This window comes from Acidovorax sp. BL-A-41-H1, from assembly GCF_051942715.1.
In genome coordinates this window covers 171,195-228,514 of record NZ_JBPVJQ010000006.1, presented here as the reverse complement: position 1 = coordinate 228,514, position 57,320 = coordinate 171,195, and the positions used below count along the sequence as shown (strand labels likewise).

General features: G+C 66.1%; 47 protein-coding genes (2 of these 47 cut by a window edge). 25 read left to right on the top strand and 22 right to left on the bottom strand.

The annotated features are described in order from the left end of the window. From ACTPOI_RS14215 to ACTPOI_RS14195, 5 genes are all read left to right on the top strand, one after another. Nucleotides 1-100, top strand: partial view of a sigma-54-dependent transcriptional regulator gene (locus tag ACTPOI_RS14215; RefSeq protein ID WP_440109867.1) — the 3' portion only. It extends 1,457 nt beyond the left edge of the window; the window shows 100 of its 1,557 coding nt (coding positions 1,458-1,557); its start codon lies beyond the left edge, outside the window; its stop codon occupies nt 98-100. Continuing rightward, complete coding sequence (gene ampD, locus ACTPOI_RS14210) at nt 84-740, top strand: 1,6-anhydro-N-acetylmuramyl-L-alanine amidase AmpD (protein WP_440109865.1); 657 nt, start codon at nt 84-86, stop codon at nt 738-740. Before ACTPOI_RS14215 ends, ampD begins: the two co-directional genes overlap by 17 nt. A gap of 318 nt (nt 741-1,058) precedes the next feature. After that, on the top strand, nt 1,059-4,001 hold the full coding sequence (locus tag ACTPOI_RS14205) for a ribonucleoside-diphosphate reductase subunit alpha (protein WP_440109863.1): 2,943 nt from the start codon (nt 1,059-1,061) through the stop codon (nt 3,999-4,001). Nucleotides 4,002-4,136: 135 nt separating this feature from the next. Next, on the top strand, nt 4,137-5,312 hold the full coding sequence (locus ACTPOI_RS14200) for a ribonucleotide-diphosphate reductase subunit beta (protein ID WP_440109860.1): 1,176 nt from the start codon (nt 4,137-4,139) through the stop codon (nt 5,310-5,312). Between the two features lie 185 nt (nt 5,313-5,497). Continuing rightward, on the top strand, nt 5,498-6,127 hold the full coding sequence (locus ACTPOI_RS14195; RefSeq protein WP_440109858.1) for a histone: 630 nt from the start codon (nt 5,498-5,500) through the stop codon (nt 6,125-6,127). Nucleotides 6,128-6,474: 347 nt separating this feature from the next. Here ACTPOI_RS14195 and ACTPOI_RS14190 read toward each other — a convergent pair whose 3' ends face one another. From ACTPOI_RS14190 to ACTPOI_RS14160, 7 genes are all read right to left on the bottom strand, one after another. After that, nucleotides 6,475-7,371: a carbohydrate kinase family protein gene (locus tag ACTPOI_RS14190; RefSeq protein WP_440109856.1), complete on the bottom strand. Its 897-nt coding sequence runs from the start codon at nt 7,369-7,371 to the stop codon at nt 6,475-6,477. Between the two features lie 36 nt (nt 7,372-7,407). Further along, nucleotides 7,408-9,195, bottom strand: coding sequence for a DUF3426 domain-containing protein (locus ACTPOI_RS14185; RefSeq protein ID WP_440109853.1), 1,788 nt, complete (start codon nt 9,193-9,195; stop codon nt 7,408-7,410). Nucleotides 9,196-9,250: 55 nt separating this feature from the next. Continuing rightward, a complete protein-coding gene (prmA, locus tag ACTPOI_RS14180) occupies nt 9,251-10,150 on the bottom strand; it encodes a 50S ribosomal protein L11 methyltransferase (protein WP_440109851.1) in 900 nt (299 codons plus the stop codon). Nucleotides 10,151-10,239: 89 nt separating this feature from the next. Next, the gene (accC, locus tag ACTPOI_RS14175; protein ID WP_069104882.1) at nt 10,240-11,589 is read right to left on the bottom strand and encodes an acetyl-CoA carboxylase biotin carboxylase subunit; all 1,350 of its coding nucleotides are present in this window, start codon (nt 11,587-11,589) and stop codon (nt 10,240-10,242) included. A 7-nt stretch (nt 11,590-11,596) separates the two neighbouring features. After that, a complete protein-coding gene (accB, locus tag ACTPOI_RS14170; protein WP_440109849.1) occupies nt 11,597-12,046 on the bottom strand; it encodes an acetyl-CoA carboxylase biotin carboxyl carrier protein in 450 nt (149 codons plus the stop codon). A gap of 135 nt (nt 12,047-12,181) precedes the next feature. Then, complete coding sequence (locus ACTPOI_RS14165) at nt 12,182-12,757, bottom strand: TlpA family protein disulfide reductase (RefSeq protein WP_440109847.1); 576 nt, start codon at nt 12,755-12,757, stop codon at nt 12,182-12,184. Further along, on the bottom strand, nt 12,754-13,353 hold the full coding sequence (locus tag ACTPOI_RS14160; protein ID WP_440109845.1) for a hypothetical protein: 600 nt from the start codon (nt 13,351-13,353) through the stop codon (nt 12,754-12,756). The genes ACTPOI_RS14165 and ACTPOI_RS14160 overlap by 4 nt, the downstream gene beginning before the upstream one ends. Nucleotides 13,354-13,648: 295 nt before the next feature. Between ACTPOI_RS14160 and mpl the strand changes: the two genes are divergently transcribed. Continuing rightward, complete coding sequence (gene mpl / locus ACTPOI_RS14155) at nt 13,649-15,070, top strand: UDP-N-acetylmuramate:L-alanyl-gamma-D-glutamyl-meso-diaminopimelate ligase (protein WP_440109843.1); 1,422 nt, start codon at nt 13,649-13,651, stop codon at nt 15,068-15,070. Between the two features lie 128 nt (nt 15,071-15,198). Here the strand turns inward: mpl and ACTPOI_RS14150 are convergent, their stop codons facing one another. The 6 genes from ACTPOI_RS14150 to ACTPOI_RS14125 form a co-directional block, all read right to left on the bottom strand. Further along, nucleotides 15,199-15,510 (bottom strand): hypothetical protein, encoded by a 312-nt coding sequence (locus ACTPOI_RS14150; protein ID WP_440109841.1) that lies wholly within the window; start codon nt 15,508-15,510, stop codon nt 15,199-15,201. 80 nt (nt 15,511-15,590) lie between these two features. Then, entirely contained in the window at nt 15,591-16,712 is a 1,122-nt protein-coding gene (locus ACTPOI_RS14145) for a 3-deoxy-7-phosphoheptulonate synthase (protein ID WP_440109839.1), read from the bottom strand. A gap of 316 nt (nt 16,713-17,028) precedes the next feature. Beyond that, nucleotides 17,029-17,580 (bottom strand): hypothetical protein, encoded by a 552-nt coding sequence (locus tag ACTPOI_RS14140; protein WP_440109837.1) that lies wholly within the window; start codon nt 17,578-17,580, stop codon nt 17,029-17,031. 154 nt (nt 17,581-17,734) lie between these two features. Beyond that, nucleotides 17,735-19,219: a metalloprotease TldD gene (gene tldD / locus ACTPOI_RS14135; RefSeq protein WP_440109835.1), complete on the bottom strand. Its 1,485-nt coding sequence runs from the start codon at nt 19,217-19,219 to the stop codon at nt 17,735-17,737. Nucleotides 19,220-19,291: 72 nt separating this feature from the next. After that, entirely contained in the window at nt 19,292-20,479 is a 1,188-nt protein-coding gene (gene rodA, locus ACTPOI_RS14130) for a rod shape-determining protein RodA (protein ID WP_440109833.1), read from the bottom strand. Between the two features lie 67 nt (nt 20,480-20,546). Continuing rightward, nucleotides 20,547-22,985: a protein kinase domain-containing protein gene (locus tag ACTPOI_RS14125; RefSeq protein WP_440109831.1), complete on the bottom strand. Its 2,439-nt coding sequence runs from the start codon at nt 22,983-22,985 to the stop codon at nt 20,547-20,549. A 141-nt stretch (nt 22,986-23,126) separates the two neighbouring features. Between ACTPOI_RS14125 and ACTPOI_RS14120 the strand changes: the two genes are divergently transcribed. Then, complete coding sequence (locus ACTPOI_RS14120; RefSeq protein WP_440109829.1) at nt 23,127-23,717, top strand: YqiA/YcfP family alpha/beta fold hydrolase; 591 nt, start codon at nt 23,127-23,129, stop codon at nt 23,715-23,717. 29 nt (nt 23,718-23,746) lie between these two features. On the opposite strand, the gene ACTPOI_RS14115 is transcribed toward ACTPOI_RS14120, so the two are convergent. Continuing rightward, nucleotides 23,747-25,369 (bottom strand): Wzy polymerase domain-containing protein, encoded by a 1,623-nt coding sequence (locus ACTPOI_RS14115; protein ID WP_440109827.1) that lies wholly within the window; start codon nt 25,367-25,369, stop codon nt 23,747-23,749. Between the two features lie 116 nt (nt 25,370-25,485). On the opposite strand from ACTPOI_RS14115, the gene ACTPOI_RS14110 reads away from it, so the two are divergent. The 4 genes from ACTPOI_RS14110 (at nt 25,486) to mtgA (ending at nt 30,315) form a co-directional block, all read left to right on the top strand. Next, nucleotides 25,486-27,561 carry a ribonuclease catalytic domain-containing protein gene (locus tag ACTPOI_RS14110; protein ID WP_440109825.1) on the top strand — a complete coding sequence of 692 codons (2,076 nt, stop codon included), beginning with the start codon at nt 25,486-25,488 and terminating at the stop codon, nt 27,559-27,561. Between the two features lie 64 nt (nt 27,562-27,625). Further along, nucleotides 27,626-28,486 carry an energy transducer TonB gene (locus ACTPOI_RS14105; RefSeq protein ID WP_440109823.1) on the top strand — a complete coding sequence of 287 codons (861 nt, stop codon included), beginning with the start codon at nt 27,626-27,628 and terminating at the stop codon, nt 28,484-28,486. Nucleotides 28,487-28,591: 105 nt separating this feature from the next. Next, nucleotides 28,592-29,434 (top strand): shikimate dehydrogenase, encoded by an 843-nt coding sequence (gene aroE / locus ACTPOI_RS14100; RefSeq protein ID WP_440109821.1) that lies wholly within the window; start codon nt 28,592-28,594, stop codon nt 29,432-29,434. A gap of 146 nt (nt 29,435-29,580) precedes the next feature. Then, nucleotides 29,581-30,315 carry a monofunctional biosynthetic peptidoglycan transglycosylase gene (gene mtgA / locus ACTPOI_RS14095; protein WP_440109819.1) on the top strand — a complete coding sequence of 245 codons (735 nt, stop codon included), beginning with the start codon at nt 29,581-29,583 and terminating at the stop codon, nt 30,313-30,315. 68 nt (nt 30,316-30,383) lie between these two features. Here the strand turns inward: mtgA and ACTPOI_RS14090 are convergent, their stop codons facing one another. After that, nucleotides 30,384-31,832 carry a cytochrome P450 gene (locus tag ACTPOI_RS14090; protein WP_440109817.1) on the bottom strand — a complete coding sequence of 483 codons (1,449 nt, stop codon included), beginning with the start codon at nt 31,830-31,832 and terminating at the stop codon, nt 30,384-30,386. A 77-nt stretch (nt 31,833-31,909) separates the two neighbouring features. Between ACTPOI_RS14090 and ACTPOI_RS14085 the strand changes: the two genes are divergently transcribed. From ACTPOI_RS14085 to ruvC, 4 genes are all read left to right on the top strand, one after another. After that, on the top strand, nt 31,910-32,824 hold the full coding sequence (locus ACTPOI_RS14085; RefSeq protein WP_440109815.1) for an AraC family transcriptional regulator: 915 nt from the start codon (nt 31,910-31,912) through the stop codon (nt 32,822-32,824). A 38-nt stretch (nt 32,825-32,862) separates the two neighbouring features. Continuing rightward, nucleotides 32,863-33,636: a lysophospholipid acyltransferase family protein gene (locus tag ACTPOI_RS14080; RefSeq protein ID WP_440109813.1), complete on the top strand. Its 774-nt coding sequence runs from the start codon at nt 32,863-32,865 to the stop codon at nt 33,634-33,636. Nucleotides 33,637-33,735: 99 nt separating this feature from the next. Continuing rightward, the gene (locus ACTPOI_RS14075) at nt 33,736-34,728 is read left to right on the top strand and encodes a phosphatidate cytidylyltransferase (RefSeq protein ID WP_440109811.1); all 993 of its coding nucleotides are present in this window, start codon (nt 33,736-33,738) and stop codon (nt 34,726-34,728) included. Between the two features lie 57 nt (nt 34,729-34,785). Then, on the top strand, nt 34,786-35,334 hold the full coding sequence (gene ruvC, locus ACTPOI_RS14070; protein ID WP_440109809.1) for a crossover junction endodeoxyribonuclease RuvC: 549 nt from the start codon (nt 34,786-34,788) through the stop codon (nt 35,332-35,334). 79 nt (nt 35,335-35,413) lie between these two features. Here the strand turns inward: ruvC and ACTPOI_RS14065 are convergent, their stop codons facing one another. Next, nucleotides 35,414-35,899, bottom strand: coding sequence for a CZB domain-containing protein (locus tag ACTPOI_RS14065; RefSeq protein ID WP_440109807.1), 486 nt, complete (start codon nt 35,897-35,899; stop codon nt 35,414-35,416). Nucleotides 35,900-36,117: 218 nt separating this feature from the next. On the opposite strand from ACTPOI_RS14065, the gene ACTPOI_RS14060 reads away from it, so the two are divergent. After that, nucleotides 36,118-37,152: an LLM class flavin-dependent oxidoreductase gene (locus tag ACTPOI_RS14060; RefSeq protein WP_440109805.1), complete on the top strand. Its 1,035-nt coding sequence runs from the start codon at nt 36,118-36,120 to the stop codon at nt 37,150-37,152. Nucleotides 37,153-37,246: 94 nt separating this feature from the next. Here ACTPOI_RS14060 and ACTPOI_RS14055 read toward each other — a convergent pair whose 3' ends face one another. Continuing rightward, nucleotides 37,247-37,996, bottom strand: a complete 750-nt coding sequence (locus ACTPOI_RS14055; RefSeq protein WP_440109803.1) for an SDR family NAD(P)-dependent oxidoreductase — start codon at nt 37,994-37,996, stop codon at nt 37,247-37,249. 302 nt (nt 37,997-38,298) lie between these two features. Here ACTPOI_RS14055 and gspF point away from each other — a divergent pair, with 302 nt between their 5' ends. From gspF to ACTPOI_RS14040, 3 genes are all read left to right on the top strand, one after another. Continuing rightward, nucleotides 38,299-39,531, top strand: coding sequence for a type II secretion system inner membrane protein GspF (gene gspF / locus ACTPOI_RS14050; protein WP_440109801.1), 1,233 nt, complete (start codon nt 38,299-38,301; stop codon nt 39,529-39,531). Between the two features lie 70 nt (nt 39,532-39,601). Next, a complete protein-coding gene (locus tag ACTPOI_RS14045; protein ID WP_440109799.1) occupies nt 39,602-40,522 on the top strand; it encodes a 5'-nucleotidase in 921 nt (306 codons plus the stop codon). A gap of 178 nt (nt 40,523-40,700) precedes the next feature. Beyond that, complete coding sequence (locus tag ACTPOI_RS14040) at nt 40,701-41,057, top strand: EF-hand domain-containing protein (RefSeq protein ID WP_440109797.1); 357 nt, start codon at nt 40,701-40,703, stop codon at nt 41,055-41,057. Nucleotides 41,058-41,216: 159 nt separating this feature from the next. Here the strand turns inward: ACTPOI_RS14040 and ACTPOI_RS14035 are convergent, their stop codons facing one another. From ACTPOI_RS14035 to ACTPOI_RS14025, 3 genes are all read right to left on the bottom strand, one after another. Continuing rightward, nucleotides 41,217-41,648, bottom strand: a complete 432-nt coding sequence (locus ACTPOI_RS14035) for a hypothetical protein (RefSeq protein WP_440109795.1) — start codon at nt 41,646-41,648, stop codon at nt 41,217-41,219. Between the two features lie 409 nt (nt 41,649-42,057). After that, nucleotides 42,058-42,561, bottom strand: a complete 504-nt coding sequence (locus tag ACTPOI_RS14030; RefSeq protein ID WP_440109793.1) for a cyanophycin metabolism-associated DUF1854 family protein — start codon at nt 42,559-42,561, stop codon at nt 42,058-42,060. A 32-nt stretch (nt 42,562-42,593) separates the two neighbouring features. Further along, nucleotides 42,594-44,915, bottom strand: a complete 2,322-nt coding sequence (locus ACTPOI_RS14025) for a cyanophycin metabolism-associated ABC transporter (RefSeq protein ID WP_440109791.1) — start codon at nt 44,913-44,915, stop codon at nt 42,594-42,596. A 236-nt stretch (nt 44,916-45,151) separates the two neighbouring features. Here ACTPOI_RS14025 and ACTPOI_RS14020 point away from each other — a divergent pair, with 236 nt between their 5' ends. From ACTPOI_RS14020 to ACTPOI_RS14010, 3 genes are all read left to right on the top strand, one after another. Next, nucleotides 45,152-47,356 carry a cyanophycin synthetase gene (locus tag ACTPOI_RS14020; protein ID WP_440109789.1) on the top strand — a complete coding sequence of 735 codons (2,205 nt, stop codon included), beginning with the start codon at nt 45,152-45,154 and terminating at the stop codon, nt 47,354-47,356. 95 nt (nt 47,357-47,451) lie between these two features. Further along, nucleotides 47,452-50,031, top strand: a complete 2,580-nt coding sequence (gene cphA / locus ACTPOI_RS14015; protein ID WP_440109787.1) for a cyanophycin synthetase — start codon at nt 47,452-47,454, stop codon at nt 50,029-50,031. Continuing rightward, nucleotides 50,028-50,534 carry a CreA family protein gene (locus ACTPOI_RS14010; protein ID WP_440109785.1) on the top strand — a complete coding sequence of 169 codons (507 nt, stop codon included), beginning with the start codon at nt 50,028-50,030 and terminating at the stop codon, nt 50,532-50,534. The genes cphA and ACTPOI_RS14010 overlap by 4 nt, the downstream gene beginning before the upstream one ends. A gap of 197 nt (nt 50,535-50,731) precedes the next feature. On the opposite strand, the gene ACTPOI_RS14005 is transcribed toward ACTPOI_RS14010, so the two are convergent. Continuing rightward, nucleotides 50,732-51,388, bottom strand: a complete 657-nt coding sequence (locus ACTPOI_RS14005; RefSeq protein ID WP_440109783.1) for a DsbA family oxidoreductase — start codon at nt 51,386-51,388, stop codon at nt 50,732-50,734. Between the two features lie 659 nt (nt 51,389-52,047). Between ACTPOI_RS14005 and ACTPOI_RS14000 the strand changes: the two genes are divergently transcribed. The 3 genes from ACTPOI_RS14000 (at nt 52,048) to ACTPOI_RS13990 (ending at nt 55,626) form a co-directional block, all read left to right on the top strand. Then, nucleotides 52,048-53,058 carry a YcjF family protein gene (locus ACTPOI_RS14000; RefSeq protein WP_440109781.1) on the top strand — a complete coding sequence of 337 codons (1,011 nt, stop codon included), beginning with the start codon at nt 52,048-52,050 and terminating at the stop codon, nt 53,056-53,058. Nucleotides 53,059-53,272: 214 nt separating this feature from the next. Beyond that, nucleotides 53,273-54,703: an SPOR domain-containing protein gene (locus ACTPOI_RS13995; RefSeq protein WP_440109779.1), complete on the top strand. Its 1,431-nt coding sequence runs from the start codon at nt 53,273-53,275 to the stop codon at nt 54,701-54,703. 161 nt (nt 54,704-54,864) lie between these two features. After that, on the top strand, nt 54,865-55,626 hold the full coding sequence (locus ACTPOI_RS13990; protein WP_440109777.1) for a GDSL-type esterase/lipase family protein: 762 nt from the start codon (nt 54,865-54,867) through the stop codon (nt 55,624-55,626). 83 nt (nt 55,627-55,709) lie between these two features. On the opposite strand, the gene ACTPOI_RS13985 is transcribed toward ACTPOI_RS13990, so the two are convergent. Further along, nucleotides 55,710-57,320, bottom strand: the 3' portion of a protein-coding gene (locus tag ACTPOI_RS13985) for a diguanylate cyclase (RefSeq protein WP_440109775.1). 138 nt of this gene lie beyond the right edge of the window; the window shows 1,611 of its 1,749 coding nt (coding positions 139-1,749); the start codon falls outside the window, past its right edge; its stop codon occupies nt 55,710-55,712.

Sequence of the window (57,320 nt, the reverse complement as noted above, 5' to 3'; positions counted from 1 at the left end):
AGCCCGCCTGGGCATCAGCCTGAGGCAGATCCGCTACCGCATTGCCCGGCTGAACATAGCTTTGCCAGGGGATCCGGATCCCAATGACGACGTCGGATAACGGCTTTGCGCCAGGCCCTGACGGGTGGGCCGGTGGCTGGTACGCGGATGCGACGCGGGTTGATTCACCCAACCATGGTCCGCGGCCCGCTGGCGCCACCATCGACCTGATCGTTGTGCATTCGATCAGCCTGCCACCCGGTGAATTTGGTGGCGATGGCGTGCGCAGGCTTTTCACCAACACGCTGGACTGGGACTCCCACCCCTACTTCAAGACCATCAGGGGACTGGAAGTGTCTGCTCACTTTTTCATCGACCGCAGTGGGCATGTGACGCAGTTCGTCGACTGCGACCGGCGCGCATGGCACGCAGGGGCCTCCAGCTATCGGGGGCGCCCGCAGTGCAACGATGATTCCATCGGCATCGAGCTCGAAGGCCTGGAGGGCATGCTGTTTGAAAGGCCGCAGTACGACACGCTGGTGCGGCTGTGCGATGCGCTTGCACAACGCTACCCCATCGGATACGTCGCGGGACACGAGCACATCGCACCAGGGCGCAAGCAAGACCCCGGAGAGGGTTTTGACTGGGCGCTACTGAAGCGGTTGTCAGGTTGGCCCGCAGGGTGCTTTCCCCCGGTACCTGCACACCACCCGCCAGCGCCAGCTGAATTCGCGTCGCGGTTACGCATCAGCCGCAAATAATTTACCGAGGCATCCCTTTTTCCGAGTCCAGATTTGACGCCGGTCACGGCGCCAAAACCCTTGGCGAGGGCTTATTTTTCGCGGGTATCGGGAGTCAACCCCGCATCCACAAAGGCTGCAAGCGGCACGCCCGCGGCACCGCCTGCAGGTCCTCTACAGCCGGTTTCATCTTTTGGCACTGTTTCGGGCGGTACACTACCGGTAGTGTCTTGAACACCATCCGCACACCATATATAGTGTGCAGCAGTTCAAGCCCCACCCCATCCCCCGGCGGCCCCTGCGGCCCGCCCCCCAGACAGCCCACAGAAGAGGAAACCCATGCAAGCTGCTATGAACACGCCTTCGCCATTGCACGAAAACACGGCACATCTGCCCACCGCGCAAGGCTCAACGCCTGCGGCCACGCCAGCCTTCGCGAACTACCAGATCATTCGCCGCAACGGCGCCGTGGTGCCGTTTGAGCCCCAGAAGATCGCCGTGGCCATGATGAAGGCGTTTCTGGCGGTGCATGGCACCCAGGGCGCAGCATCGGCCAGCGTTCGCGAGGTGGTGGACACCCTCACCCAGAACGTCGCCCGCGCACTGATGCGCTCGCGTCCTGGCGGCGGCACCTTCCATATTGAAGACGTGCAGGACCAGGTGGAACTGGGCTTGATGCGTGGCGGCCACCACGAGATCGCACGCGCCTATGTGCTGTACCGCGAGCGCCGCACCCAGGAGCGCGCACGCCAGTCCGAACAGCAGTCCCCCGCCGCACCCGCCCCTCTGCTACACGTGCTGGACCGCGGCGAGCGCGTCGCGCTGGACCTGAACCGTCTGCAAAGCCTGATCGAATCTGCCTGCGTGAACCTGGGCGCCGACGTCAAGGCCGACCCCATCGTTGCCGAAACCATGCGCAACCTGTACGACGGCGTCCCCATGGACGAGGTGTACAAGGCCTCCATCCTGGCCGCCCGCACGCTGATCGAGAAAGATCCCGACTACACCTACGCCACCGCGCGCCTGCTGCTGCACACGATCGTGCGCGAAGTGATCGGCCGCGACGTGGCCCAGGCCGATATGGGCCAGGCTTACCTGGATTACTTCCCGCAATTCATTCAGAAGGGCGTGGAAAACGACCTGCTGGACGAGCGCCTGCAACAGTACGACCTGCAGCGCCTGGGCGCAGCGCTCAAGGCCGACCGCGACCTGAAGTTCGATTACCTCGGCCTGCAGACCCTGTATGACCGCTACTTCCTGCACGTCAAGAAGACACGCATCGAGCTGCCCCAGGCATTCTTCATGCGCGTGGCTATGGGCCTGGCGCTGAACGAGGTCGACCGCGAAGCCCGCGCGATCGAGTTCTACGAAGTCCTGTCGTCCTTCGACTTCATGTCGAGCACACCCACCCTTTTCAACAGCGGCACCCTGCGTTCGCAGCTGTCGAGCTGCTACCTGACCACCGTGCCCGACGATCTGGACGGCATCTATGAGTCGATCAAGGAAAACGCGCTGCTGTCCAAATTCGCGGGCGGCCTGGGCAATGACTGGACGCGCGTGCGTGCCCTTGGCAGCCACATCAAGGGGACCAACGGCGAATCGCAGGGCGTGGTGCCGTTTCTCAAGGTGGTGAACGACACCGCCGTGGCCGTGAACCAGGGCGGCAAGCGCAAGGGCGCTGTCTGCACCTACCTGGAAACCTGGCACCTGGACATTGAAGAGTTTCTGGAGTTGCGCAAGAACACCGGCGACGACCGCCGCCGTACGCACGACATGAACACGGCCAACTGGATCCCTGATCTGTTCATGCGCCGCGTGATGGAAAAGGGCACATGGACGCTGTTCTCGCCCTCGAACGTGCCCGACCTACACGACCTGTTCGGCGCTGACTTCGAGAAGGCCTATGTGGCCTACGAAGAAAAAGCTGCCCGCGGTGAGATCAAGCCATCCAAGACGGTGCAGGCCACCGACATGTGGCGCAAGATGCTCACCATGCTGTTCGAGACCGGTCACCCCTGGATCACGTTCAAGGATGCCTGCAACGTGCGCTCGCCCCAGCAGCATGCAGGCGTAGTGCACTCTTCAAACCTGTGCACCGAGATCACGCTCAACACCAGCGACACCGAAACCGCCGTGTGCAACCTCGGCTCGGTCAACCTGCTGCAGCACATCAAGGACGGCCAGATCGACCACGACAAGCTCAAGCGCACCATCACCGTGGCCATGCGCATGCTCGACAACGTCATCGACATCAACTACTACGCCGTGAAGAAGGCGCGTGACTCCAACCTGCGCCACCGTCCTGTGGGGCTGGGTGTGATGGCCTTCCAGGACAGTCTGTACGAGTTGCGTATTCCTTACGCATCGCAGGAGGCTGTGGAATTTGCCGACAAGTCGATGGAAGCCATCTGCTACTACGCGTACTGGGCTTCGACCGAACTGGCCCGTGAGCGCGGCAAGTACTCCAGCTACAAGGGCTCGCTGTGGGACCGCGGCATCCTGCCTTTCGACACGCTGGACATGCTGGCCGATGCCCGTGGCGGGTATGTCGAAGTGGACCGCTCGTCCACCCTTGACTGGGACGCCCTGCGCAAGAAGATCGCGCAGGACGGCATGCGCAACTCCAACTGTGTGGCTATTGCCCCCACTGCCACCATCTCCAACATCATCGGCGTCGATGCATCGATCGAACCCTCGTTCGGCAACCTGTCGGTCAAGTCCAACCTCTCGGGCGAGTTCACGGTGATCAACGGCGGGCTGGTGCGCGACCTCAAGCGCCTGGGCCTGTGGGACGACGTGATGATCATGGACCTCAAGCACTTCAAGGGTTCGCTGCACCCGATCGACCGTGTTCCGGCCGACATCAAGGCGCTGTACTCCACCGCCTTCGAAGTCGAAGCACAGTGGCTGGTCGAGGCCGCCTCGCGTCGTCAAAAGTGGATCGACCAGGCGCAGAGCCTGAACATCTACATGGCCGGTGCCTCCGGCAAAAAGCTCGACGACACCTACAAGCTCGCGTGGATCCGCGGCCTCAAGACGACGTACTACCTGCGCACGCAGAGCGCCACGCACGTGGAGATGAGCACCGTGAACACGCGCCAGCTCAACGCTGTTTCGTCGGGCAGCGACTCAGGCGCAGCGATGTCTGCGGCACCTGCCAAGGCCCAGCCAAGTGCCATGGAAGCAGCGGCTGCAGCAGCCGCTGCGCAGGCCGTTGCTTTGCCCGCAACCGACATCAAGTTCTGCGCCATCGATGACCCCACTTGCGAGGCATGCCAGTAACCTGATCCCTTGCGACGCCTCGGCCTGTCCGAGGCGTCGTCGATGTGCTGTGAAGCAACAAAAACGTTGCTGGATAACGCTTTGATGCTTTCCTTTTCGCAGCACTGCTTTCATAATCCGAACACTGGAAAATCTATGTTGACCTGGGACGAAGAAGTCAAGCCCTCATCGCAAAATCAACTGGACGGCGCTCTGCAAAATGATCGCCTGGCGGGACAGCCGCCCCTCGCTTTCCAGCCTGCCTCATCCCCGGTACCCAGTGCAGTTGCAGCCCCGACGGCCGCTGCTGCACACCGCCGTGTGAACGCTGCCGACAAGCGCATCATCAACGGCCAGACCGACGTGAACCAGCTGGTTCCGTTCAAGTACAAGTGGGCATGGGAGAAATATCTGGCCACCTGCGCAAACCACTGGATGCCGCAGGAGGTCAACATGACGCGCGACATCGCGCTGTGGAAAGACCCGAACGGTCTCACCGATGACGAGCGTCGCATCATCAAGCGCAACCTCGGCTTCTTCGTGACGGCTGACTCGCTGGCGGCCAACAACATCGTTCTGGGTACCTACCGCCACATCACGGCGCCCGAGTGCCGCCAGTTTCTGTTGCGCCAGGCGTTCGAGGAAGCCATCCACACGCATGCGTACCAGTACATCGTGGAATCACTCGGCTTGGACGAAAGCGAGATTTTCAACGCGTACAACGAAGTCCAGTCGATCCGCGACAAGGACGAGTTCCTGATCCCTTTCATCGAAGCGATCATGGACCCGAACTTCAACACGGGCACACCCGAGACAGACCAGACGCTGCTGAAGTCGCTCATCGTCTTTGCCTGCCTGATGGAAGGCCTGTTCTTCTACGTCGGCTTCACGCAGATCCTCGCCCTGGGCCGCCAGAACAAGATGACGGGCGCAGCAGAGCAGTACCAGTACATCCTGCGCGACGAATCGATGCACTGCAATTTCGGTATCGACCTCATCAACCAGCTCAAGCTGGAGAACCCGCACCTGTGGACGGCAGAGTTCAAAGCGGAGATCAAGGCGCTGTTCCTCAAAGCCGTCGAGCTGGAATACCGCTACGCGGAAGACACCATGCCCCGCGGCGTGCTGGGCATGAATGCCTCCATGTTCAAGGGATACCTGCGCTACATCGCCAATCGTCGCGCCACGCAGATTGGCCTGGAAACACTTTTCCCCAACGAGGAAAATCCGTTTCCGTGGATGAGCGAAATGATTGACCTGAAGAAGGAACGCAACTTCTTCGAGACCCGGGTCATCGAGTATCAATCCGGTGGTGCGCTGTCCTGGGACTAGCGCCTTTCTTGCATCACACCACCATGGATTTCTCCACCCACCTTCCACATGAAAAGACGCTGAATGGCGCCGGAAGCCGGGTGGTCCCCTGTTCATGGGGATGGAATTTCATCCATCCCCATGGATCGCTGTCTGTCCACTGTAGACAGGGAGTGCTCTTTGCAAATTGACCCAAGGAGAACATGATGGCAACTGCGAAAAAGACCGCCGCTAGCAAGGCAACACCCGCGAAGAAGGCTGCACCCGCCAAGAAGGCAGCTGCACCTGCAAAGAAGACTGCACCCGCTAAGAAGGCAGCTGCACCTGCAAAGAAGGCTGCGCCCGCTAAGAAGGCAGCTGCACCTGCAAAGAAGGCTGCGCCCGCCAAGAAGGCAGCTGCACCTGCGAAGAAGGCTGCACCCGCCAAGAAGGCAGCTGCACCTGCAAAGAAGGCTGCGCCCGCCAAGAAGGCAGCTGCACCTGCAAAGAAGGCTGCGCCCGCCAATAAGGCAGCTGCACCTGCAAAGAAGGCTGCACCCGCCAAGAAGGCAGCTGCACCTGCGAAGAAGGCTGCGCCCGCCAAGAAGGCCGTAGCTGCAAAAAATACGGCCCCAGCCAAGAAGGCCTCCGCGCCAGCGAAGAAGGCTGCTCCTGCCAAGAAGGCAGCTGCTGCAAAGAAGGCCAGCCCATCCAAGGCAGCCCCAGCCAAGAAGGCAGCTCCGGCCAAGAAGGCCCCCAAGGCCCCTGCCCCTGCGGCCGCTCCTGCAGCACCCGCAGCACAGACCACGCTCAACCCCCAGGCAGCATGGCCATTCCCGACGGGCAACAAGCCCTGATTGGAGTTCGCGTCGTGCTCAAACCCGGTACCCTGGTACCGGGTTTTTTTATGGCCGCAAGATGATCGCGACCGCGCTGGCTTTGAGACGGCAGTACGAGCCAAAGGGGGATGCCAGCGGCGGTTGGCAGGACGCAAGCCGACAGCGCGTTGGCGGATGCCGCCATAGCCCGGTGCAAGCCAACAATTGCGCACACGCGGAATTCACCAGCCCAACCGCCCGCGCCCGAAGGAACTATTTCGAACCAACTCCTGGGCACTGCATCGACGTGCCACGCGGCCAGCAGCGCTAACGAGTCATGCGCTCCCACCAGTTCCCAGCACCAGATCTGCGCACGCGCAAGCGGATCAGGCAGGGTCGAAGTCGAGGGTGTAGTTCTGCGGCCCGCGCTGCGCGATCTTCAATGCGCCGACGCGGTTTCCCAGCTCGGCACAACGCACCAGAGGCCATCCCTTTTCGAGGCCGAAGAGCAGTGCCCCACGCCAGGCATCGCCACAACCAGTCGGATCCACTACCTGTGCAGGCGCCACGGGCGGCACATGCGTTCGCGCGCCATGCACCCACACTTCGCAGCCTTCCGCGCCCAGCGTCACCACCAGCCCATCGACCTTGCGCGAGATTTCTTCCAGCGACCAGCCCGTGCGGTCGCACAGCATCTTGCCCTCGTAGTCGTTCACCGTGACCCAGGAAGCCTGCTCGACAAAACGGCCCAATTCTTCCCCGTTGAACATGGGAAGGCCCTGACCGGGATCGAACACGAACGGAATCCCAGCCGCCACGAACTGCGCGGCATGCTCCAGCATCGCGTCGCGGCCATCAGGCGAAATGATTCCGACCTTGACACCGGGATCGCCCTCAATGCGGTTCGCATGGGCCTGCATCATCGCCCCGGGGTGAAATGCGGTGATCTGGTTGTTGTCACGGTCGGTCATGATCATCGCCTGCGCGGTGTACGTGTCGGCCACCTGCCCCACATGGCGTGTGCTGATGCCCAGCGTTTCGAGGCGCTGTACGTACTCGCCACCATCGCTGCCGAGCATGGCCATGGGCAGCGGTTCTCCGCCGAGGAGCTTGAGGCTGTAGGCGATGTTGCCGGCGCATCCGCCAAAGTCGCGCCGCAGCGATGGCACCAGAAACGACACGTTCAGGATGTGGAGCTGGTCAGGCAGGATCTGCTCCGCAAACCGGCCCTCAAAAGTCATGATCGTGTCGAACGCGAGAGAACCGCAGATGAGGGCTGCCATAGTTTGGGGTGCAATCAGGTGGATGAATGAAAGAGGTCAGGGATAGAACGCAAGCAGCCGGTAACCCGCCACACGCGCCCCCCCGGTGGTAACCACCACCGATACGGACGTGCCCCATTCCCCGCGCGCAGGCATTTCTGCAGGCGCGCCCATGTCGTTGGGCAAAAGGATGCGTCGCAGCACGGGCTGGTCCTGGGCATCGGTGAGGGTCAGCTCCATTGCAGGCATGGCAAGCGGGATGGGCGCCTGGTTCTTCAGGGTGAGGTTCAGCAAATAGCTGTCTCCCCGCGCCTTGTTGAAGGAAGAGCTGTCGATCACCACATCGGCGATCTGGCGTCGGGGCGCAAGCTCGCAGCCCATGGGCTCGCAAAGCATGACCAGCCATGGACGCAAACGCGGCTCGGTAGCGGCAATCCGGTCGCGCTCCTGGACAGCCACCTGAGCGGCAAGCCCCGCCAGCAGCCCCAGCAACAACAAGACCAGCAGCGTACGCACCAGTGGCCGCCGCCAAAACGCCTTGCGCCGCGCCGCGCGGACAAAGCTTACCTCGGGCTCCGGCTCGGGCAGTGCATCGTCCTCGTCCCTGTCTTCCTCTTCCGCTTCCTTGTCCCTGTCGTATTGCGAGCGCTTGGCAGCTTCGACGACCTGTGCAGGCAAGCTTTCCATGTCGGGCAGCTCGGCGGCAGGCGTTCCAGCAGGGCTGGGACCCGAATCCGTGGGCGACGGGCCCTTGGGGCCTTCCCGCACAGCCTTGATCTCCTCGGCAAGACCTGACGATGATGGACCCGTATCCTGCCCGCCTGCCGTGCCAAGGGGGTGGACCGGTGCCGCGTCGGCCTGCGACGCGCGCGTGCGAACAGGCAACTCGAGTGGTGGATAGGGGGCTTGGTCGGTGTCCGCCGCTGCAAGGCCACCCGATTTCGCAGGCGACGTCAGGGACAGGTCTGGAAGGCCGTCTGCCTCCTCTGCGTCCCGAAGGTCAGCAGAGGGCAGTTCGTATCCGCCGCCGGACGCGGAAGGCGTCGCTGGCGACCATGGCGAGGTCAACGCGGCATCCGCACGGCGTTCCAGCGGTGCGGGCCCGCTTGCAGGCGCGCCAAAAGCCGGCGTGTGCAATTCCGTGGCTGCAGCTTCGGGAGGCTCGGTCGATGCAGCAGGCGCAGCGGGGCTCCCGATTGATCCCGCACGAGGCATGCCAGAGTCCGCCATGGACGACAGCGTGCCCTGACCCTGCCGTTCTGCTCGCCAGCGAAAAGGCGTGGCTGGTTCCAGCGACAGGTCTGTGCTTTTCGGCGGCGTAGCCGAGGCAGCCAGAAACGCAGGGACTGTGGGCTCCGGGACATCCATCGGCGCCGCAGCATGGGCCGGGGCGAATGCATCCAGTGCGCTGAGAACTGCTGACTCCCGACCCGGCTGCGGACGACCTTGCCCGGCCGGCCGACCGGCACCTTCAGCGGGCACAACCGGCACTGCCACGGCCGCCGTCTGTTTGATGTCCTGCTCCAGTGCGGGCAAGGGCGATGGCGACTGCGAGGCCCCGTCGCGCGCACCGCGCGATGCCAAACCCGAAGCGGAGGACGGCGCGGCGCCTGCACCCCACGCCTTCTCCACAGGCTTGCGGACCACCGGCGCTGGCGGAGGGCGCACGTCCGCCATGGAAACGTCCGGCAGCAACGGCGGCGCGGCGGAAGCCAGCAGGTGTGCCGATGCATCGAACACTTCCTTGCATTGACCGCAACGCACCCAGCCCTCCGAAATGCGGAGCTGGTCCGCCACGACCTTGAACGTGGTGGCACAGGCCGGGCAGCGGGTAATCTGGCTCATCAGCGAGGCATTGTAGGTTCGCGGTGGTTCGCGCCCGTGGCGGGTTTGCCCAGGTTCACCGCCGGGCGGTCATCAGGATCCAGCCGTCTTCCGCGTCAGCGACCTCCAGGGCCACCCAGGGTGCATAGGCAGCCTTCAACTCGTCCGCCTGCCGCTCCAGGATGCCCGCCATCACCAGCGACCCGCCGGGCGCCACGTGGTTGCACAGCAGCGGAGCCAGCACGCGCAGCGGGGTCGCCAGGATGTTGGCCAGCACGGTCTGGTACTCGCCGGAGGCCTTGTCGGGGAGGCCGGCGCGCAGCTGCACATCGTTGGCCTGGGCGTTCAGAAGGGTCGACTCCACTGCCGCGGGGTCAATGTCCACCGCATCGATATCAGTCGCACCAAACTTGGCTGCGCCTATGGCCAGAATGCCCGAGCCGCAGCCGTAATCCAGCACCCGGCCCAGCGGGTTGCTGCCCGGCGCCGTGGCGCCGTTCCGGGCAATCCAGCGCAGGCACATGCGCGTGGTGGGGTGGGTGCCCGTGCCGAACGCGAGTCCCGGGTCCAGCCGGATGCTGCGCACGGCCTGCGCCGGAAGTTCGTGCCAGGTCGGCACGATCCAGAAATCGGGCGTGATATCAACCGGCGCAAATTGCGACTGCGTGAGCCGCACCCAGTCCTGCTCGGCCACCGGCGCCATTCCCAGCACCTCGCAACCGGCAAAGAAGTCCTGCACCACCAGCAGTGTGCGGGCCTCGGTGGCCGCGGTTTCGGACGGGAACAGGGCCACGACCCGGCTGCGCTGCCAGCCATCTTTGGGCGGGGGCATGCCGGGTTCGCCAAACAGCGCCCGCTCGGCGTCCGTCTGCGCATCTGCATCCTCGACCGAAACGCTCAGTGCATCCAGCGCGTCCAGCGCGTCGCTGACTTCTTCGATCCGGTCCTCGGGGCACATCAGGCTCAGCTCAAACATGGCAGCAACTCCTGGAGAAAAAAATGAATGCTGGCATCCGTTGCCAGATGCCAGCATATGAGGGGATAGCGCGGGCGCAGGCCCTTCGCTCAACGCTTGTGCTGCGACAGCCACTCTTCCAGGTAGTGGATGTTGGTGCCGCCAGCCATGAACTTGGCATCCACCATCAGCTCGCGGTGCAGCGGAACGTTGGTGTTGATGCCTTCGATGACCGTTTCAGACAAGGCCGTGCGCATCCGCGCCAGCGCCTGCTCGCGCGTATCGCCATGCACGATGATCTTGCCAATCATCGAGTCGTAGTTGGGCGGCACGAAGTAGTTGGTGTACGCATGCGAATCCACACGCACGCCGGGGCCGCCCGGTGGATGCCAGGTGGTGATCCGGCCTGGTGACGGGACGAACTTGTACGGGTCTTCCGCGTTCACCCGGCACTCGATGGCATGGCCGCGGATCTCGATCTGGCGCTGGGTGAAAGGCAGCTTCTCACCCGCCGCCACCATGATCTGCGTCTTCACGACGTCCACGCCGGTGATCATTTCGGTCACGGGGTGCTCCACCTGCACGCGGGTGTTCATCTCGATGAAGTAGAACTCGCCGTTTTCGTACAGGAACTCGAACGTACCCGCGCCGCGGTAGCCGATCTTCTTGCAGGCTGCCACGCAACGCTCGCCGATCTTCTCGATCAGCTTGCGCGGAATGCCCGGAGCCGGCGCTTCCTCGATGACCTTCTGGTGGCGGCGCTGCATGGAGCAGTCGCGCTCGCCCAAGTACACCGCATTGCGGTGCTTGTCGGCCATGATCTGGATTTCAATGTGGCGCGGGTTCTGGAGGAACTTCTCCATGTACACAGCCGGATTGCCAAACGCAGCGCCCGCTTCGGCCTTGGTCATCTGCACGGCGTTGACCAGGGCTGCCTCGGTGTGCACCACGCGCATGCCGCGGCCACCGCCGCCGCCTGCGGCCTTGATGATGACGGGGTAACCCACGGCCTTGGCAATGCGCCGGATCTGTACCGGGTCATCGGGCAGCTCGCCCTCAGAGCCCGGCACGCACGGCACGCCCGCGCGTATCATGGCCTGCTTGGCCGACACCTTGTCGCCCATGATGCGGATCGACTCTGGCGTGGGGCCGATGAACTGGAAGCCGCTCTTTTCCACGCGCTCGGCAAAGTCGGCGTTCTCGCTCAGGAAGCCGTAACCGGGGTGGATGGCTTCGGCATCCGTCACCTCGGCGGCCGAGATGATGGCCGGCATGTTGAGGTAGCTCAGGGGCGACGGGGCGGGCCCGATGCACACGGCTTCTTCTGCCAGCTTGACGTATTTGGCGTCGCGGTCGGCTTCGGAATAGACCATCACGGCCTTGACCCCGAGCTCCCGGCACGCGCGCTGAATCCGCAGAGCGATCTCTCCGCGATTCGCAACAAGAATCTTTTTGAACATGAGCGCCTTACTCGATGACGAACAGCGGTTGTCCGTACTCCACGGCCTGGCCGTTTTCGCCCAGGATGCGCGTCACCGTGCCGGACTTGTCGGCCTCGATTTCGTTCAGGATCTTCATGGCTTCGATGATGCAGATCGTCTCGCCTTCCTTCACCTGGCTACCCACCTCGACAAACGCCTTGGCGCCGGGGCTGGAAGAACGGTAGAAGGTGCCCACCATGGGCGACTTGACGATATGGCCTGCGGGTGCGGCAGCGGCAGGCGCCGGGAGTTCGGCCACGGGCGCTGCGGCGGGGGCCGCTGCGGGCGCAGGTACCGGGGCGGGCATGTATTGCTGAACCACCGCGCCGCCGCTCTTGACAATGCGGACCTTGCCCTCGGCCTCCGTGATTTCGAGTTCGGAGACGTTCGATTCAGAGACGAGGTCGATCAGGGTTTTGAGTTTTCGCAGATCCATGGAAGCTCCAGCAGCTATAAAACTGAACAGGGCGCGAATTTACTCCAATTTCACCCTATCCACTCCAAACTGCGGGAATTTTCGCGAACTCCACCAAACGACATCACAGAACAGGAAAGGAATGAAGCAAGAGCGTCAGCCCAGCTTGGCCCATTGCTGCAGGTCGTCAGCGGTGATTTGCCCCATTTTACGATGCAGTACGCGGCCGTTGGCACCCAGCACCACCGTAAACGGCAGCCCACCGGTGAGATTGCCCAGCGTGCGGCTCAGATCGGTACCGCCCAGGCCCGCCATGCCGACAGGAAAGTCAAGCGGGATGCGCGTGAGGAACTTTCGCACAGCCGAAGGCTGATCGATGGCCAGGCCCACCACCTGCCAGCCCCGGGCCTTGTGGTCGCGATAGAAGGCGTTGAGCATGGGCAACTCTTCCACACAAGGCGGGCACCACGTCGCCCAGAAATTGAGCAACAAGGGCTTGCCCGACAGTGACTGCATGGCCAGCGAACCGCCTTCGGGCCGGTCGAACTCCAGCCCCCACAGGGCCTGCTCGGCGCCGGGCTCCATGGCGTGCGGCTGGTATTTCCACCACGCATAGCCTGCACCACCGAGAGCGGCGAGCCCGGCCACACCGGCGTACAACGCGCGCCGGCGGGTAGCCGAAGGCGCTGCGGAATCACGAGAAACGGGATCAGGTTCCACAGAAGACGTCATGGATCAATATTTTCCTGAAGCAGCCGCTGAACGGCAGGGATATCGCCGCGGGGCGCACGGCCCTTGGCATCCGGGCGCAAGGCCCCGCGCAGGTCGTCAAGGTCATACACCATCAGGTGGACCCCGATCATTTCGTTGAGCTCGGGCGATTTGCTACCCAGGCTCAGCGCCTCGACGGGTTCACCGCGAAAACCGGTCACCGTGCGGGGCTCGTAATCGACGTTGTGGTCAATCAGCGCAATTTCGGCCGACTTGGGGTCATCGCAAAACAGCTGGATATAGATATCGGAAAGGCGCGTGGCGGTGCCGTGCCACACCGCGCCCGCCAGGTGGGGGCGAAACGCTGACATCCGCTGCATCCACACCAGCGCCAGCTGCCGTAGGGCACGCAGTTCCCGCGGCTGGGTGTCGGCACAGAAAAGATCGATGTACTCACGCACCGCGTCTTCCACCAGATCGTTGTCGGGCAGGGGCGTGCGGGCAGGCAACCCCAGCTGGCGCACGGCCCGGCGCTTGGCCGGTCCCCATTCGAGCCCCTCTTCCACCACCAGCCGCGCGGTCGTGTGGGCGATCTCTTCGATCAGGGGGGTGGACATGGGTTGGAGGTGAACGCGACAACAGTGAGACCTCCATTGTGGCCGCTGGCGCAGATCGGGACTCCGGGTTGACCCCAGGCAGTAGCCGGGCTCCCGGGCCCGGGTACGCCTGTTGCTGCGGAAGGCGCTAGGCAAATCAGCATGCACACGGCCGCACCGGCCGCCTGCGCGCCAGGGCAACCGGGCATGAAGCGGAGCACCCTTACACCATGCAGTACTAGCATTTCGATAGCTATACAGGCAGATTCAACAAGCGCTACAGGCCAGTTTGACCAAAAACGTAGAATCTGCGCCCATGCATATACACATCCTGGGCATCTGCGGCACCTTCATGGGCGGGCTCGCCGCGCTGGCACGCGAGGCAGGCCATACCGTCACGGGCTGCGACGCTGGCGTCTACCCCCCCATGAGCGACCAGTTGCGCGCGCTGGGCATCGACCTGATCGAGGGCTTCGGGGTCGAGCAGCTGGCGCTCAAGCCCGACATGTTCGTCGTGGGCAACGTGGTGAGCCGTGCGCGGCTTCCCAGCGGGGAGCCCAAGTTTCCCCTGATGGAAGCAATCCTGGACGCCGGGCTGCCCTACACCAGCGGCCCGCAGTGGCTGGCTGAACATGTGCTGCAGGGCCGGCATGTGCTGGCGGTGGCGGGCACGCATGGCAAGACCACCACGACCTCGATGCTGGCCTGGGTGCTGGAAAGCGCGGGCCTGCAGCCAGGCTTCCTGATCGGAGGGGTGCCGCTGAACTTCGGTATCTCCGCCCGCCTGGGCGCAGCAAAACGACCCCACCCTTCCAGCGCGCCGCAGGGTTCTGCTCCGCTCTTCGTCATCGAGGCCGACGAGTACGACACCGCCTTCTTCGACAAGCGCAGCAAGTTCGTGCACTACCGCCCGCGCACCGCCGTGCTCAACAACTTGGAGTTCGACCATGCCGACATCTTTGATGACCTGGCCGCCATCGAACGGCAGTTCCACCACCTGGTGCGCACCGTGCCGCCCTCAGGGCGTGTGGTCGTCAACGGGCTGGAGGAAAGCCTGGCCCGCGTGCTGAACGTGGGCTGCTGGAGCGAAACCACCAGCTTCGGGGCCGCGGTGAGCGACTTTGCGGCAGACGGCCCGCCCGATGCGTTTGACGTGCTCCACCAAGGCCAGCGCGTCGCGCGCGTGGAATGGAGCCTGACAGGAGTGCACAACCAGCTCAATGCACTGGCCGCCATCGCTGCCGCACAGCATGTGGGCGTGCCGCCCGCGCAGGCCGCCGCCGCTTTGGGATCGTTCCAGAACGTCAAGCGCCGCATGGAGCTGCGGGGCACCGTGCGCGGCATTGCCGTGTACGACGACTTTGCGCACCACCCCACTGCCCTGCGCACCACGCTCGACGGTTTGCGGCGCAGCCTGGGCAGTGGCGCACGCATCCTGGCGGTGTTCGAGCCGCGCAGCAACACGATGAAGCTGGGCGCGATGAAATCGCAACTGCCCTGGGCGCTGGAGCCTGCCGACCTGGCGTTTTGCCACACGGCCGGGCTGGACTGGGATGCTGCCCAGGCGCTGGCGCCGCTGGGCGTGGGGCCGGGCCAACGGGCCCGCACTGCGCCGAACATCGCCACCCTGGTCGCCCAGGTCACCGAGGCCGCCCACCCCGGCGACCACATCGTGTGCATGAGCAACGGCGGGTTCGGTGGCATTCACGACAAGCTGCTGCAGTCGCTACAAAATTAATAGCTATCGGGGCATATGAATCGCGCGCCACAGGCCTTTTTGACTTAAAAAGAGGCCTGAAGGGGCTTGGAAGGGCCTGGCGCGCCGTTAGCAGCTGCAGTCGGGCGACTGCCCAGGCCCGGGCAGGATCAGAACGTGACGGCCATGCCCGGCACGTCCACGCGCACCACGGCCTTGGCCAGTGCGGCGCTGGCGGCGCGGGCAAAGTTGCGCGACCAATCGGCATCGGCCATCAGCGGCGCACCGGCGGCGCGGGCCACCGTCAACACCTTGTCGGCCAGCAGCACCTTGCCGCTCGCGCGCAGGGGTTCGCAGTCGAGCGCGGTGAACTGGTCGTCCAGCCAGCGACGGCCTTCTTCGTGCCCCATGGCCTCGGCGCCGGCCAGATCAAAACGAAATTCCTGGTTGCCGTCCAGGCGGACGGAGACTTGGCTGTGCATGGTGTGCCTTTCTGTGGAGCCCCGGGCGAGCACCTGCGCGCCCGTGATGACTCCAGTTTAAGACCTTGGCAGCAGCACCCTCAGCGGGTGCGGCGTGCTTCCACAGAAGCCGACAGGTCGGCCAGCGCCTGCAGCGAATCGTCCCAGCCCAGGCAGGCGTCGGTGATGCTCTTGCCGTATTCGAGGGCGCCAGGCTGGTCCTTGCCCGGCGAGAACTTCTGCGCGCCTGCCGTCAGGTGGCTTTCGATCATCAGGCCGAAGATGCTGCGCGAGCCCGCAGCCACCTGGCCGGCAATGTCGCGCGCCACATCGAGCTGTTTTTCGTGCTGCTTGCTGCTGTTGGCGTGGCTGCAGTCCACCATCAGCGTGGCGGGCAGCTTGGCGGCTTCCAGGTCCTTGCAGGCTGCGGCGACGCTGGCCGCGTCGTAGTTGGGCGCCTTGCCGCCGCGCAGGATGACGTGGCAGTCCTTGTTGCCGTTGGTGTTGACGATGGCGACCTGCCCGTTCTTGTGCACCGACAGGAAGTGGTGGCCGCGGCTGGCCGACTGGATGGCGTCGGTAGCGATGCGGATGTTGCCGTCGGTACCGTTCTTGAAGCCGATGGGGGCAGACAGGCCCGACGCCAGTTCGCGGTGGACCTGGCTTTCGGTGGTGCGCGCACCGATGGCGCCCCAGCTGATGAGGTCGCCGATGTACTGGGGCGAGATCACGTCCAGGAACTCGCTGCCCGCGGGCACGCCCAGGCGGTTGATGTCGATCAGCAGCTGGCGCGCAATGCGCAGGCCTTCGTCGATGCGGTAGGTTTCATCCAGGTAGGGGTCGTTGATGAGGCCCTTCCAGCCCACGGTGGTGCGAGGCTTTTCGAAGTACACGCGCATGACGATCTCCAGCGTGTCCTTGTACTGCTCCCGCACTACGCGCAGCTTGCGGGCGTATTCGAGCGCCGCCACGGGGTCGTGGATGGAGCACGGGCCGATGACGACCAGCAGGCGGTCATCGTCGCCGGCCATGATGTCGTGAATGGTCTTGCGGGTCTGTTTGATCAGCCCTTCGACCGGCGTACCGCCGATCGGGAAAAAGCGGATCAGATGCTCGGGAGGAGGCAACACGGTGATGTCCTTGATACGTTCGTCGTCGGTCTGGCTGGTTTTCTCGACGCTGCGGTACCAGGCATCGCTGGAGGGGGTGGCTTGGGCCGTCATGGTTGCTTCCTCGTGGTCTGTGAATGGTTGGAAAAAGAGAAAAACGGAGGGCTGAAAAAACAAAAACCGCCGGGCTTTGCAGCGTCGGCGGTTGGTATGGGGAGGTTGTGTGTGCTTGCGCGTTTTCCTCTCATCCGCCTTGGACTGAGATAAAAAACCAAAAATAAAACGCGCTGCGAACTTGCATGGCAATCAATGTAGCACAGGAAGATTGGGCAGGCCCTGTTGCACTTGTTGCAAAGCCGCAACAAGGTCACCGCCGTGAGCGCGGCTGCAGGGCGGCCGCAAGCGCGCCCGGCCCCCGAATTTCCAACGGTTAGCGCTTCGGTTTGCGCAAGCGCCCCAGCCAGCCCAGCACGCGGCCCAACGTGCTCGTGCGCTTCCCAGGCCGGGCGGGGGACGGCAGTTCGCTCGGAGGATCGCTGCTGTGTTCATACATGTCGATGAGCAAAAGCGCCTCCCCCAGGGTACGCCAGGCCAGCAGTTCAAAGGCGTCGAACGCAGCGTGCTCCCGGGGGCTGCGGCGTTCCAGCGTCTCCAGCCATTGCGCAATGGCCGTGCGCAGTTCACGCAATGCGCGCTGGTAGGCACCAAACTCGTACAGGGCGTGCCAGCCCGACCCAAGACCCGTCAGAAAGAGCTGGTGTTCGCGGGCACAGGTCGAGAGCGCCACCACGCGGCCGGTGATGGCGGCCGTGTCGGTGCCGGTGCGGCGTATTCGCACCGCATTGTCGATATGGTTGGAAAGCATGCCCAGGCTGTCGCGCAGCTGGCGCGACTCCTCATCGGCAACCCCTTCGCGAAGAAAGCGGCTGATCTCCCCGAACGACTGGAGCGTGAGCTGCTGGCTGGATCGCGTGGCGGGCATGGCCACATTTTGCGCTGCCGATCACGCCGCAGTACAGCCGCGTGGCCGCAATCACCTTACAAAACCGCGCAAAGGGGCCGTGACCACCGCCGCGCAGCAAGCCTCTCGGCGTGGCGCCACAGGCGACAGCCAGCCCCGGGACAGACTGGCAGGGTCAGGCCGTGCCGCCGACCGTGAGCCCCTCGATCCGCAGCGTGGGCTGGCCCACGCCCACGGGCACACTCTGGCCTTCCTTGCCGCAGGTACCCACGCCGCTATCGAGGCGCATGTCGTTGCCGATCATGGTCACCTTCTTGAGCGATTCCGGGCCGCTGCCGATGATGGTGGCGCCCTTGACCGGGTACTGGATCTTGCCGTTTTCGACCCAGTAGGCTTCGCTGGCGGAGAACACGAACTTGCCCGAGGTGATGTCCACCTGGCCGCCGCCGAAATTGCTGGCGTACAGGCCCTTCTTGATGCTGGCGATGATCTCTTGCGGGTCCTTGTCGCCACCAAGCATGTAGGTGTTGGTCATGCGCGGCATGGGAATGTGCGCATAGCTCTCGCGGCGGCCGTTGCCGGTGGGCGCCACGCCCATCAGGCGGGCGTTGAGCGAATCCTGGATGTAGCCCTTCAAGATGCCGTCTTCGATCAGCACATTGCGCTGGCTGGCGTTGCCCTCGTCGTCCACGTTGAGCGAGCCGCGGCGGTCGGCAATGGTGCCGTCGTCCAGCACCGTCACGCCCTTGGCCGCCACGCGCTGGCCGATGCGGCCGCTGAATGCGCTGGAGCCCTTGCGGTTGAAGTCCCCTTCCAGCCCGTGTCCAATGGCCTCGTGCAGCAGGATGCCGGGCCAGCCTGACCCCAGCACCACCGTCATCTCGCCAGCCGGAGCTGGGCGTGATTCGAGGTTGACGAGCGCAGCGTTCACCGCCTCGTCCACGTACTTGCCCATCTGCTCGTCGTCGAAATAGGCCAGGCCAAAGCGGCCACCGCCGGCGGCAGAGCCCATCTCGCGGCGACCGTTCTGCTCGGCGATCACCGTGACCGACAGGCGCACCAGCGGGCGCACATCGGCTGCCAGTGTGCCGTCGGCACGGGCCACCAGAACCACGTCGTATTCGCTGGCCAGTCCCGCCATGACCTGCGCCACGCGCGGGTCCTTGGCGCGGGCGCGCTGCTCCAGCCGTTCGAGCAAGGCCACCTTGGCCGTGCTGTCCATCGAGCCGATGGGATCGACGCCCGCATACAGGCTGCGGCCGGCCGCTATTTTTTTAGGAGCTACACGTGCTTTACCGCCCTGCGCGGCAGCCGAAATCGACCGTACAGTGCGCGCGGCATCAAGCAGCGATGCCTCGGAGATGTCATCCGAATACGCAAAGGCGGTTTTCTCGCCACTGACGGCACGCACGCCCACGCCCTGGTCGATGCTGAACGAGCCCGTCTTGACGATGCCCTCCTCCAGGCTCCAGCCTTCGCTGCGCGTGTACTGGAAGTACAGGTCCGCGTCGTCCACCTGGTGCGTGCGGATCTCGGCCAGTGCGCGGGCCAGATGGGTTTCATCCAGGCCGAAAGGGGTGAGCAGCAGTTCCCGCGCAACGTCGATGCGCTGGCTGGTGGCCGCGCGCTGGGGCGCGGCGGTGTTGGAGCGAAAAGTCATGCGGCCATTTTAGGCCGCCATGCAAGTCCGGCGCGGCGCAAGGGCGTAGCCCCGCCGCACGGGCGGCCCCATTCAGGCCACCGTGGCGTAGGGCGCGGGCAACGGGTCCTTGGGATCCTGCCGCTGGGCGCGCGCCACCGACATCAGGATGCCCAGCGCCAGCCCCAGGGTGACCATGGCGGTGCCGCCGTAGCTGATGAAGGGCAGTGGCACCCCCACCACCGGCAAGATCCCGCTGACCATGCCCATGTTCACGAACGCATAAGTGAAGAAGATCATCGACACCGCACCCGCCATGAGCCGGCCAAACAGCGTGGTGGCGCCCGCCGCGATGGCCAGGCCCCGCCACACCAGCAGCAGGAAGCACACCAGCAGAAACACGTTGCCTGCCAGGCCGAACTCTTCGGAAAACGCTGCGAAGATGAAGTCGGTGGTGCGCTCGGGGATGAACTCCAGGTGGGTTTGCGTGCCCGCCATGAAACCCTTGCCCCACAGGCCACCCGAGCCAATGGCGATCATCCCCTGAATGATGTGGAACCCCTTGCCCAGCGGATCGCGTGTCGGGTCCAGCAAGGTACAGATGCGCTGCTGCTGGTAGTCGTGCAGCACCGACCAGCGCACGCCATCGGCGCACAGCTGATCGCCCAGCAGCACCAGCGTGAAGATGCCCAGGCCCCCGATGAGCACCGGGGGCAGCACCAGCTTCCAGGGCAGGCCGGCAAAGTAGATCACCGACAGCCCTGCCGCCAGCACCAGCAGCGATGTGCCCAGATCGGGCTGCTTCATGATGAGGCCCACCGGAATGGCCAGCAGCACCCCGGCAGCCGCAAAGTCAAGCGGCCTCAGCGCGCCCTCGCGCTTCTGGAACCACCAGGCCAGCATCAGCGGCATGGCGATCTTCAGGATCTCGCTGGGCTGGATCACGATGCCGACATTGATCCATCGCGTGGCACCTTTCTTGGTGATGCCTAACAGCGCCACCGCCACCAGCAAGGCCACCCCACACACGTACAGGGGCACGGCAAACTGCATGATCTTCTGGGGCGGCACCTGCGACACCATGAACAGGATGGCGCCCGCGATCAGCATGTTGCGCCCGTGGTCCACAAAACGTGTGCCGTGGTCAAAGCCCGCCGAGTACATGCCCAGCAGCCCCGCACCTGCCAGCAACAAGACAACAGTCAGAAGGGGAAGATCAAAACCCCTGAACAGCGGCATGAAGCGCTGGGCGAACGTGGGTTTTTCGAAAACAACAGCCATGATGCGATTATCCGCGCCAGCCGGTGATGGCAAGGGAAAGAAGCCACTTGGCACCGCCAGCGCGGGATCAGCCCGCCTGGCGAAACGCCATCACCGCCTGGTTGCGCAGGGTACGCAGCAGGCCCAGCGCCTTGTCATCCACCACAATCCCTCCGGGCGTGGCCTGGTCTGCGTAGATAAGTGCAAAGGTCTGGCCCTTGAGCTGCAGCGGAAGCAAAAGGAACGACGGGGCATTTAGACCCGAGCGGTACCACTGCGGCAGTCGGGCCTGCATGCGCGGCTCGGTGGCGTCGTTGATCAGGGTGTCTGCCCCGCGCAGGCACACGGCTGCAAACAGGTCGCCCTGCGCGTTCAGCGGTACCCGCAGGGCCCGTGCAGCGGCTTCGCTGCCGTCGCCCAGGCCAAAACGTCCGGTCAGCATGTCGGTCCGCGCCTCGCGCAGGCAAAAAACCATCCGCCGAAAGCCCAGGGCACGGAACATCGTCTCCAGGATCATGCGCAGCACATCATTGAGCTGAAAGGTCTCGACCATGGCGTTGGTGATGTCCTGGATCCCCGCGGCCAGCACTTCGTTGACCTGTGCCACAGACACATCGCCACCGGCCTGCGACGCCAGCACCACCGGCACCGGATCACCGCCACCGGCGCGCAGTTCATGCGGCGTGAGCGCGTCGTCCGGCGCGGACGTCTCACCAGCTGCTGGAGGCAGCTTGAGCAGCCGCGCCGCGGGCGTGTCGGGCGCCACGTGCAAATCCAGCGCCTCGGCCAGTGCCACCAGCTTGCGGCGGGCGCGCAGGGTTGCTTCAGCGATGTCCGGGGCAGGCAGGTCCAGCGTGCGGGCATACCGCGTGCCGATCTGTTCCAGGCTGGCTTCCAGCTGTGCAGGCGGCGCTGCAAGCAGCGCCGACGCCACCTCGTTGCCCGCCATGGCCACCCAGCGAAGTCGCTCGGCACCGTGTTCGGGCCCGCGCTGGCTGGGCGAGCCCAGGGGTTTGCGCATGCAGCGCTGCAGGCTGTCTGGCAGCCCCCACACCCGGGCCACGCCAACGCCCAGGTCTTCAAAACCGAGCCCCAGCACCTGCTGCGCTGCCGACTCTTCACCGCCTTCGACCCGGCCAGACGCCACCATGCTGCGCACCTGGCGCGCCTCTTCCGGAAAGTAGAACTCGCACAGCATGCGACCCAGGTTCTGGAACATGGCGCCGATAAACGCCTCCTCTGCGCCCTGCCCCGGCCCGCACAGCTCGGAGGCCACCGACCCGGCCATCATGGCGCGCAGGAATTCCTCGCGCATCTGGCTTGCCACGGCTTTGTCCTGCATGTGGTCCAGCAAAACCAGGCTCAGCGCCATGTTGCGCACAGCATTGAAGCCCACCAGGCTCACGGCGCGCGATACCGTGCTGATGGTGCCGCGCGCAGCATGGGCGTAATGCACGCTGTTGACCAGGCGTAGCAGCTTGTTGGTCAGCGCCACGTCCTTGAGGATCTCGTGCGTGAGATCGCTGATGCTGTCGTCTTCCGAATCCGCCACGCGCTGTATGCGGGCCACCGAGTCCGACAGCGCCGGAAAGTCGCTCTTGTGGCGCATGCGCCGCAGCAGGAAATCCAGCGTGGCATTGCTGGCGGCCGTGGGGGCGCTCACGGGCGCCGCCCAGGCGCGCAACGCATCCCGAAAATCCCCTGCAGCCGGATAACGCTGGGCCGGGTCGCGGGCCATGGCGCGTTGCAGGATGGCGCGCAGGTTGTCGTCCACGCCTGCGCCCAGGTCATCGGGCAATTGCAGCGGCTCGTTGGCCACGCGGTACAGGGCCTGCCAGGCGTCCTTTTGATGGATGAGCGGCCGGCCAGAAAGCATTTCGACCAGCACCAGCGCGGCCGAGTACACGTCCATCGCCGGCGTGGGCGCCTCGCCCTCCGCGGCCTCGGGCGCCAGGTAGGCCGGGGTGCCGCCAGTGCGCTGCGGGTCGGGTGCGTCATGCACCGGCGCGGCCATGCCGAAGTCCATCACCCGCGCGTGGCGCTGGGCATCGATCATGATGTTCGACGGCTTGAGGTCGCGGTGCACAATGCCCGCCTGGTGCGCGGCCTGCAGGCCGTCCAACACATCCACCATCAGCGCCACCGCATCGTGCGGCGTACAGCGGCCCTGCTGCGCCAGGTGCTCGGCCAGCGTCTTGCCGGGCACGTACTCGAACACGATGTAGGGCTGCGCACCCTGCACATCGGCCTCGAACACCGGCACGATGAACGGGTGGGCCAGGCGGCTGACATGCCGTGCCTCGCGCAGCCACTGCTCGATGACGGAGGCATCCTGTTCATCCACCGGGCGCATCAGCTTGATGGCCACCTCGCGCTGCAGGCGCGGGTCTTGCGCCAGCCACACCGTGGCCTGCCCGCCGCGGCCCAGCAGCTTTTTCAATTCGAACCGGCCGACCGAAGCGGGCGGCTTGTCTGCGGCACCCAGAGCCCAGCGTCTGGCCGTGGAAAGCGGGGCAAAATCAGTCATGGTGCGGTGCAGTGCGAGGCCGGATCGAAGCGCCGCACAGTGCGGCGTCCGTGGCTGCCATCTTATGCCCGCGCCAGCACGTGTCCAGCAAGTGATTCCCCTGCCCTGCTGCCTCTGCCCCGTCCGCCCCGTCTGCCACCCATGACCTGTTCCACCACGCACCTGCTGTACTTGCACGGCTTCCGTTCGTCCCCCCAGTCGGCCAAGGCCCGGCAAATGGCGACGTATGTGCAACAGCGCCATCCGCAAGTCACCTTCTGGGCGCCACAGCTGCCGCCCTCGCCCCGGGCCGCCATGGCGATGGTGGCGCAGGGCATTGCGCAATGGCCGCGCGCATCCATGGCGGTAGTGGGCTCGTCGCTGGGCGGGTTTTATGCCAGCTGGGTGGCGCAGCAGATGGCCTGCCCCAGCGTCATGCTCAACCCTGCCGTGCACCCGGCGCGCGATCTGGCCCGCTACATCGGCGAGCAGACCAGCTGGCATGACCCGGCCGAGCGCTTTTTCTTCCTGCCCGAATACATCGGCGAGCTGCAGGTACTGGACATGGCCGCCCGCCCACCCGCCGCACCCGAAATGGCCATCATCGCCAAGGGTGACGAAGTGCTGGACTGGCGCGAAATGACCGCCCGCTACCCCGCGGCGCAGGTCACGCTGCTGGAAGGGGGCGAGCACGCGCTGCTGGCGTTTGCCGACCACCTGCCCGCTGTGGCCCGGTTCCTGCGGCTGGCCTGAGCGCCCGGGCCGACGGGGCAGCTCACCGGTTAACGCGATGCGGCTGCCGAAACCGCGGCGGGCCCTGCACGCCAGCGCTCGAAATCCTCCGGGTAGGCACGCCGGTAGCGCTCGGTGTGAAAGGCCACCTCGTCGTCGTACCCCAGCAGCGCTGCGCTGTCGATCAGAAGCTGTATCACCCGGGGCTCAGGCGAATAGTGCAGCACCCGCCGCGCCAGCGCGTGTACGCGCGCCGCACTTTCGGGCGTGAGCGGGGTGGTGGTGAGCACTGCAAATTCGCGCTGGCTGTTGAACAGCAGCGCGCCAGGCACGCTCGACTGCGGGTCCAGCCGGTGTGCGGGCGAACGTTCGGCCGCGGGCTTGTAGAGCTGGCTCACGCGGTGGTAATCCCACGCGGCCACGGCGCACACGGCCAGCACCAGGGCAGCTGCCAGTGCGGGCACTGTGCGAAAACCTGCGCCAGCATCCGGGCCAGGCCTTTTGCCGGGGCGAACCGCCAGCAGCGCCACCGACAGCAGGCACACCAGCTGAAACGGCCCGTACCACAGCGGGTACTCCAGCAGGCTGTGCAGCCCCACGATGGCCAGCACGCCCCAGGCCAGTTGCCTGGCGGGATTCCGTTCACGCCAGAGCGAAGCAGCCAGGCACAAGCCCCCCGCGCAGGCGAGCAGCGCCACGGCGGTGGGCAGCCCCAGCTCTACTGCCAGGTGCAGCGGCAGGTTATGGGCGTTGTCCAGCAGCGCGCAAAAGCGGGTGTCGGGAAAAAGGGTCACATAGTGCGCGTAGCCCAGCTCGCCCCAGCCCCAGCCCAGCCAGGGCTTCTGGGCAATGAGCGTGAGGGTGTTGGTCCACAAGGCCGTGCGGCCATTGCACGCCTGCACATCGCCGGCAAACCGCTCGAACAGGGCGTCCGCCTGCACGCCATGCCATCTCCACAGCAGCTCGGGCAGCACCAGGGCGGCCGCGACGAACACGCACAACCCTGCCAGCGCCAGGCCCAGCGCGGCCCGTGCGCGCCAGCGGTGCCACAGCCACAGCAACAGCGGGAGCATCAGCCACTGTAGCGCGCCGGTGCGCGACGCCGTGGCGGCGGCCCCCACCGCCATGCACGCCATCAGCGCAAAGGGCAGCGCCAGCGCCGGCAGGCAAGGGGTTGGCGCAACGCCAGGGTTTTCATCGCCTGAAACCTCTGCTGCACGCGCCGACCGCCACTGCTGCAGCGACCAAAGCAGCGCCCACGCGCCCAGGCCCATCAGCGTGGCCTGCTGGTTGCGCTGGCGCAGGTTGCCAATCGCCTGCCCGGGCGTGGAACCATAGATCCACGGCGAAATCCCTACATCTCCCGCGAAATACTGGACCAGACCAACGCCCGCAGACACCACCGCGGCCGCTACGAGCCCGCGGGCCAGCGCTTGTACCCAGAACCGGTGCCCTGCGGGCCAGAAAGCTGCCACCAGCAGCAGCGCTGCCACGCACACCCACGACGCCACCACGGGCCAGAAATTGGCCGTCGGCGCGTCGGTGAACGCAAACAGGAACGGCAACGCCACCGCCACCGCTGCCACCAGGGCGACAAAAGCAGGCGGCTGCCTGAGGACCGTGTCCGCGGTCGTGGAGGGCAGGTAGGGGCGCAAGGGGAAGGAGGGGTACAAACCGGGCGACTTCGCCGCCCGCGTGCCGAAAGCCGGCCATCATAGGTGCTGGCGCCGGGCACAGACCCAGCCAGTCGCCCCCGGGGGGCGCTGGCGCCCATGGGACAATCCTCGCCATGCACGCATTGTTTGAAGAAGCCGGCAAGTTCATGGCCGGACGTATCCTGTCTGAAGCCGACACATCCGCCCAGATCGAGCTCGATTCGGGCAAACGGGTCAAGGCCAAGGCGGCCAACATCCTCCTCAAGTTTGAAAAGCCCGCCCCGGCCGATTTCATGGCCCAGGCGCAGGCCGTGGCCGAATCCATCGAGCTGGACCTGGCCTGGGAGTTCGCTCCTGAAGACGAGTTCGGCTTTGCCGACCTCGCACGCGACTATTTTTCGGAGAATGCCACGCTGGCACAGCAGGCCGGTGCACTGTTTCGCCTGTACGACGCGCCGCACTACTTCCGCCGTGCTGGCAAGGGCCGGTTCAGGAAGGCGTCGGCCGAGATCCTGCAGCAGGCGCTGGCCGCCATAGAGAAGAAAAAGGCCGTCCTCGCGCAGATCGACGAGTGGGCCGCCGCCCTGGGCCGGGGCGAATGCCCCCAGCCCGTCCGCGACCAGCTTTACAAGATCCTGTTCAAGCCCGACAAGAACGCGCCCGAATACAAGGCCGTGGTCGAGGCCAGCCGCGCCACGCACACCGCGCCGCTCGATTTGTTGCAAAAGGCGGGGGCCATCGACTCCAGCTACCAGTTCCACTGGAAGCGCTTTCTGTTCGACAACTTCCCCAAGGGCACGGGCTTCCCGGCACTCACGGCCCCGGTCATCGCCGATGAGCTGCCGCTGTCCACCGCGCAGGCGTACTCCATCGACGATTCGCAGACCACCGAAATCGACGACGCGCTGTCGGTGCAGGGCCTGGGCACCGGCACCGTGGTGCTGGGCATCCACATCGCCGCGCCGGGCCTGGCCATCCAGCCGGGCAGCGCCATCGACCAGCTGGGCCGCGCGCGCCTGTCCACGGTGTACATGCCGGGTTACAAGATCACCATGCTGCCCGACGATGTGGTGCAAACGTACACACTGGATGAAGGCCGCGCCAACCCGGCCGTGTCGCTGTACGTCACCATCGACGAAGCCACGCTGGAGTTCAAAAGCTCCGAGACGAAGCTGGAGCGCGTGCATGTGGCCGCCAACCTGCGCCATGACCAGCTCGACAGCGTGGTGACGGAAGAATGGCTCTCGAACCCCGCGTTTGAGCACCAAAACGACCCGCAGCGCCTGTCCGATCTGCGCCCGCAGCTATCATTTTTGCACCGCTTGGCCAAAGAGCTCAAGGCCCGCCGCGAAGTGGTGCGCGGCAAGCCCGAGAACTTCAACCGGCCGGACTACAACTTCCGCCTGGTGGGCAACGACGGCGCCGAGCCCACGGGCAACGAGCAGGTGCAGATCAGCGTGCGCCAGCGCGGCGCGCCGCTCGACCTGATCGTGGCTGAAGCCATGATCGTCGCCAACAGCACCTGGGGCAGCTGGATGGCCGAGCTGGGCGTGCCCGGCATCTACCGCAGTCAGGCCAGCATGGCGCCCGGCGTGAAGGTGCGCATGGGCACCAAGGCGTTGCCGCACGCGGGCATTGGCGTCAAAGCCTACTCGTGGGCAACCTCGCCCCTGCGCCGCTACACCGATCTGGTCAACCAGTGGCAGATCATTGCCTGCGCGCGCCACGGCGCCACGGCGGCGCTGGCTGCGCCGTTCAAGCCCAAGGATGCGGACCTGTTTTCGATCATCAGCAGCTTCGACACGGCGTACAGCGCCTACAACGGCTACCAGGCGGGCATGGAGCGCTTCTGGACGCTGAAATATGTGGAGCAGAACGGCATTACCGAACTGAATGCCACCGTCTTCAAGGAAGGCCCGGGCGGCAGCTTTCTGGTGCGGGCCGACGACATTCCGCTGGTGTTCCCCGTGCTGGGCGCACAAAACCTGCCGCGCGGCGCGCGCCTCAAGGTGAAGCTGGGCGAGGTGGACGAGATCACCCTGGACATCCACGGCACCGTGATCGAGCGGCTGGACGACCCAGCCGACACCAGCGACGATGGCCCGGTGGGGGACGAGGGCGAAGACGAAGAAGCCGTGGCCGGGCCGATTGCCATCGCGGTGGACATGTCCGACGCCGACACCGCCGTTGCACCTGCCGCTGGCAGCTGAAGCCCTGCGGCGGGGATAATCTGCCACCCTGAAGAACCCGCCCGCTCCACGTACGCCGCCTTCAATGAAACTGCCCGCTTTTCTCCGCACGTTCAGCACCCTGCAGGTGGCGCTGCTGGTGTCGGCCGCCTTGCATGCGGCGGTGATCTCGGTGCGTTTCATCGACCCCGAGGGCTTCAACCGCGTGTTCCAGGACACGCCGCTCGAAGTGATTCTGGTCAATGCCAAATCCAACGAGCGCCCCGAGAAGGCCCAGGCCATTGCGCAGTCCAATCTGGCCGGCGGCGGCGATGCCGCCAAGGGCCGTGCCACCAGCCCGCTGCCGTATTCCGCCCTCACCGCCATCGGCGACGACTTCGAAGAGCAGCAGCGCAAGCTCGACGCCATGCAGGAACAGCAGGCCCAGCTGCTGGCCCAGCTGCGCAAGCAGCTGGCCACCATGCCCGAACCCGATCCGCGCAAACACAGCCAGAGCGCCGAACAGTTGTCCGAGCAGGAAAAGCGCCGCCAGCTCGTCAAGCTGCTGGCCGAGATCGAAAAGCGCATCAACGAAGAGAACTCCCGCCCCAAGAAGCGCTACATCAGCCCCGCCACGCGGGAAGAGTCTTACGCCATCTACTACGACGCACTGCGCCGCAAGGTCGAGGACAAGGGCACCGAAAACTTCCCGGAAAAGGGCGGCAAGAAACTCTATGGCGAGCTGACCATGATCGTCACCGTCAACCACGACGGCCGCGTGCTCGCCACCGAAGTGGTCCAGGGCTCAGGCAATCCCACACTCGACCGCCGCGCCGAAGCCATTGCCCGCGCCGCCGGCCCGTTTGGCGCGTTTGACACCGAAATGCGCAAGAAGGCCGACCAGATTGCGATGGTGGCGCGCTTCAAGTTCACCCGCGACCAGACGCTGGAGACCAGCGTCCGCTAGTGCCCCGGCCTGCCACGTGCGCGCCGCGCAGTTGCAGCCCATGCCTTGTCTCTTGATGCCGATTGCCGCCGCCCTGCGCCCCCGCTGCACAACGCCCCAACCCGTATGACGACGACCCCTGCCGACCTCTACTGCGTGATGGGCAACCCGGTGGCCCACAGCCGCTCGCCCGCCATCCACGCCCGCTTTGCCGAACTGACCGGCCAGCACATCCGATACGAACGCCGCCTGATCCCGCTGGACGGCTTTGCCGAGGGCGTGCGCGCGTTTGCTGCCGAGGGCGGACGCGGCTGCAACGTCACGGTGCCGTTCAAGCTCGAAGTGCCGGCGCTGGCCTCGCAGTGCAGCGAAGGCGTGCACCTCGCAGGCGCCGCCAACACGCTGGTCTTCCAACCCGACGGCAGCATCCACGCCGATAACACCGACGGCCTGGGCCTGGTGGCCGACATCACGCGCAATGCGGGCGTGAGCCTGCAGGGCGCGCGCGTGTTGCTGGTGGGCGCGGGCGGCGCAGCCGCCGGGGTGCTGGGCCCGCTGCTGCATGCGGGTGTACGGCATATCACCATTGCCAACCGCACCGTGGCCAGGGCACAGGCCCTGGCCGCCTCGCACAGCGCACTGGCTGCGCTACAAAAAGCAGAGCTATCAGCCATTGATTTGCCTGGACTCCAGACCGATTTCGATGTGATCATCAACGCCACCGCAAGCAGCTTGGCCGGGGGCGATGTGCCCGTGCCCGCCTGCGTGCTGCGGCCCGGCAGCCTTGCCTACGACATGATGTACGGCCCCGCGGCTCAAGGCTTTCTGGACTGGGCCCAACGCCACGGCGCCACGCCCCGCGACGGCCTGGGCATGCTGGTGGAACAGGCCGCCGAAGCCTTTGCCCTGTGGCGTGGCGTGCGCCCGCCATCGACGCAAGTGCTGCGTGAAATGCAGCAGGCCGCTTGAGCCATCATGGATTGGCACGCACCCCTTGAACCGTTGACGCTGAGCTTGCTCAAGCGCCGCGCAAGGCTTCGACAAGTTCGGCCAGCACGATGCCGCAAGGTCATGCCAGTTCGTAACCAACGCCAGACTCCAGGACCGACACTGCGATGAAAGCCGTACTGCGCTGGCTGGGCATGGTGCTCTTCGCACTGGTCGCCCTGCAGCTCTTTTTTGTGCTGCGCATCGCCGCCATGGCGGCCATCGACCCCGAATCCACCACGTTCCAGCGCTCGGAGGCGTGGTCGCTCATCTCCACCACGGGCCGCGTTCCATGGCGCCAGCAGTGGGTGCCCTACGCCCAGATCTCCGACCACCTCAAGCGCGCCGTGATCGCGTCGGAAGACGACGGCTTTGTGAACCACGAGGGCGTGGACTGGAACGCCATCGAAAAGGCCTGGGAACGCAACGCCAAGGCCGAAGCCCTGGCCAGCCGCGCCCAGGCCCGCGCGCCCGACCGCCCCGCGCGTGAACCCAAGATCCGCGGCGGCTCCACCATCACCCAGCAACTGGCCAAAAACCTGCTGCTCTCGGGCGAGCGCACCCTGCTGCGCAAGGGCCAGGAATTCGTGCTCACGCTGGCGCTGGAAAAGCTGCTGAGCAAGGAGCGCATCCTGGAGATCTACCTGAACAACGTCGAGTGGGGCCAGGGCGTGTTCGGCGCCGAGGCCGCCGCCCAGCACTACTTTCGCAAGAGCGCCAGCAAGCTGGCCCCCGCGGAGGCCGCGCGTCTGGCGGTGATGCTGCCTGCGCCCAAGCGGTTCGAGAAGATGCCAGGGTCGGCGTATCTGGCGGGGCGGACGCGGACGATTCTGGGGCGGATGGATTCGGCGGCGCTTCCCTGACCGACTCGGGCTACGGTGGCGGCGCACACCCAGGCTGACCTTACCCAGCAGGTACGTTGGTTACCTGGTCAGCGCCGGAGCAGCCATAGATTCATCGGCGCTTCCGGCCGCAAGGTCACATGCAGCTTGGGCGCACACGGTGCGGCCCCCTCCGGCAGCCTGAGCCGATACCGCTGCAGCAACATGGCCGCCAGCAGGGTCATCTCCAGCATCGCAAAGTGCTGCCCGATGCAGACCCGCGGGCCAATGCCAAAGGGAATCCACGCAGCCTTGGGAATGTCCGCAGCGCCATCCATGAAGCGCTCGGGGACGAACTGGTCTGCCTGCGCAAACCAGCGTTCGTCGCGGTGCAGCACCCAGGGCGTGATCCGCAACATGGCGCCCTGTGGCACGGCCACGCCGCCGAGCGTAATGGGCGCGGTGGTGCGCCGCGTCATCAGCGCGGCAATGGGAGGGTACACGCGCAGTGCCTCCTTGAGTGTGGCTGTCAGATAGGGCAACCGGGTCAAGTATTCGGGCCCCGGGTTTTGGCCGGGTGACAGTGCGGCATCCACCTCGGCCTGCGCGCGCTGCGCCGCGTCGGGGTGCTCGGCCATCAGGCGGCTCCACCACAGCAGCGTGGTAGCGCTGGTCTCATGCCCGGCCTGGAAGCTGACGATGCACTGGTCGAACACCTCTTGCGGCGACAGCGGCTCGCCAGTGGCCTCGTCGCGCAGCGCCAGAAGCATGTGCAGCAGGTCGGTGCGCGGTGGAGCGCCCGCGGCGTCCAGCGCCTCGCGCCTGCGCGCATCGGTGCGGCGCCGCACCAGCCCCTTGAGCGCCTGCAGCGCCCGCCGCTTGGCCGCCTTGCCTGGCAGGGGAAGCCAGTCGGGCAAGGTGAACGGCATGAACATTTCCCGGAATGCGGTTTCGGACAGCGTCTGGGTCGCCCAGGCTGCGTCACGCGCATCGGCCTGGGCTGACTCGCTGAACAGCGTCCGCAGGATCACGTCCATGGCCACATCGGTCCAAAGCGTGTCGATCGGCACCAGGGCTTCGCGCTGGCCCGACGGAACAGCGGCATCGAGCGCGGTGCGCGCGGCATCGGTCATGAGCTGCGCGTAGCCCGCCACGCGCTTGGGCGTAAACGCGGGCATCAGCATGCGGCGCTGGCGCTGCCACGTGTCGCCCTCGGTCACCAGCACGCTCTGGCCGAACACCTGCTCGAACACCGCGATACCACGCTCCCAGCGAATCAGGTGATGGGCATGGGTGACCAACGCCTCGCGTACGAGGTCAGGGGACATGAGATCCCAGGCATCCTCGTTGCCCAGGCGCATGCGGGTGAGATCACCGTGCTCGCGCTGCAGGCGGGTGACGAAGCCCAGGTAGTCGGCCCGCATCTCCCGGAGCAGGGGAAGACCCCACCAGCGGCTGGACGGGCCACCAGGCTGCGGGTGCAGCGCTGCCGCAAGCGGTGCCGGGGAGGGCAAGGCCGATGTGGACGGGGTCGCGGTGGTGGGAGCGGCGTTATTCATGACGGGTATGGTGCAGTGCAGCAGCGACCCAGGTATTGAACGAATCCGACATCACCACTGACCTACACTCGCGCCCCATGGCAACCCTGGTCCCACCGTCTCCAAGACACCCGCCGGGCCTGATTCCCTCGGGTCAGCTGTGGCTGCCGCGCGCCAACCTGTCAGCGTGCCTGCGTGGCGCCATGGTGCGCAGCACGGTTGGCTACAGGCTGGGTGATGAACAGCGCATCAACCGGTTCCCGGCCACGCCGCTGTGCAGCCTGAGCTGGTGGTTTCAGGGAGGTAGCGAGGCGATGGTGGCGGACCGCCCCGACACCATGCCCGGCCTGCAAAGCCCGCGCGAGGCCTACCCCGGCCGATGGGTGCTGGCAGGCCCCCACACCCGGCCCAGCAGCAGCTATTGCGCGGCACCCACCCACGCCATGATGGTGATGTTCATGCCAGACGCCCTGCATCTGCTGACAGGCCTGGAACCCGAGACCCTGACCGACCGTCTGGTGGATGCGCAGACCGTGCTGCCGCCCGACTGGATAGCGATGTGCAACGCCGTGCAATTCCAGACCGATGACGCCGCGCGCATTGAATGTCTGGAGGCGTTTCTGGAACCGCTCTGGCAGGCCTGCCGCCCCACGCAGGCGCTGCACGCGGAGCGCTACGGCGACTGGGCCTTGCACCTGGCGCAACGCGCCGCCATGTCGGCCCCGGGCCGCAGCCTGCGCCAGCTGGAGCGCCGCATCAAGCGCTGGGCAGGACTGCCCATGCGAGAGCTGCGCGGTTTTGGCAAGGCCGAGCAGGCGTTCTTCGACACCATTGCTGCCGATGCAGCCCAAGGCCACGTGAAGTGGGCGGATGTAGCGGCGGGCGCGGGTTTCTCGGACCAATCGCACCTTTGCCGCGTCACGCGCCGCATGACCGGCTACGCCCCGCAGGCGCTGTATGAAGGCATCGTCGGCGAAGAGGCTTTCTGGGCGTATCGCATCTGGGCACAGTGATCCGGCTGCCAGGCGAGCCGCCCCGTATCATCCCCGCCATGCTTGCCAAGTTGATGAGTTTCCTCCTGCTGGGGATCGTGCGGTTTCTCACGGGCTCCCAGGCGCGCTGGTATGGCTGCCCGCCCAAGGCCGAGCAGCGCATCTACTTTGCCAACCACCAGAGCCATGCCGACATGGTGCTGATCTGGGCGGCGCTGCCGGAAGAGCTGCGCACCATCACCCGGCCCATTGCGGCCAAGGATTACTGGACCAAGACGCCGTTTCGCCAGTGGATCACCACGGCTGTGTTCAACGCCGTGTATGTGGACCGGCAGGCCACACCAGCCCGCCCCGCCCCGGCCGCACCGTCTGAATCAGTGGGCGTGGTGGACGCCATGGCCCGTGGCGGGGCCGATGCCGACACCGCCATGGCGGGCGGGCCCGACCCCTCACCCGAGGCACCACCGCGCGCGCCCACGCCCGAGGAGCTGCGCGCCGCCCTGCCCTCTACCGATCCGCTGGCGCCGCTGGTGCAGGCGCTGGAAAGCGGCGACTCCATCGTGATCTTTCCGGAAGGCACGCGCGGCCATGGCGATGAGCCGCAGCCGTTCAAGTCGGGCTTGTTCAAGCTGGCGCAGATGTTTCCGCAGGTGGTGCTGGTGCCAGCGTGGATCAACAACGTGCAGCGGGTGATGCCCAAGGGCGAAGTGGTGCCCGTGCCCATACTTTGCTCGGTAACGTTTGGCGCACCGATTGCGCTGGAGCGTGGCGAGGAGCGCCGGCCTTTTCTCGACCGTGCGCGGGCCGCGGTGCTGGCGCTGAGGGACATCTGACATGCACCATCCATCCACGCTGCGGCATCGTCACGCCCCTGGCCATTTCGCGACGCGGCACATCGCGCCACAGCACCGCGTTGCAGATCGGGCAGCGCCATGAATACCTTCTTGCGCGGCCTGACCGCGGCCCAGCAGGTGGGCGCACTGTTTGTGGTGGTGTTCGGCATCCTGTCCATCGTCACCACGTGGGCCTTCGTGCGCACGCTGCGCGAGCATCCGCGCGACGATCCGGAGGCAGAGGCCGATGCGCTGGAGGCGCGGCGCTTCTGGGGGCTGCTCAAGACCTCCTGGGGCATGGCCACGGTGTTCTGGGTGGGCTGGGTGCTGGGCGACACGGTGGCCACGGTGCTCTTTGCCATCGTGGCGTTTTTTGCGCTGCGCGAGTTCATCACGCTCTCGCCCACACGGCGCGGCGACCACCGCAGCCTGGTGCTCGCGTTCTTTGTGGTGCTGCCGCTGCAGTTCTGGATCGTGGGCAGCAAGATGTTCGACCTGTTCACGGTGTTCATCCCCGTGTACGTGTTTCTGGCGCTGCCCGTGGTGAGCGCGCTGGCCAATGACCCCGAGCGGTTTCTGGAGCGCAACGCCAAGCTGCAGTGGGGCATCATGGTCTGCGTGTATGGCATGAGCCACGTACCCGCGCTGCTGCTGCTCGACTTTCCGGGCTATCGCGACAAGGGCGCTTTTCTGGTGTTCTTTCTGGTGTTTGTGGTGCAGACCTGCATGGTGGTGCAACACCTGCTGGGCCGGCGCTTTCCGCACAAGCCCGTGGCGCCCAACGTGAGCCAGAGCTTTCAGTGGGTCAGCTGGCTGGCGGGCGTGGCTGCAGGCGGGCTGGCCGGCACACTGCTCACGTTCATCACGCCGTTCAAGCCCGGGCAGGCGCTGGGCATGGCGCTACTGGCTTGCCTGGCGGGCAGTCTGGGGCATCTGGTGATGAAGGCTTTGAAGCGCGACCGGGGCATCACCAGTTGGGGCATGCAGGGCATGTCGGTCACGGGTGCGGGCGGGCTGCTGGACAGGGTGGACGCGCTGTGCTTTGCGGCACCGGTGTTCTTCCATTCGGTGCGCTGGTACTTCGGTTTATAGTCAAAACAGCTTCACGTCCTGGTTTTATTTACCCTGACAGCTATCAATATAATAGCAATGCGCATCCTTGGAATCGACCCGGGCCTGCAGACCACCGGCTTTGGCGTGGTGGACATGGACGGCCACAGGCTCAGCTACGTGGCCAGCGGCACCATCCGCACCACCACGCTGGCCCTGGGCGACCTGCCCGGGCGGCTGAAGATTTTGTTCGACGGCATCACTGAGGTGGCTGCGCGCTACGAGCCCGACGTGGCCTCGGTCGAGATCGTGTTCGTCAACGTCAACCCCCAGTCCACCCTGCTGCTGGGCCAGGCCCGCGGCGCGTGCATCACTGCCCTGGTGGCCAGCAACCTGCCCGTGGCCGAATACACCGCCCTGCAGATGAAAAAAGCTGTGGTCGGCCACGGCCGCGCCGCCAAGAGTCAGGTGCAGGAGATGGTGCGCCGCCTGCTGCAGTTGCCCGGCCTGCCAGGCACCGACGCCGCCGACGGCCTGGGCATGGCCATCACCCACGCCCATGCCGGCGCCGCCATGGGGCGTCTGGGCGAAGCCGCCACGCTGAACCGGCGGCAGCACGCGATGTACAAGGATGGGCGAAGTTACTGAAAAAGCGGCCTCTGGGCGCTGATCATGTGTATCGGCTCCATGGCCGCCGTGGCCCATGCAACTGCCGAAAGGCCGAGCCCTACCGCCCCAGCCCGCGCTTGAGCTCCTTGAGCAACAGCAGCACCTGATTGGAGGCATGCCTGCAGCTGCTGTTGAGCAACTGCGCCGCGCGCTGCTGGTCGCCAGACTGGAACGCCATGACCACATCGGCGGCCTGCTCGTGAAAGTACCGGTGGCGCGCCACCAGCATGTCAAACGCAGGGAAGTGCCCCAGCCGCACCTTGCCCGTGCCGTACAGCCACCGGCCCAGGTCACACCGGTCGTCATGGCAGATGCGCTCGGGCCGCATGACTTCTGCCGAGCGGCCGGACACCATGTCGTGCAACCGCACGCGATAGCTCTCGTGGCCGGCAATGGCGGCGTCGATGTCCAGCTCGGTCATCAGCATCGTGGCGTACTCGGCGTCGAGCACCAGTTCGCTGCCGTTGTCTTCCATCGCCCAGGTCGTGTCGGGACTGGTGGGGTCCTGCTCCCTGATCTTGAACAGCCGGCTGAAAAAACCCATGCGTGATCCTTGTAGGGTTACGCCCCGGGCGGCCACGGAGCCGCCATTCCGAAGATGCGCAACCAATGGAAACATTCTGTTCGCCCTTTTCGGGTTTGACCAACAAAAAATGGCGAGGCTTTCACAGGCGAGGTGCGTGCATGAAGCCGACCCTTTTTGCACTGCCAGCTTTTACACGGCACAGTGCAGCGATCTGCAGGCCGCAGGACAATGCACCCATGACCGCTTCTGCCCCCCGCACTTCCCTTTCCATGCTTGATCTGGTGGCCGTCCGCGAAGGCGGTACGGTGGCTGACGCCCTGCAGATCGCCCTGCGCACTGCGCAGCACGCCGAGCGGCTGGGCTTTGCCCGCTACTGGCTGGCCGAGCACCACAACATGGCGGGCATTGCCAGCTCGGCCACTGCTGTGCTGATAGGCCACATTGCTGGCGGAACATCGCGCATCCGCGTGGGCTCGGGCGGCGTGATGCTGCCCAACCACGCGCCGCTGGTGGTGGCCGAGGCCTTTGGCACGCTGGCCGAGCTGCATCCCGGGCGTATCGACCTGGGCCTGGGCCGCGCGCCGGGCACTGACCCCGCCACCATGCGCGCGCTGCGCCGCAGCCGGGTGGAGACTGCCGATGACTTTCCACAGGATGTGGCCGAGCTGCAGCGCCTGCTGGCACCGGCCGAGCCTGGCCAGCGCCTGATTGCCATGCCCGGTGCAGGCACCAACGTGCCCATCTGGCTACTGGGTTCCAGCCTGTTCTCGGCCCAGCTGGCCGCCGAGCGCGGCCTGCCCTACGCGTTTGCTTCGCACTTTGCACCGCGAATGCTGCACCAGGCGCTGGCGCTCTACCGCAGCCTGTACCGTCCGTCGGCCGCATGGCCGCGGCCCTATGTGGCGATCGGTGTGCCGCTGATTGCCGCCCCCACGGACGAAGAGGCCGAGTACCTGGCCAGCAGCACGCACCAGCGCGTGCTGGGCATCCTGACGGGCGACCGGCGGCGCTTGCTGCCCCCGGTCGAGCACTTCAATGCCCGCCTGCAACCGCAGGAACGGGCGGCGATCAGCGACTTTCTGGCTGCAGCCGTGATCGGCGGACCAGACACGGTGCGCGACGGCATGGCGCGGCTCATCGAGGCCACGGGGGCCGACGAACTGATGCTGGTGAGCGACGTGTACGACCCGGCACTGCGCCTGCGCTCGCTCGACATTGCAGCGCAGGCACACGCCGAACTGGCAGCGGGCGCGCACGCCACGGCAGCCTGACGGCAGCGCAGCCAAAGCCCAAGGCGCCTTGGCGGGCCCACGCTGCCGCCTGGGGTGAAACGCCGGGCCTGCTCCGTCTGCCATGCGGCCAGTGTCAGCGCGCCAGATAACCGCCATCGACCGGGTAGTAGGCGCCTGTGACAAACGACGCTTTGGGAGAGACGAGCCAGGCCACCAGCTCGGCCACCTCCTCGGGCTGGCCCAGCCGGCCGATGGGGTGCGCACCCACCAGCATGGCGTTGATGCCCGCGTCCTGCTCCAGCCCGGCAATCATGGGCGTATGAATGAAAGCCGGGCCAACGGCGTTCACGCGTACCCCGTGGGCGCTGTATTCCATGGCTGCCGCCTTGGTCAGCCCGACCACGCCATGCTTGGCTGCCGTGTAGGCGGGCGCGCCCGCGAATCCCACAGCACCCAGGATCGACGCCATGTTGACGATGGACCCACCGCCGCTCTTGAGCATGGCGGCGATCTGGTACCTCATGCCGTAGAACACGCCCGACAGATTGATGTTGATGACCTGGGCCCAGCCATCAAGCGGGTAATCGGCGGTAGGTGCCTGCGGGCCACCGATGCCAGCGTTGTTGCACGCCACATCCAGCCGGCCATAGTGCGCTACGGTGTGCTGCACCAGCGCTTCGCAGTCGGCCGGGTTGCCCACGTCGGCCTTGACGAAAATTGCATCGCCGCCTGCCGCACGGACCAAGGAGGCAGTTTCTTCGCCCTCGGCCACATTCACATCGGACACGACGACCTTGGCACCCTCGCGCGCCCACACCAGCGCGATGGCGCGCCCGATCCCCGACGATGCACCCGTTACCAGTGCCACTTTGCCATTCAGCATTCCAGACTCCTTTGGTGAGCGAACGCCGCAGCCCGAGCGGCGGCCATGTTTCATTGTGCGCAGGCGGTGCCGATGCGCCTTGACCTGCGTCATGGCTGCAGCTTTGAGGCCGGCCAGTGAATGACGCAACGCGCGCGCCATCGGCCAGCCGGGAAGGCCGACCCGCCGCCGACTCCTGACGATGTCCCGCAGGAAGGGGCGGCTACGATGAGCAGATACCATCGCAAGCTGCGACGGGCCCAGCCCTGACCCGGACGATTCCCCCGGCCCTGCGATCCGAGCCCTACTGACCATCCGCACGAATGCCCGCTTTTTCTTTTGAAGCCCTGGATGCCCAGGGCCAAACCCGCAAGGGCCTTGTGGAGGCCGACACTGCGAAGGCAGCGCGCAGCATGCTGCGTGCGCAGGCGCTGGTGCCGCTGTCGGTGGAACCGGTCCAGACGGGGCGGTCCATGGACGGCACCAGTGCCAGCCTGGGCCAGCGGCTCTTCACCCGGCCGGTGTTCAACGCCACGGGCCTGGCCATCTGGACGCGGCAGATCGCCGGGCTGGTGTCGTCGGGCCTGCCGCTCGAGCGCGCGCTCACGGCTTTGTCGGACGAGGCCGACGATGAACGCCAGCGCAACCTGGTGGCGGCGTTGCGCTCAGAGGTCAACGCGGGCTCGACCTTTGCACGTGCACTGTCGCAACACCCGCGCGAGTTTTCGGACATCTACTGCGCGGTGATTGGCGCAGGCGAACACAGCGGCAACCTCGGGCTGGTGCTGGAGCGCCTGGCCGACGACCTGGAAGAGCGCCAGGCCCTCAAGGCCAAGCTGGTGGGCGCGGCGCTGTACCCGGCCATCGTCACGGTAGTGGCCATTGTGATCGTGCTGTTCCTGGTGGGCTACGTGGTGCCGCAGGTGGCCAGCGTATTCGCCGGTACCAAGCGCGCGCTGCCTTTTCTCACCACGGCCATGCTGGGCCTGAGCGCACTGGTGCGCAGCTACGGCTGGGCCATGCTGATCGTGGGGGTACTGGGTGCCGCGGGCATGCGCTGGGCCCTGACCATGCCCGCGTTCCGTGAACGCTTTGACGCCGCCTGGCTCAACCTGCCGCTGGTGGGCAAACTGGCCCGCGGCTACAACGCGGCCCGGTTTGCCGGCACGCTGGCCATGCTGGCCGGTGCGGGCGTGCCCATTCTGAAGGCGCTGCAGGCAGCGGCCGAGACGCTGAACAACCGCGCCCTGCGCGCCGACGCCCTTGACGCGCTGGTGCTGGTGCGTGAGGGCGCTCCGCTGGCGTCTGCCCTGGCGCAGAAAAAGCGCTTCCCGGGGTTGCTGTCGATGTTTGCCCGCCTGGGCGAGCAGACGGGGCAGCTGCCGCTGATGCTGCAGCGTGCGGCCCGCCAGCTTTCCACCGAGGTCCAGCGCCGCGCCATGCAGCTGGCGACGATCCTCGAGCCGCTGCTCATCGTCAGCATGGGCCTCATCGTGATGCTGATCGTGCTGGCGGTGCTGCTGCCCATCATCCAGCTCAACCAGTTCGTGAAGTGACGGTATCGATGTCACTTTTCATTGCCGGCCTGGCCGCGCGGTCTGGCAACGATTTCCTGCGGATGACACCATGGCAGTGACGCTTAACGACAAGCTGGTGGTCGCGATCTCCTCGCGGGCCCTGTTCAATTTCGAAGAGGAAAACCTGCTTTTCGAATCCGGCGACGAAGAGGCGTACATGCGCCACCAGCTCGCACTGGTGCACCAGCCGGCCCGCGCGGGCGTGGCGTTTTCGCTGGTGCGCAAGCTGCTGGCCTTCAATACGCCCGATGCCCAGCGCGTGGAGGTGGTGATGCTGTCGCGCAACGACCCGGCCAGCGGTATGCGCGTGTTTGCATCGGCCCAGGCCGCCGGCATGCGGGTGGAGCGCGGCGTGTTCACACGCGGGCGTGATCCGTTTGCCTACCTGCGACCCCTGGGTGCGCATTTGTTCCTGTCTGCCAACGAGGCCGATGTGCGGCAGGCGCTGTCGATCGGCTTCCCCGCCGCCCGCGTGATGACGGACTCCACGCCCGCAGGCGACCGCTTTCCGAACGAAGTGCGCATTGCCTTTGACGGCGACGCCGTGCTCTTCTCCGACGAAGCCGAGAGGGTGTACCAGGAGGCGGGCCTGCCAGCGTTTCAGGAAAACGAAGTCGACAAGGCCCTTATGCCGCTGGCGGGCGGCCCGTTCAAGCCACTGCTGGCGGCACTGCACCGTCTGCAGCAGGGCGCGCACGCCTCGCACACCATGCGCGTGCGCACGGCGCTGGTCACGGCCCGCAGCGCACCCGCACACGAACGCGCCATTCGCACGCTGCTCGACTGGGGCATCAGCGTGGATGAGGCGATGTTTCTCGGGGGCCTGGAAAAAGGGCCCTTCCTGAGGGAGTTCGAGCCCGACTTCTTTTTCGATGACCAGACAGGCCACGTCACATCCGCCGCGCGGCATGTGCCAGCAGGGCATGTAAGCAGCGGGATATCCAACGTGCCTGATCCTGGAAAGGTCTGACCTTTGCGCTGCATCAGCCCTGCACGCGGTTGCACCTTTGCAATCTGGCGCTGGCGCCGCGGCCCGAAAAGAATTGCAAAGCCTTGCAATCCAGAGGTGAAGGCTGCAAAAGGCGGTTGCAAGTCGCCCTGCCAGTGCAGGCCTGTGCAACCATGCACGCCTGCAACAGGAGCTGACATTGCCAAGATTTCTCTTCTATCCGATGGTCCTGTGGGCCGCGGCCCTGCTGGTCCCTGCGTGGGCGCAGACTTCAGGGCCAGAGCCGGCTCAACCCCCTGAGTACAGCTCCAGCCCCTCCAAAGGCGAGGTCAAGGCGATGCGCGATTTCCGCATGCTGGACATCAATGGGGATGGCCGGCTCAGCCGGAGCGAGGTGCTACTGTTTCCGCGGCTGTCCGCAGCGTTTGACGATGCGGACACGAATCACGACCAGTACGTGTCGTATGAGGAAGTCCGCGCCTTTGCCGCGAAATACCGGGCTGAACGCGAGCGCAGCAAGGCGGCGGCGCACAACCCTGACAGCGCGGTGCAGTAACGGATAAAAGTGCCGCTTGTAGCGACGACATTGACGCCGCGCGAAGAAGAGGTAAAGAGGGGGCATCACACCAACCGTGTGAAGGAGCTTGCGCCGACACAGCAGTACGGTGTGTCGAACCCTCTACCCAAAGCGCAGATTCCGGTCGCGCAGGACCGCTTACAGACCACCAGTGCGCTTGATCTTCGGGTCGGAATACGTGAGGGGTTCGTTCTTGACCTGCTGGGCCAGGCGCTCCTGCATCGTCATCTTGTTGATGTCCTGGGCCACCTCCACAGCAGTTCCGCTGGCGCGCCACATCGACTGGATGAGTTCCAGCAGCTGCTTGTAGATGGGCTCCTTAGGCGGTTCAGGGGGCTCTTCTACCGTTTCCTGCTTTTTCACTGCGGTCCAGTCCCGGTTGGGAGAGTCCGGGGCGGAGGGCTTGTCGGGCGCCTTCACGATGGCCCCCTCCCCCATCCGGTCCATGGACTCGACAGGGTTGGGCGCATTGATGGGGCGCACCGCAGGGGCGCCAGAGGCGCCAGTGGAATACAAATCAGCGCCCTGAGGACGCCAACTCGGCGATCGGTCGACAGGTGGCAGTTGCATGACAATGGCCCGGAAGTTGAGTGTGTTCTGACGGCTTTACGCCGTCGTCGTACATTCATTACGGCAAAAAGAAGGGGAAATTTAGGTCTTTTTGAGGGATCGACCGAAATTAAGGGTTTTCACTTACCTTTTCACTGGGGCGCGGCCTGACCAAAGCTGCGACGGCGGGGTCGGAGAACCTGTAGGACAAGGCCTAGAGCGGTTCACACATTGGAAAGGCCTCGGACTGGACGTACGTGCCGCGATCCATCATCAGCCAGCAATGAGGTTGCCGCACGCCGGCGAGGTCGGCGCAAGCACAGGGCTATTGAAGCAGGCAGCGACACCCTACCTTGGGGCGCGCCTGCGGCAGGGCCTTCAATCCACCACCGCCCGGATCGCCTGCGGTGGCGCTCCTGCGGTCAGCAGCTCAGAGAAAGCGTTCCAGGATCCGGCGCGACTGCCGGTCCAGCGCAGTGGTGTCGGCAATGCGAAATTGCACACCGTCGCCTCCGGCAATCAGCAGGCGTGTGCGCCCGCCCAGCCGGCGAATGTCTTCCTCAGCCTTCAGTACCAAGCGGGCCGGCCCCCGGTCGGTCTCCACGTCCCATGTGCTGGGGGTCGAGAAGCTCGATACCGCAACGATTTTCTCGATAGTGGGCACAAACTCGCGCACCTGCAGCTCTTCTTCCACCAGCTGACGCGCGTCAGCGGGCAGCTGATCGAGATGGTCGAGCCACAGCAGCTCGTGCCCATCCTGGCCGATGAGCGACAGCCCTTCGGCCGGCGCCGCAATCGGAAACGCGCGGACTGGCGTGACCCCTTCGTGGCGCGAGCCGTCGGCCATCACAAGTACCAGCCGTCCATGGGCATTGCGCGCCATCTGGACGGCCACCGGGTGGCGAGGCGAAGGGGTAGACGTGGCTGTGGACATGGCGAATGGGGGCGAACCGAAGATTCAGGAGATCAGGATTGGCCAGCGGGGTGGGCTGGATGCAGAAGGCTGCTGTCGATGATGACACCTGCTGCCTGGGCGTCTTCCTCGGCGCGGCGCGCCTGCGCCTCGTACAGGCGCCAGTAGGCTCCCTGCTTTTCCATCAACTCGTCGTGCGGGCCGACCTCGACCACCTCGCCGCGGTCCATCACCACGAGGCGGTCGGCCTTGCGCAGGGTGGACAGGCGGTGGGCAATGGCGATGGTGGTGCGGCCTTGCACCAGGTTGTCCAGCGCCTTCTGGATTTCCTTTTCGGTCTCGGTGTCCACCGCCGAGGTGGCTTCATCCAGGATCAGGATGCGCGGGTCGATCAGCAGCGCACGCGCAATGCTGATGCGCTGGCGCTCGCCGCCCGACAGCCCTTGGCCGCGCTCGCCCACCAGCGAGTCGTAGCCGTGCGGCAGGCGCAGGATGAATTCATGGGCATGGGCAGCACGGGCGGCAGCCACGATTTCCTCGCGGGTGGCTTCGGGCTTGCCGTAGGCAATGTTCTCGGCAATGGTGCCGAAGAACAGAAACGGCTCCTGCAACACCAGGCCGATGTGGCGGCGGTAGTCGGCCACGGCAAAACGGCGGATGTCGATGCCATCGACCTGGATGGAGCCGTCGCTCACGTCATAAAAACGGCTGATCAGATTGACCAGCGTGCTCTTGCCCGAGCCGCTATGGCCCACCAGGCCAATCATCTCGCCCGGACGGATGTTCAGATTCAGATCCTTGATCACGGCGCGGCTGCCATAGCGGAAACCCACGCCCTGCATGGTGATGGCTCCCTGCACCTTGTCCACCTTCACTGGCTGGGCCGGGTCGGGCACGTTGCTGACGTGGTCCAGGATGTCGAAGATGCGCTTGGCTCCCGCGGCGGCCTTCTGCGTGACCGAGACGATGCGGCTCATGGAATCGAGCCGCCCGTAGAACCGGCCGATGTAAGCGATGAACGCCGTGAGCACACCCACGGTGATCTGGCTCTGCGATACCAGCCAGATGCCGAACGCCCACACCACCAGCAGACCGATTTCGGTCAGCAGCGAAACGGTGGGGGTGAACAGGCTCCAGGTCTTGTTGAGCTTGTCATTGACTTCCAGGTTGTGCTGGTTGGCGTCGCGAAAGCGCTGGGCTTCGCGCTTTTCCTGGGCAAAAGCCTTCACCACGCGGATACCCGGAATGGTGTCCGCCAGCACATTGGTCACCTCCGACCACACCCGGTCGATCTTCTCGAACCCGGTGCGCAGGCGGTCGCGCACGGTGTGGATCATCCAGCCGATGAACGGCAGCGGCACCAGAGTGACCAGCGCCAGCCACGGGTTGATGGAAAAGAGAATGGCCGCCGTCATCATGATCATGAGCACGTCGGTCACGAAGTCCAGCGCGTGCAGCGACAGGAACACGTTGATCCGGTCGGTCTCGGAACCAATGCGTGCCATCAGGTCGCCCGTGCGCTTGCCGCCAAAGTAGTCGAGCGACAGGCGCAGCAGGTGCTCATACGTGGTGGTCCGCAGGTCGGCGCCAATGCGTTCGGACACCAGCGCCAATATATAAGTGCGCGCCCACGAGAGCCCCCAGGCCGCCAGGGCCGACAGCAGCAGGCCGCTCAGGTACAGCAGCACCAGCCCCGGCTCGATCTGCTTGCCGTTCTGAAACGGGATCAGGATGTCGTCCATCAGCGGGATGGTGAGGTACGGCGGCACCAGGGTGGCGGCGGTGGACGCCAGCGTCAGCGCAAAACCGGCGGCCAGCTGGTTGCGGTAGGGCCGCGCAAAGCGCCACAGGCGCAGCAGCACCCAGGTAGATGTTTGCGGTGGCTGCGCGCGGGCGCAGGCCGGGCATTCATCGGTATCGGGCGGCAGCGGCGTGTGGCAGGTGGGGCAGGCGGGTTCATCGGCCTGGGCGTCCAGGCTGCCATGCAGCGTGCCACCCACCGCCCGGGCGCTCTGGTCTTCAAAGCGCTGCACCAGGCGCAGCGCCTGAGCATGGTGGGCCAGCGTGAAACGCCACAAGGCCAGCCGCGCATCCGCGTCGTGCAGCGACAGGGCGCCTACGCCGCCGTGGTCCTGGAGTTGCAGGGAGCGCCCGCTGCCGAGCGGCCACGACTGCCATTGCGTGCTGCCCGCCGCGCAGGCCAGCAGCCGCCCGGAAGTGACCACCACCCAGCCCTCGGCAAACCGCAGGTCGGCGCTCAGGTCAACCTGCAGCGCAGCCAGCACGTTCTCATGGGAAGAAAGCAGGGCCCGCAGATCAGCCCCCACGGGGCTGGCGAAGACACCCGAGGCGTCCACAGAATGGTGATGTTGCATTTTTGTCTGGTATTTCCGCCCCCGGCCGCCATCGGTCACCGGCTGCACGGGAGAGCGCATTCTCCGCGATGTGCCGGCACAGCGGCACCGCTGCAGGGCGCATCCCCCCGTTAACGCTCCACCCCCACTTTTCGCTGACACTGCCGCGCCGCGCCAGACTGTCGCACAATCTCGGGCGATCCCCATATCTGCCCTGCCCTGCCGGCGGGGCCAGGCCAACACCAACGCTGCAATCCATGGCGAAACTCAACGACATCCAACTGCTTCGCATCAACTACCTGCGCGGCCCCAACATCTGGACCTACCGCCCGGTGCTGGAGGTCTGGCTGGACCTGGGGGAGCTGGAAGACTATCCGTCGCACACCATTCCGGGATTCACCGCCCGCCTGACGCAGTGGTTGCCCGCCCTGATCGAGCACCACTGCGGCGTAGGCGAGCGCGGCGGCTTCCTGCAGCGGCTGGAAGAAGGCACCTGGTGCGGCCATGTGCTCGAGCACATCGTGATCGAACTGCTCAACCTGGCCGGCATGCCCACGGGCTTTGGCCAGACGCGAAGCACCAGCCAGCGCGGCGTGTACCGCATGGTGTTCCGCGCCCGGGACGAGCAGGTGGCCCGCGTGGCGCTGGCCCAGGGCCACGCACTCATCATGGCGGCCATCAACAACGAGCCATTTGACGTGAAGGCCGCCGTGGCGCGTGTGCGCACCGAGGTGGACGACCAGTACCTCGGCCCCAGCACCGCCTGCATCGTCACTGCCGCCACCGACCGCGGCATCCCGCACATCCGCCTGAACGACGGCAACCTCGTGCAACTGGGCTACGGCGCCAGCCAGCGTCGCATCTGGACGGCCGAGACCGAATACACCAGCGCCATCGCCGAAGGCATTGCCAGCGACAAGGACCTGACCAAGAGCCTGCTCAAGTCGTGCGGCGTACCCATCCCCGAAGGCCAGGTGGTCAACAGCCCCGAAGAAGCCTGGGAAGCCGCGCAGGACATCGGCCTGCCTGTGGTCGTGAAGCCATCGGACGGCAACCACGGCCGCGGCGTGACGCTGGACCTGCGCAAGCAGGAAGACATCGAGGCGGCCTACCACGTGGCCTACCCCGAGGGCAGCGACGTGATGGTCGAGCGCTTCATCCCCGGCAATGAGCACCGCCTGCTGGTGGTCAATGGCAAGCTGGTGGCCGCGGCCCGCGGCGAGGTGGTCAGTATCACCGGCAACGGCCGCTCCACCGTGCGCGAGCTGATCGACAGCCAGCTCAACTCTGACCCTCGGCGCGGGTATGAGGAAGAGTACCCGCTGGAGATCATCGACATCGCCACCAACCCCAAGGTGCAGCTGGAACTCAAACGCCAGGACCTGGCCGCCGATGCCGTGCCCGCCGCAGGCCGGCAGGTGGTGATCGAGCGCAACGGCAACGTGGCGGTGGATTGCACAGACGACGTGCACCCCGAAGTGGCCTACATCGCAGCCCTGGCGGCCAAGGTGGTGGGTCTGGATATTGCCGGCATCGACATGGTGGCGATGGACATCTCCAAACCGCTGCAGGCCCAGGGCGGCGCGATTGTCGAAGTCAACGCCGGCCCCGGCCTGCTGATGCACCTCAAGCCTGCTGAAGGCGCGCCGCGCCCGGTCGGCCAGGCCATTGTGGAGCACCTGTTCCCCAGCGAAGACGGCGATGTGCAACCCGGCCGCATTCCGGTGGTGGGCGTGGCCGGTTCCCGCGGCACGTCGACCATTGCCCGGCTGGTGGGCTGGCTGCTGCACCTGGGCGGCCACCACACCGGCCTGGCCTGCACCGAGGGCATGTTCCTCGACCGCCGCTGCATGGAAACCACCGACTGCGCCCACTGGGAAGCCGCACACCGCCTGCTGATGAACAAGATGGTGCAGGCCGCCGTGATCGAGAGCAACGCGCGCACCATCCTGCGTGATGGCCTGGCGTACGACCGCTGCCAGGTGGGCGTGGTGACCGACATGGACGGCGTGGAGACGCTGGCCGAGTTCGACGTGCACGAGCAGGAGCAGATGACCAAGGTGATGCGCACCCAGGTGGACGTGGTCCTGTCCGAAGGCGCTGCGGTGCTGAACGCCGCCATCCCGCAGGTGGCCGACCTGGCCCCCCTGTCGGACGGCGCGGTGGTGCTGTATGCGCAGGACGCTACGCTGCCCCTGGTGGTAGAGCACCGCGCCAACGGCAATGGCCGCGCGGTGGTGGTCAAGAACGGCCGGGTGGTGCTGGCCACCGGCAATGCCGAACATGTGCTGGGCCCGCTGTCCGAGCTGACCTTTGGCCGCAATGCCGTGGTGCCCGATACCGACGCCCTGCTGGCGGCCATCGGCGCTGCATGGGCGCTGGACATTGCCCCGGATCTGATTGGCGCGGGCATCAAGACCTTCGAGCCCGACCTGCCAGCACGGGCTGGCCAGCCCGGCTGATCCCGAGCGCTTGCCCCGATACCGAAAACGAACGCTGTGACTTCGGAACGCTGAGCAGCGCCCGAGAGCCCCGACCGACACCTGAAAGAAACCCCATGGATGTATCCCGCACCCGGGCCCTGCGTGGCCCCAACCTCTGGAGCCGCCACATGGCCATCGAGGCCGTGGTGGCCTGCGCCGAATCGGAACGCGCCATGGCGCAGATCGCAGGCTTTGAAACGCGGCTGCGGGCCCTGTTTCCGGCCATCGGCGTGCTGCACCCCGAGGGCGGCGATGCCGACATCTCGCTGGCCCATGTGCTGCAGACCGCGGCGCTGGCATTGCAGGCCCAGGCAGGCTGCCCTGTAACGTTTGCACGCACCACGGCCACCATCGATCCCGGCGTGTACCAGGTGGTGGTGGAGTACAGCGAGGAAGCCGTGGGCCGCCGTGCGTTTGAGTGCGCCCAGCAGCTCATCCAGGCCGCACTGGGCAACGGCAGTTTTGACGCCGAGGCCGTGATTGCCGAGCTGCGCGAGCTCGATGAAGACGAGCGCCTTGGGCCCAGTACCGGCTCCATCGTCGATGCCGCCGTGGCGCGGGGCATCCCGTACCGGCGCCTCACGCGCGGCAGCCTGGTGCAGTTTGGCTGGGGCTCCAAACAGCGCCGCATTCAGGCCGCCGAGATCGACACCACCAGCGCGGTGGCCGAATCCATCGGCCAGGACAAGGACCTGACCAAGCGCCTGCTGCACGCCGCAGGGGTGCCGGTGCCGCTGGGCAAGCCGGTGGATACGCTGGACGAAGCCTGGGAAGTGGCCCTGAAGGTCGGCCTGCCCGTAGTGGTCAAGCCGCAGGACGGTAACCAGGGCAAGGGCGTCACCGTCAACATCACCGACCGCGCCCAGCTCGAAGAAGCCTACAAGAACGCCGCCGAGCACGGTACCGTGATGGTCGAGCGCTTTCTGCCCGGCCACGACTTCCGCCTGCTGGTGGTGGGTGACCAGCTGGTGGCCGCGGCCCGCCGCGAGCCGCCCCAGGTGCTGGGCGACGGCATCCACACCGTGCGCCAGCTGGTCGAGCAGGTCAACCTGGACCCGCGCCGCGGCGAAGGTCACGCCACCTCGCTCACCAAGATCCGGCTGGATGACATCGCCATCGCGCGCCTGGCCATGCAGGACCTGACGCCCGAATCAGTACCCGCCAAGGGCCAGCGCGTCATCCTGCGCAACAACGCCAACCTGTCCACCGGCGGCACCGCGACCGACGTGACCGACGACGTGCACCCCGACGTGGCCGCACGCGCCGTGGCCGCTGCGCAGATGGTGGGCCTGCACATCTGCGGCGTGGACATGGTGGCCGAGACCGTGCTGCGCCCGCTGGAAGAACAGGGCGGCGGTTTCGTGGAAGTGAACGCCGCCCCGGGCCTGCGCATGCACCTGGCCCCCAGCTATGGCAAGCCACGCAACGTGGGCCAGGCCATGGTCGACAAGCTCTACGCGCAGGGTGACGACGGCCGCATCCCCACTGTGGCGGTGACCGGCACCAACGGCAAGACCACCACCGCGCGTCTGATTGCGCACCTGTTCACGGCGCAGGGCCTGCGCGTGGGCATGACCAACACCGATGGTGTGTACGTGAACGGCCGCCAGATCGACAGCGGCGACTGCAGCGGCCCCAAGAGCGCCCGCAACGTGCTGCTGCACCCCGAGGTCGACGCCGCCGTGTTCGAGACCGCCCGGGGTGGCATCCTGCGCGAAGGCCTGGGCTTTGACCGCTGCACGGTATCCGTGGTCACCAACATCGGTGCAGGCGACCATCTGGGCCTGAACTACATCACTACGGTGGAAGACCTGGCCGTGGTCAAGCGCGTGATCGTGCAGAACGTGGCCCCGAACGGCTACGGCGTGCTCAACGCGGCCGACCCTGTGGTGGCCGCCATGGCGCCATCGTGCCCCGGCAAGATCATCTTCTTTGCCAGCGACCGGCACCACCCCGTGATGGCCACGCACCGCGCGCAGGGCCACCGCACCGTGTATGTCGATGGCGACTCCATCGTCGCGTCCGAAGGCTCGTGGCGCGAGACCATCCACCTGCGCGACGTGCCGATCACGCGCAACGGCAAGATCGGTTTCCAGGTCGAGAACGTCATGGCAGCCGTGGCCGCCGCCTGGGGCGTGGGCATGCCCTGGCAGACCATCCGCCGTGGCCTGTCGGGCTTTGTGAACGACAGCGACAACGCGCCAGGCCGCTTCAACATCATGGACTACCGCGGCGCTACCGTGATTGCCGACTACGGCCACAACCCCGATGCCATGCGCGCCCTGGTGGGCGCCATGGACGCCCTGCCCGGCAAGCGCCGCAGCGTGGTCATCAGCGGCGCGGGGGACCGGCGCGACGAGGACATCCGCGAGCAGACCGTGATCCTCGGTGCGGCCTTTGACGATGTGATCCTGTACCAGGACGCGGCCCAGCGCGGGCGGGGCGATGGCGAGGTGATGGCCCTGCTGCGCGAAGGCCTGGCCGGTGCCAGCCGCACCAAGCATGTGGAAGAGATCCGCGGCGAGTTCATCGCCATCGATACCGCCCTGGCGCGGCTGCAGCCCGGCGACCTGTGCCTGGTGCTGGTGGATCAGGTGGAGGAAGCACTGGCCCACCTGGCCCAACGCTGCTCTGAAGCCGGAGCCACGGCATGACGCGCGCAGTCGCCACCGCCGCGGCAGCCGTGCTGCTCGCCACGCTGGGCCTGCTGGGCACGGCAGGCGGGGCCCACGCCGCCACGGGTGAAAAAGTGGGCACGGTGGACACCGCGTTTCAGTGGATCGGCCGCGACCACGACATCATTGTGGAAGCCTATGACGACCCCGCCGTGCCAGGCGTGACCTGCTATGTGTCGCGCGCCCGCACCGGGGGCATCAAGGGGTCGCTCGGCCTGGCCGAAGACCGCGCCGAAGCATCGATCGCCTGCCGCCAGGTGGGTCCGATCAGCTTCCCCGAGCCTTTGAAGAAGCAGGAAGAAGTGTTCAGCGAGCGCATGTCCATCCTGTTCAAGCGCCTGCGCATCGTTCGCATGGTCGATTCAACGCGCAACACGCTGGTGTACCTCACCTACTCGGAAAAGCTCATCGACGGATCGCCGCAGAACAGCGTGACGGCCGTACCGGTGGACAGGGCTATTGCAATTCCGGTGCGCAAGTAAGCGTCACACGCCGGCCGCAAGCGGGCGCATGCAGCAGTAAAAAAAGGGGCCGTGCGCCCCTTTTTTGGGTCAAATCGCCTTGCAGCCCAAGCTTTTATTGCCCATACAGCTATTATTTTAATAGCAATCTGATCTGTGCGGCGTGCACCCGGAGTGGCATCGACACGCTGTGCAGCAGCCCGGGTATTCCACGCGGTTCAGGCAACCGTTTCCTGGGCCAGTTGCCGCAGGGCCCGCTCGAACACCTCCACCGGTTGTCCGCCCTGGATGAGGTGGCGGTCGTTGATGATGACGGCGGGCACCGAGTGGATGCCGTGCTGCAGGTAGAACTGCTCGCGCTCGCGCACTTCGGCGGCATAGCGGTCGGAGGCCAGCAGGGCGCGGGCCTCCTGCGCGTCCAGACCCACGCCCGTGGCGGCGGCCACCAGCACCTCGTGGTTGCTCGGGTCCTGACCCTCGGTGAAATACGCTGTGAACAGCGCGTGCTTGAGGGCATGCTTGCGCCCCGACTCCTCGGCCCAGTGCAGCAGGCGGTGGGCGTCAAAGGTGTTGTAGATGCGGGTGCGCTTGCCCATGCCAAAGGTAAAGCCCAGCTCTGCCCCGCGGGCTGCAATCGCTTCGCGGTTCTTCTGGCTCTGCTCGGGTGTGGCGCCGTACTTTTGCTGCAGGTGCTCGCCGATGTCCTGACCTTCGGGGCCCATCTGCGGGTTCAGCTCGAAGGGCTGGAAATGCAGGTCCAGCGTCACCTGCCCGGCCAGGCGGTCGGCGGCCTGCTCCAGGGCTTTAAGGCCGATGATGCACCAGGGGCAGGAGACATCCGAGACGAAATCGATCTTGAGGGTTTTGGCGGTCATGGCACGCTCACAGAAGGGATGAGGGGGCGGCGCAGAGGCTGAGAGTTTTTTGCCCGAGCCCGAAAAGTAGGACACAACGCCGCTGATCGAGGCGCAAAGCACAGCCATAGCTCGGGCTATGGCGCGCATTTGCAACGAAGAGCAGCGGTGTTCTTGCGTGCAAGGCGGGCATGGGCAAAAGACTCTCGGCCTCTCAGAACGTGTTTACGATCTTTTCAGGGCCGCGCAAGTACCTTGCCGGGATGGGATGCAAGGCGCAGCGCGCGGCCAATAGCCCGTGCTATTGGCAAGCGGTGCAACGCCGCAGACCGCCCGGCAAGGCACTTGCCCGAAGGGTTGGAGTGAAATCGGGCGATTGATTGCCCCGGCTGCTTGCATGGGCACGAGCCCATGCGGCGCATCCGAGGCATCCACTCATCCCGATTGCACTCCAACGCGGCTCTGAAAAGATCGTAAACACGTTCTCAGGGGCACGCGGTTCAGCCGCGCATGGTAGTCGGCTCCGGCGTTTCATGCTGGGCGCTGCGGGCAGCGCTCGCGGTGCACAGGCACAGTTGCAATTCCCTACGCGCCGTGCCATTGAATCGGCCAGCCCTAGACTGCATCTGGCAGGCTCCACCGCTCCTGCGGCCCATCTCCTTGCATCACAGCACCCGTTCATGAACATCGACCAGCAAAAATCCATCCTCACCATCGCACTGCTCGCGGCTTTTGCCGACGGCGACAAGGACGATGCGGAACGCGAGGAGATCCGCCGCATCGCCCAGTCACTCGCCGGTGATGCGGGCATGGCCGACCTGCCGCGCATCTACCAGGATGTGCTGCTCAAGCGCACCAGCGTGCAAACCGCTGCGCAGGGGCTGAGCGACGCATCGCACCGCCAGCTGGCCTATGAAATGGCGGTGTGCGTGTGCGATGTAGATGGTCGGCAGACACCGGCCGAGCGAAGCTTTCTTGCATCGCTGAAGGGCGCGCTGCAGCTGGGCGCGCCGCAGACGGACGCGTTCGACCTGGAAGCCGACACGCTGGTCGACGTTGCCGAAAAGGCCGTGCCGGTGTCGGCAGCCGCAGCCACGGCAACCGCAGCGCGCGCTGCCGGGCCAGCCGCCGCGGCCGCTTTCACGGCCAGCCCCACCACCATCTTGCCAACCGCGCAGGAGGCCGCGCTCGACAAGTCCATCCTCAACTACGCGCTCATCAACGGCGCACTGGAGCTGCTGCCCCAGTCGTGGGCGTCGATGGCCATCATCCCCATGCAGATCAAGATGGTCTACGCCATCGGCAAGACCTACGGCGTGGAGCTGGACCAGGGCCATATCAAGGAATTCATCGCCGCTGCGGGCGTGGGCATGACCTCGCAGTACCTGGAGCAATTTGGCCGCAAGCTGCTAGGTGGCCTGCTGGGCAAGGCCGCGGGCCGCACCATCGGCGGCCTGGGCAGCGCCGCCACGGGCATGGCGTTCTCGTTTGCCACCACGTACGCGCTGGGCCAGGTGGCGCGGCGCTACTACGCTGGCGGCCGCGTGATGAGCACCGCCATGCTGCGCGAAACCTTCCAAGGGCTGCTCGGGCCCGCCAAGCAAATGCAGGCCGACTACCTGCCGCAGATCCGCGAAAAGGCGTCCACACTCGATGCCGGCAAGATCATGGCGATGGTGCGTGGCGCCTGAGCCCTGCCGTAACAACGCTCCACTTTCAATAGCAATCAGGGCAATCAATACGGGCAATACAGGCATATTTGACTCATTTCTTGCCTGCGGGGCCGCCCAAGCGCCCTGCCAGCGCCCCAGTCCACCGGCCGGGGCGATGCCTGTGCGCAACGCCTGACAGGGCGCCGGGCGCTGCGGGGCGTGGCTTGTACAGCGGTGCATGACAGAATTGCGCATGCGCCCCAACACGGACTTCGCCGACTCCCTGATTCCCGCCATGTCGCTGGATTCGCCCTCGGACAACGCCATGAATGCGCTCTACCGCGCGGCGCTGGGGCCCATGAACACGGCGTACTACCTGCCGGTGTTCGACCGGTTTGACGCCACCGGCCGCACCACCACCACCTGGAACTGGGCCGCCAGCATGTTCACGCTGGGATGGATGGTGTTCCGCCAGCTGTGGAGCCCGGCCCTTGTGTACGTGGCCGCGGCCGAAGGGCTGGCGTTGCTGGTGTTTGCGCTGGGCCGCGTGCTGCTGCAGTGGCCGCAGGGCATTGAATGGGGCGTGCTGGCCACGGTGGCCGTGCTGGCTTTTGCCGTGCCCGGCATGTACGGCAACGCCATGCTGCACACCGACATCCGCAAGCGCATCGCCCGCGCGCTCGCCGCATCACGCACCGTGCCGGAGGCTTGCGACATGCTGGCAGGCCAGGCCAGCACCCGCCGACGCCTGCAGCTGGTGGTATTGGGGCATGCAGCTATCGTGGCCGCAGCCGCGCTGGCTTACCTGCTGATACCGCAAGACGGCAGCCCGCGGCGGTTTGCGATGGAGCCGGAAGTGACGGTGGCGCAAGCCACCTCGGCCAGCGCGGCGGCGTCGGCGCCAGTGGCCGCGGGAACCGTGGGCACGGTGACGGAGGCCGCCGCAGGATCCGACGCCGGTGCTTCTGCAGCGTCCGCTGCGCCTGAAGCGGCACCTGGCGCTGCACCGGTGGCGGCACCTGTTGCTGCAGCTACCGCCGCCAGCCCATCGCCCGCAGCCACTGCAACCCCCGGGCCCGCCGCCGCGCCGCCCCATGCGGCCACCTCTACAACGCCACCGACAAACGCGTCGCCCCCCCCCTCGGCCACACCTTCAGCGCAAACGCCAGGTACGGCCCCGGCCAGCGCACCTGCGGCCGAACCGAGCGCACCGGCACGCACCGCACCTCCTGCGGCTGCGCCAGCGCCGTCGGCATCGTCTGCCCGCAAGGCCGGCAGCACGCCGCCGCGCGACACGGCCAGCCAGCGCGCGGCAGCATCCCCCAGCCCGGCCGCAGATGCCCCGGCACCAGCGCCTGCGGCCTCCCGCTCAGCCAGCAAACCAGCCAAGGGGGCGGCGAGCACCGCCGGTGCGGCCACCGGCGACGCCGCATTGCCTGCGCCCGTAGGCAGTCTGCCGGGCTACTACATTAACGTGGGGCTGTTCGCCGATGAGGCCAATGCGCGCAAGGCGCAGGCGCGGTTGCTCAATGAAGGCCTGCCGGCCTTCCGCCAAGAGCTGTCCACCGCGGCAGGCCCACGCATCCGCGTGCGTGTGGGTCCCTACGCCACAAAGGCACAGGCCGACAAGACTGCCGCAGCCATCAGGGGCATGCAGCTGGAGGCGGTCGTCTTCAGGAAGTAGCCGGCGCGCGCCTGGCGTCGGGTCTTCTTCTGCAGAAAGAACCTGGTCAGCGTGCATTCGGCGCGGCCGTCCTACGGCGGTGGATGCGCAGCGCTGACATCCAGTCACGCCCCGGCTGCGTACTCTGCAGTGTCCCCTCACACGCCCTGCCGTTGCCGCCCATGCCCACTGCCTTTTTGCGTTCCTTTTCCCGGTTGTCGCGGTCGCGCCGCTTCATGTCGGTGGCTGCCATCACCGCCGGTGCGCTGCTGCTTACGGCCTGCGCGCCCTGGCGCATCCTGACCGCGGCGGACCTGGCCCGCGAAGCTCAGCCCTACACCGCGGCGCCCGAGCAACCCACCCGTCGCCTGCTGGTGGTGGGCGACAGCACTGCCGTGGGCACTGGCGCCGCCGCGGCCGCCGACAGCCTGGTGGGCCTGATCGGGCAGACGCATCCGCAGTGGCGCATCGACAACCTTGCCGCCAACGGCGCGAAATTCGAGGACGTGGCCCGCCAGCTGCAGGAAGCCTCCGGCGGCTACGACCTGGTGCTGGTACTGGCAGGGGGCAACGATGTGATCCGCTTCACGTCTGAAGACAAGCTGCGCAGCGACATGGACCGTACGCTGGCGCTGGCCCGCCAGCGCGGCGCGCAGGTGGTGCTGATGCCGTGCGGCGATGTGGGCCACGCGCCGTTTTTCATCCCACCGCTGTCGTGGGGCATGTCGCGTCGCGCTGAACGCCTGCACAGCATTGCGCAGGATGTGGCCGCCACCCACGGCGCGCGTTACGTGCGGCTGCTCAAGCCGCGAGCACAAGACCCGTTCGTGCTCCACAGCAAGGAGCTGCACGCGGCGGATGGCCTGCACCCCAGCAGCGCGGGGTACGAGGAGTGGTTCAGTGAACTGGTGGCCCAGGGCGGCCTGTCTGGCATGGCGCCATAGGGCGCAGGGCAACGCCATGGTCCGGGCGTGCGTGCACGCCAGCGCAGGATGCAGCCACACCCATCAGACGGCCCACCGGCAGGCTACAGGGTTACCAGTTGCGACTCCGCCACCTGATCCCGCCCCGCATTCTTGGCGGAGTACATGGCCTTGTCTGCCGCTGAAAGCAGGGCCTCCAGCGCCAGACCCACGCTGCGCGAATTGGCCACGCCCAGGCTCGCCGTCATGCGGACCCACTGGCCCTCGGCACCCGGCACCTCCAGATCGCTGATCGCCTCGCGCAGGCGCAGGGCAAACTGCAACGCGGCCTCGGGATCGCAATGCGAGAGCATCACCACAAACTCTTCGCCACCAAAGCGGCCCGCCAGATCCGTTTCGCGCAGTTCGGTGCGCAGCACCTGCGCCACAGCCTGCAGCGCGCGGTCGCCGGCAGCATGGCCATGGCTGTCGTTGAGCTGTTTGAACCAGTCAATATCGAGCAGCACCATGGCCACATCAAATCCGTAACGCTGCGCCTGCAACAGCATGTCGTGCGCGGCAGCGATGAATGACCGGCGGTTGCGCAAGCCCGTGAGGTAGTCGGTGGCCGACTGTTCGCGCAGCTGCTCGATGAGCCGGTCGCGCTCGCGCTCCAGTTCATGGCGGCGGCGCGTCTGCTGCTGCAGCAGGCGCACTGCGCCGATGACGGCAGCCACCTCGTCTTGCGGGGCCGGTGGCTGCGGCGCAGCCTCGGCTTTGTGCTCCCGGTCGGCCAGGGCGTGCAGGGCACCGGTCGCGCGCACCAGCGGGCGCAGCACGCGGCGCTGCAGCACATACAGCGCGCTGCCCAGCGCTGCCAGCAGCACCGCAGCGCCCAGCAGCGCCCACAGCAGAACCTGCACGGCGCGGTCGTGCTCGCGCATCGCGCCCTCGCGCGCCTGCAGCAGCAGGGCGTCGCGCAACTCCAGCACGGGATTCATGTCGGGCACGTAGCGCGCCGCAAAGTCCGCCGCGGTCAGGCCATAGCGGCCACCGGTATCGCCTTCTCTGAGCACCGATTCGAGCAGTGTCTGGGCGGTACCGAAGTAGCGGGCCTCGACCGTCTCCCAAGCTTGGAGCACGCTGGCTGGCCGGTCACCGCCTCGCACGCGAAGCTCGATCAGGAACCGAAGCTGCGCAATGCGCCCCCGGGTCTCGTCGATGGCCCGGTGTTCGGCGGGAGAAAAAGGTTCGCCCTTGACGAGCGCCGCCGTGAAATGTGAACCGAGCAGACCGGCGTACTCGCGCAGGTCGGCGGCCAGCAAGGCGCCCTGTACGTCGTCCCCCAGAGCCGGGTAGGCCTGCTGCGCGCCGCCCGCCAGCGCAGTGTTGACGGGCGCCAGCAGCGGCACCACGGCCACCATGGCATACACCGCAGAGCGGATGCGTTCGGCGGACCGCCGAGCCCCGGGTAGCGTCAGGGTCTGGTCCACCACCGTACGGGCCTGCGCCAGCGCAACCGTTGCGGCTTCCACACGCTGGGGCATCTCTGCCGGCATGCCCGGGCTGCCTGCCGCGACGGCATCGCGCAGCGCAATGAGCGCGCGGTCGGTGCGCAGGCGGGCCTGCTGCAGCGCATCGCTGCGCACCTGCGTCATCGGCATCGCGTCGCCCAGCGCTGCATTGGTGGGGCCGCGTTCGCGTGAAACCATCTCCATGGCGACAAGCCCGGCACG

Bases quoted from the DNA above. Each gene is read 5' to 3' on its own strand.
- ACTPOI_RS14185 (WP_440109853.1), bottom strand. From the start codon at position 9,195: ATGAGCCAGATTACCCGCTGCCCGGCCTGTGCCACCACGTTCAAGGTC.
- ACTPOI_RS14110 (WP_440109825.1), top strand. From the start codon at position 25,486: ATGCACGCATTGTTTGAAGAAGCCGGCAAGTTCATGGCCGGACGTATC.
- ampD (WP_440109865.1), top strand. From the start codon at position 84: ATGACGACGTCGGATAACGGCTTTGCGCCAGGCCCTGACGGGTGGGCC.
- accB (WP_440109849.1), bottom strand. From the start codon at position 12,046: ATGGATCTGCGAAAACTCAAAACCCTGATCGACCTCGTCTCTGAATCG.
- mtgA (WP_440109819.1), top strand. From the start codon at position 29,581: ATGAAAGCCGTACTGCGCTGGCTGGGCATGGTGCTCTTCGCACTGGTC.
- ACTPOI_RS14045 (WP_440109799.1), top strand. From the start codon at position 39,602: ATGGCAGTGACGCTTAACGACAAGCTGGTGGTCGCGATCTCCTCGCGG.
- ACTPOI_RS14060 (WP_440109805.1), top strand. From the start codon at position 36,118: ATGACCGCTTCTGCCCCCCGCACTTCCCTTTCCATGCTTGATCTGGTG.
- ACTPOI_RS14035 (WP_440109795.1), bottom strand. From the start codon at position 41,648: ATGCAACTGCCACCTGTCGACCGATCGCCGAGTTGGCGTCCTCAGGGC.
- ACTPOI_RS13990 (WP_440109777.1), top strand. From the start codon at position 54,865: ATGCCCACTGCCTTTTTGCGTTCCTTTTCCCGGTTGTCGCGGTCGCGC.
- ACTPOI_RS14085 (WP_440109815.1), top strand. From the start codon at position 31,910: ATGGCAACCCTGGTCCCACCGTCTCCAAGACACCCGCCGGGCCTGATT.
- ACTPOI_RS14000 (WP_440109781.1), top strand. From the start codon at position 52,048: ATGAACATCGACCAGCAAAAATCCATCCTCACCATCGCACTGCTCGCG.
- ACTPOI_RS14105 (WP_440109823.1), top strand. From the start codon at position 27,626: ATGAAACTGCCCGCTTTTCTCCGCACGTTCAGCACCCTGCAGGTGGCG.
- accC (WP_069104882.1), bottom strand. From the start codon at position 11,589: ATGTTCAAAAAGATTCTTGTTGCGAATCGCGGAGAGATCGCTCTGCGG.
- rodA (WP_440109833.1), bottom strand. From the start codon at position 20,479: ATGGCTGTTGTTTTCGAAAAACCCACGTTCGCCCAGCGCTTCATGCCG.
- ACTPOI_RS14125 (WP_440109831.1), bottom strand. From the start codon at position 22,985: ATGACTGATTTTGCCCCGCTTTCCACGGCCAGACGCTGGGCTCTGGGT.
- ACTPOI_RS14150 (WP_440109841.1), bottom strand. From the start codon at position 15,510: ATGCACAGCCAAGTCTCCGTCCGCCTGGACGGCAACCAGGAATTTCGT.
- ACTPOI_RS14080 (WP_440109813.1), top strand. From the start codon at position 32,863: ATGCTTGCCAAGTTGATGAGTTTCCTCCTGCTGGGGATCGTGCGGTTT.
- ACTPOI_RS14010 (WP_440109785.1), top strand. From the start codon at position 50,028: ATGACGCGCGCAGTCGCCACCGCCGCGGCAGCCGTGCTGCTCGCCACG.
- tldD (WP_440109835.1), bottom strand. From the start codon at position 19,219: ATGACTTTTCGCTCCAACACCGCCGCGCCCCAGCGCGCGGCCACCAGC.
- ACTPOI_RS14065 (WP_440109807.1), bottom strand. From the start codon at position 35,899: ATGGGTTTTTTCAGCCGGCTGTTCAAGATCAGGGAGCAGGACCCCACC.
- ACTPOI_RS14195 (WP_440109858.1), top strand. From the start codon at position 5,498: ATGGCAACTGCGAAAAAGACCGCCGCTAGCAAGGCAACACCCGCGAAG.
- prmA (WP_440109851.1), bottom strand. From the start codon at position 10,150: ATGTTTGAGCTGAGCCTGATGTGCCCCGAGGACCGGATCGAAGAAGTC.
- ACTPOI_RS14145 (WP_440109839.1), bottom strand. From the start codon at position 16,712: ATGACGGCCCAAGCCACCCCCTCCAGCGATGCCTGGTACCGCAGCGTC.
- ACTPOI_RS14005 (WP_440109783.1), bottom strand. From the start codon at position 51,388: ATGACCGCCAAAACCCTCAAGATCGATTTCGTCTCGGATGTCTCCTGC.
- ACTPOI_RS14205 (WP_440109863.1), top strand. From the start codon at position 1,059: ATGCAAGCTGCTATGAACACGCCTTCGCCATTGCACGAAAACACGGCA.
- ruvC (WP_440109809.1), top strand. From the start codon at position 34,786: ATGCGCATCCTTGGAATCGACCCGGGCCTGCAGACCACCGGCTTTGGC.
- ACTPOI_RS14140 (WP_440109837.1), bottom strand. From the start codon at position 17,580: ATGCCCGCCACGCGATCCAGCCAGCAGCTCACGCTCCAGTCGTTCGGG.
- ACTPOI_RS14075 (WP_440109811.1), top strand. From the start codon at position 33,736: ATGAATACCTTCTTGCGCGGCCTGACCGCGGCCCAGCAGGTGGGCGCA.
- gspF (WP_440109801.1), top strand. From the start codon at position 38,299: ATGCCCGCTTTTTCTTTTGAAGCCCTGGATGCCCAGGGCCAAACCCGC.
- cphA (WP_440109787.1), top strand. From the start codon at position 47,452: ATGGATGTATCCCGCACCCGGGCCCTGCGTGGCCCCAACCTCTGGAGC.
- ACTPOI_RS14120 (WP_440109829.1), top strand. From the start codon at position 23,127: ATGACCTGTTCCACCACGCACCTGCTGTACTTGCACGGCTTCCGTTCG.
- mpl (WP_440109843.1), top strand. From the start codon at position 13,649: ATGCATATACACATCCTGGGCATCTGCGGCACCTTCATGGGCGGGCTC.
- ACTPOI_RS14160 (WP_440109845.1), bottom strand. From the start codon at position 13,353: ATGTCCACCCCCCTGATCGAAGAGATCGCCCACACGACCGCGCGGCTG.
- ACTPOI_RS14055 (WP_440109803.1), bottom strand. From the start codon at position 37,996: ATGCTGAATGGCAAAGTGGCACTGGTAACGGGTGCATCGTCGGGGATC.
- ACTPOI_RS14200 (WP_440109860.1), top strand. From the start codon at position 4,137: ATGTTGACCTGGGACGAAGAAGTCAAGCCCTCATCGCAAAATCAACTG.
- ACTPOI_RS14090 (WP_440109817.1), bottom strand. From the start codon at position 31,832: ATGAATAACGCCGCTCCCACCACCGCGACCCCGTCCACATCGGCCTTG.
- aroE (WP_440109821.1), top strand. From the start codon at position 28,592: ATGACGACGACCCCTGCCGACCTCTACTGCGTGATGGGCAACCCGGTG.
- ACTPOI_RS14165 (WP_440109847.1), bottom strand. From the start codon at position 12,757: ATGACGTCTTCTGTGGAACCTGATCCCGTTTCTCGTGATTCCGCAGCG.
- ACTPOI_RS14190 (WP_440109856.1), bottom strand. From the start codon at position 7,371: ATGGCAGCCCTCATCTGCGGTTCTCTCGCGTTCGACACGATCATGACT.
- ACTPOI_RS14030 (WP_440109793.1), bottom strand. From the start codon at position 42,561: ATGTCCACAGCCACGTCTACCCCTTCGCCTCGCCACCCGGTGGCCGTC.
- ACTPOI_RS14020 (WP_440109789.1), top strand. From the start codon at position 45,152: ATGGCGAAACTCAACGACATCCAACTGCTTCGCATCAACTACCTGCGC.
- ACTPOI_RS13995 (WP_440109779.1), top strand. From the start codon at position 53,273: ATGCGCCCCAACACGGACTTCGCCGACTCCCTGATTCCCGCCATGTCG.
- ACTPOI_RS14025 (WP_440109791.1), bottom strand. From the start codon at position 44,915: ATGCAACATCACCATTCTGTGGACGCCTCGGGTGTCTTCGCCAGCCCC.